Source organism: Paenibacillus sp. 203 (assembly GCF_037027525.1).
GTDB lineage: Bacteria > Bacillota > Bacilli > Paenibacillales > Paenibacillaceae > Paenibacillus > Paenibacillus polymyxa_B.
Genome location: NZ_JAXCHD010000019.1, coordinates 1 through 57671, shown reverse-complemented (window position 1 = coordinate 57671; position 57671 = coordinate 1). Strand labels below are relative to the sequence as shown.

15 protein-coding genes, 3 tRNA genes and 1 pseudogene are annotated in these 57671 nt (G+C 53.4%); 1 reads left to right on the top strand and 18 read right to left on the bottom strand.

Translation table 11 applies throughout. From position 1 onward, the window contains the following. Positions 1–848: 848 nt before the first annotated feature. The 8 genes and pseudogenes from WA407_RS25330 to WA407_RS25295 form a co-directional block, all read right to left on the bottom strand. Complete coding sequence (locus tag WA407_RS25330) at positions 849–19559, bottom strand: non-ribosomal peptide synthetase (RefSeq protein WP_336078664.1); 18711 nt, start codon at positions 19557–19559, stop codon at positions 849–851. A 229-nt stretch (positions 19560–19788) separates the two neighbouring features. Then, entirely contained in the window at positions 19789–21522 is a 1734-nt protein-coding gene (locus WA407_RS25325; protein WP_250260350.1) for an ABC transporter ATP-binding protein, read from the bottom strand. Continuing rightward, the gene (locus WA407_RS25320) at positions 21519–23345 is read right to left on the bottom strand and encodes an ABC transporter ATP-binding protein (RefSeq protein ID WP_336078663.1); all 1827 of its coding nucleotides are present in this window, start codon (positions 23343–23345) and stop codon (positions 21519–21521) included. Before WA407_RS25320 ends, WA407_RS25325 begins: the two co-directional genes overlap by 4 nt. Next, entirely contained in the window at positions 23335–26643 is a 3309-nt protein-coding gene (locus tag WA407_RS25315) for a non-ribosomal peptide synthetase (protein WP_336078662.1), read from the bottom strand. The genes WA407_RS25320 and WA407_RS25315 overlap by 11 nt, the downstream gene beginning before the upstream one ends. A gap of 154 nt (positions 26644–26797) precedes the next feature. Further along, positions 26798–41743: an amino acid adenylation domain-containing protein gene (locus WA407_RS25310; protein WP_442952057.1), complete on the bottom strand. Its 14946-nt coding sequence runs from the start codon at positions 41741–41743 to the stop codon at positions 26798–26800. Between the two features lie 26 nt (positions 41744–41769). After that, a complete protein-coding gene (locus WA407_RS25305) occupies positions 41770–41892 on the bottom strand; it encodes a hypothetical protein (RefSeq protein WP_336078661.1) in 123 nt (40 codons plus the stop codon). 461 nt (positions 41893–42353) lie between these two features. Further along, positions 42354–43239, bottom strand: a pseudogene (locus WA407_RS25300) (aminotransferase class III-fold pyridoxal phosphate-dependent enzyme); the annotation flags it as partial. Between the two features lie 224 nt (positions 43240–43463). Continuing rightward, positions 43464–44252: a hypothetical protein gene (locus tag WA407_RS25295; RefSeq protein WP_336078660.1), complete on the bottom strand. Its 789-nt coding sequence runs from the start codon at positions 44250–44252 to the stop codon at positions 43464–43466. Between the two features lie 293 nt (positions 44253–44545). On the opposite strand from WA407_RS25295, the gene WA407_RS25290 reads away from it, so the two are divergent. After that, positions 44546–44743 carry a helix-turn-helix domain-containing protein gene (locus WA407_RS25290; protein WP_336078659.1) on the top strand — a complete coding sequence of 66 codons (198 nt, stop codon included), beginning with the start codon at positions 44546–44548 and terminating at the stop codon, positions 44741–44743. A gap of 1180 nt (positions 44744–45923) precedes the next feature. Here WA407_RS25290 and glmS read toward each other — a convergent pair. From glmS to WA407_RS25240, 10 genes are all read right to left on the bottom strand, one after another. Next, positions 45924–47756, bottom strand: a complete 1833-nt coding sequence (gene glmS / locus WA407_RS25285) for a glutamine--fructose-6-phosphate transaminase (isomerizing) (protein ID WP_061832056.1) — start codon at positions 47754–47756, stop codon at positions 45924–45926. A gap of 632 nt (positions 47757–48388) precedes the next feature. Continuing rightward, entirely contained in the window at positions 48389–49729 is a 1341-nt protein-coding gene (gene glmM, locus WA407_RS25280; protein WP_013312125.1) for a phosphoglucosamine mutase, read from the bottom strand. 60 nt (positions 49730–49789) lie between these two features. Next, positions 49790–51259, bottom strand: coding sequence for a CdaR family protein (locus WA407_RS25275; protein ID WP_336078658.1), 1470 nt, complete (start codon positions 51257–51259; stop codon positions 49790–49792). Then, positions 51256–52089: a diadenylate cyclase CdaA gene (cdaA, locus tag WA407_RS25270; protein WP_013312127.1), complete on the bottom strand. Its 834-nt coding sequence runs from the start codon at positions 52087–52089 to the stop codon at positions 51256–51258. The genes WA407_RS25275 and cdaA overlap by 4 nt, the downstream gene beginning before the upstream one ends. A 221-nt stretch (positions 52090–52310) precedes the next feature. Continuing rightward, on the bottom strand, positions 52311–52934 hold the full coding sequence (locus WA407_RS25265) for an anti-sigma factor (RefSeq protein WP_103050377.1): 624 nt from the start codon (positions 52932–52934) through the stop codon (positions 52311–52313). A gap of 150 nt (positions 52935–53084) precedes the next feature. Further along, positions 53085–53651: an RNA polymerase sigma factor SigW gene (gene sigW / locus WA407_RS25260; RefSeq protein ID WP_016818747.1), complete on the bottom strand. Its 567-nt coding sequence runs from the start codon at positions 53649–53651 to the stop codon at positions 53085–53087. A 191-nt stretch (positions 53652–53842) separates the two neighbouring features. Continuing rightward, a complete protein-coding gene (gene ppc / locus WA407_RS25255; protein ID WP_103050378.1) occupies positions 53843–56635 on the bottom strand; it encodes a phosphoenolpyruvate carboxylase in 2793 nt (930 codons plus the stop codon). 736 nt (positions 56636–57371) lie between these two features. Further along, positions 57372–57442: transfer RNA gene (locus WA407_RS25250), tRNA-Gly, on the bottom strand. A gap of 9 nt (positions 57443–57451) precedes the next feature. Continuing rightward, positions 57452–57525 (bottom strand) — tRNA-Pro (locus tag WA407_RS25245). A gap of 20 nt (positions 57526–57545) precedes the next feature. Beyond that, a tRNA-Arg gene (locus WA407_RS25240) sits at positions 57546–57622 on the bottom strand. Between the last annotated feature and the right edge of the window lie 49 nt (positions 57623–57671).

Genomic DNA, 57671 nt, shown 5'->3' with positions numbered 1-57671 from the left:
ACATTGCGTTCCTCCGTTCCAGTTGTCCGGTAGACTGTGCTTGCACTTGTTGAACTACCAATACAGTCCCTTGCGATACGCCAATAATCTGTGAGAACTGAATTCGATTGAGTTTATTCGTTTTCCGAATACTCTTTATTTTTCCCCCTATATCTTCATTGTTCCACCTACTTATCTATAAAAAAATAAAAACAGTCCCGATATAAAAACTTTCCATTGAGACTGTTTGAGTTAAGGTACTGTATTTTCTTGTAGGTAATATTTCAAATTAAGAATGGTGTTGTATTTATAATGGAAAAAAGTGTTAGGTGATAAACGCGAAAAATAAAAAGTCTGAAACCACCACAAATTACCGTAAAAAGAAAGTTGGAAACTTGTACTATTACGATAATAAAATTCTCATAACCATTTCCTCAATATACTGAATGTCGCACATAACGTGCTTAAATGATCAATTTTCTTTTTCAAAGAATTATCTCTAATAATCTGTCCATCTTTAGTCCATTGTCCATATATTTGAACTAACCGCCCTGTAGTTCGTGAGAGTTCAAGAAGTACTGTGCCATTATATCTCTAGCTAGTTATTAATTCTCTTTTTTTGTTTGAATGATAGCTTGATTTTACTTCATTCTTTAAATAGTGAACTTATGGAATGGTTTGATTCTTAGTATACCAAAGGTAAACTACGATTTCTGTTGTGTTTTGTCGATTTTCCAATATTGAAATAGTTACTCAGCGGCACTTGACGTCAGATTCCTGTGGTGGGTTTTTCCCTTTCATTTGGAAAAAAACACCCGGCAGGATGCGTACCGAGAGAAATACGGCATACACCCAAGCCGGGTAAGGGATTAGAAAATAATATCAATGGCCTCTAGCACATCTTGCTCCTGTTCGGATTGCCCGTTCAAGGAAATATCCTTCAACAGCACCGAAGGCTGTTCGCAAATTTGGGTGATGATCACGAGCAGGTCCTGAGCGAAATTGTCGATCAGATTGCGCGTAAACAACTTGGTGGCATATTCAAACTGCCCGTTCATTCCCTCATCCAGCAACGAAATGACCAAGGTAAGATCAAATTGGGAAACCGTATGAGTTTCCGGATAAGATTCGATCTCGATATCCCCGAAGCTTTGAACGTTATCTTCCTTGGTTTCCAGAACAAACATGACATCGAATACAGGATTGCGGCTTTGATCTCGCGGCGCCTGCAGCTTTTTCACAAGCTCCTCGAACGGATAATCCTGGTGGTCGTAGGCCCCCAGCATCGTTTCTTTGACTTCGTTCAAGTAAGCGAGGAACATCTGCTCCCCGGACGGATAATGGCGAATCGCCAAAGTGTTGACAAACATTCCGATGAGTGGCTCCAGGTCGGCATGTGTGCGGCCCGAAACCGGTATGCCTACAATGAAGTCTTCTTGTCCTGAGTACTTGCTGAGCAGGATTGAATAGGCCGCCAATAACACCATATAAAGGGTGGCACCGTTCTCATCGGCGATGCGCTGCAAGCTGTCGGTCATCTGCTTGTCGATGCTGAAAGGCAGCACATCTCCCTCAAAGCTGCGAGCGGCAGGTCTGACAAAGTCCGTAGGCAGTTCAAGCGTCGGCAGTTCGCCTTCCAGCACGTCCAGCCAGTAGGCTTCCTGACGTTTCAGCCGCTCTTTTACAGGTTCGGACTGCTGCCAAGCGGCGAATTCCTTGTATTGAATCCGAAGCGGTTCCAGAGTCTCGCCGTTATACAGGCGCAGCAGCTCTTCGACGAAGATGCCCATCGACATGCCATCCGTGACGATATGATGGATGTCCAGCATGAGCAGATGCCGTTCCGCTTCCCATTCGACTAAGCCCACACGCAGCAGCGGCGGCCGCTCCAAATCAAAGACGCGCACAAAGCCGTCTACGATGCTCTTCGTTTCACTTTCCGTCGCTTTCGTATACTCGACGGCAAACTTCAAGTCCTGATAAATCCGTTGTACCGGTTCGCCGTCGACCATTTCGAAGCCGGTTCGCAAAATTTCGTGACGAGCTATCAATCCTTTGAGCGCCGCCTCGAATTGATTCCGTTCCAAGCGCCCGACGAGAACCGTCATGCCGGACATGTTGTAGCTAAGCTCGGCGCCTTCCATCTGCTGCTGGATGTACAGCCGTTTTTGCACGGAGGAAAGCGGATAGTAATCCCTCTTATCCAGAACCGGAATGGAGAGGTGTTCCTGCCGTTCCAATTGGCTGATCGCTTCGGCCATCGCTTCGATGGTCGAGTGCCGGAACACATCGCGCAGCGGCAGGTCCACGCTCAGCTCCTTGTGCACCTTGCTGACCAGCGTCGTCGCCCGCAGGGAGTGCCCGCCGAGGTCGAAGAAGTTGTCCGTCACGCCAATCGTGACCGGTCCAAGCACGTCCTGCCAGATGGCGACCAGTTTCGCCTCCAGTTCGGTGCGCGGCGCCACGTATTCGCGGCCTGCGCTTGCTCCCCCTTCCGGCGCCGGCAGCGCCTTCCGGTCGATTTTCCCGTTCGGCGTCAGAGGCAGGCGCTCCAGCTCGACGAAGTACGACGGGATCATGTAACCCGGCAGCTCGCTGGCAATCGCCCGTTTCAGGTCAGCCGCCGTCAGTTCGCCATCCGTTGTGTAGTACGCGCACAGCGCTTTCTGCCCGTTCGCATCACTTCGAACCAGCACCACCGCTTCGCGCACGCCTTCCACCCGCAGCAGTTGCGACTCGATCTCGCCCGTCTCGATCCGGTAGCCCCGGATTTTCGCCTGGTTGTCGATCCGGCCGATGAAGTCCACGTTGCCGTCTTCCATCCACCGCGCCAAGTCTCCCGTGCGGTACAGCCGCTCGCCCGCGGCGAACGGACTGTCTACGAACTTCTCTTCTGTCAGCTCCGGACGGTTCAAGTACCCGCGCGCCACTCCGACTCCGCCGATGACCAGCTCGCCCAGCACCCCGACCGGCACCGGGTTCAGATGCGCATCCACGATGTAGAATTTCGCATTCAGCCACGCTTTGCCGATCGGCACATTGCCTGTCTGCGGCAGCTTCGCCAGCTCCTCGTCGTAGAAACTGGAGTCGATCGCCGCTTCCGTCACACCGTATGCGTTGATGATCCGGAACAACGAGCCGAAGCGTTCCTGCAAGGTTCGGTAATCCGCCACGCTGCAGCTGTCCGAGCTCGTGATCAACAGCTCCATCCAGTTCATATCCAGTTGCTGCTCGTGCACGTAATCCAGGAACGGCACGATCAGCGCCGGCGTCGATTCGAAGATGGTGACCCGCTCCCGCTCCATCCAGTGGTGCAGACGTGACGGATCGATCCGGTCGTCCTTCGGCACAATCACCATCGTGCCTCCGTTGTACAGCGTCCGCGCGATATCTCCCACGAACACGTCAAACGAGAAGCTTGCGAGCTGCAGTAGGCGCACCGGGAACTGATCCAACTGGTATTCCCGCCGGTAGCCCGCCGCCGTATTCACCAGGCTGCGGTGCTCGATCATCACGCCCTTCGGCTTGCCCGTCGTTCCCGACGTGTAGATCACGTACGCCAGGTCCTCCGGACGGGCTTCATGGAAGCTGTCGGCATTCGTCCGCTCCTCGCTGTACGAAGTTTCGTCGTCGAGGTACAGCACCGCCGCCAGCGCCAGCTCCTCTTCGCCGAGCCAGGCTTCGGCGCGCTCTCGCAGCGCCGTTTGCGTCAGCAGTACCTTCGCTCCGCTATCTTCGAGCATGAACCGCACGCGCTCCGCCGGGTAATCCGGGTCGAGGGGCACATACGCCCCGCCCGCTTTCCAGACAGCCAGCACGGCCACCAGCAAGTCCACCGAACGCTCGGCGAGAATGCCGACGATCGTCTCCCGGCCGATGCCGCTTGCGCGCAGCGTAGCCGCCAAGCGGTTCGCCCGCTCGTTCAGATCCGCATACGTCAGCCGGTCGTTCTCGTACACGACGGCCGCCTCTTCCGGCGTGCGCTCCGCCTGTTCCTCAAACAGCCGGTGGAACGCGGCCGCAGGAGCTGCTTCCGGCTGCGCCGGGTTAAACGCGCCGAGAATTTGCTCTTTTTCCGCCGGTGTCAAAATACCCAGCTCGGCAATAGTCGCCGACGGGTTGCGGAGAATGGATTCAAGCAGCTGCAAGTAGTGTGCGGCCAATTTCTCCACCGTTTCGGTTTTATAAAGAGCAGTGGCGTATTCAAACAGATATTCCAAGCCTTCCTCGATCTCCGTGACGTCCAAGCTGAGATCGAATTTAGAAACAATTTCTTCGCTGGCATACGTCGACAAATGGAGTCCGGGAAGCTGGATTTCCAAATTCTCTGTATTCTGCAAAGCAAACATCGTATCGAACAGCGGATTGCGGCTTAAATCGCGAGCCACGTTCACCTTATCCACCAGTTCCTCAAACGGATAATTCTGATGTTCAAAAGCGCCCAGTGTCGTCTCCTTGATTTCCTTCAAGTAGTCAAGGAACGTCTTACCGGCAGCCGGATAACTGCGGATGGCCAGGGTATTGACGAACATCCCGATCAGCGGCTGAACGTCGCTGTGATTTCTTCCCGCAATCGGCGTACCCACCACCACGTCTTCTTGCCCTGTATATTTATGCAATAATATTGTATAACCAGCAAGCAGAACCATGTAAAGTGTTGCGCCGTTCTCGGCTGCAAGCCGTTTCAGACTCTCGCTTTTCTCGCTATGCATAAACAATTGCAGCGTACGGCCCTCGTAGCTCTGCATAGCCGGGCGCGGATAGTCCGTCGGCAATTCCAAAACCGGCAGCTCTCCGCGGAACATGTCGAGCCAGTAGGCTTCCTGCTTGGCAAGCTGAGCTTTCTGCTCGTCCGATTGCTGCCATACCGCATAATCTTTGTACTGGATGCGGAGCGGCTCCAACTGCTCCCCGCTGTACAAGCGGACGAACTCTTCGATCAGTACGTCAATCGAAACGCCGTCAGATACGATATGATGCGTATCGAACATTAGAATGTGCCGGTCCGGCGCCAGTTCGGCAAGGCCTACCCGCAGAAGTGGCGGCTTCGCTAGATCAAACGGACGAACGAATTGGCGCACCGTTTCTTCCGCCTGCTCCCCGCTGATCTGCACATATTCCACCTGGAAGGCGGCTTCTTCGTAAATCCGCTGAACCGCTTCGCCTTTTACCATCTCAAAGCCGGCACGCAGCGTTTCATGACGAGCTACGAGCCCGCGGAACGCTTCTTCAAACCGCTGCCGGTCGAGCTCCCCTTCGAGCAGCATAGCTCCCGGTATGTTGTAGCTCAGCTCGGCGCCTTCCAGCTGGTTCAAGATATAGAGACGTTTCTGAGCGGAAGAGAGCGGATAATACTCGCTAGGTTCCGTAGCCGGAATAGCCGTGAACGAGCCGATCTCCAGCCGCTCCATAGCCGCGGCCATTTCCTCAACCGTCGAGTAGCGGAATACGTCGCGAAGCGGGAATTCAACGCCTAGCTCCTTATGCATTTTGCTGACAAGCGTCGTCGCCCGCAGGGAGTGTCCGCCGAGGTCGAAGAAGTTGTCCGTTACGCCTACCGCCTTCTCCCGAACAAGCACATCCTGCCAAATGGCGGCCAGCTTCGCCTCAAGTTCGGTGCGCGGCTCCACGTATTCGCGGCTTGCGCTTGCTCCCCCTTCCGGTGCCGGCAGCGCCTTCCGGTCGATCTTTCCGTTCGGCGTCAGAGGCAGGCGCTCCAGCTCCACGAAGTACGACGGGATCATGTACCCCGGCAGCTCGCTGGCAATCGCCCGCTTCAGGTCCGCCGCCGTCAAGCCTTCTTCCGCTGTATAATAAGCGCACAAAGCTTTCTGACCTTCTTGATCTTCCCTGACGACGACGACCGCTTCCTTCACGCCACCTACACTCAGCAGCTTCGCTTCGACTTCGCCCGTCTCAATCCGGTACCCCCGGATTTTCGCCTGGTTGTCGATCCGGCCGATGAAGTCCACGTTCCCGTCCTCCATCCACCGCGCCAAGTCTCCCGTGCGGTACAGCCGTTCGCCCGCGGCGAACGGGCTGTCTACGAACTTCTCTTCCGTCAGCTCCGGACGGTTCAAGTACCCGCGCGCCACTCCGACTCCGCCGATGACCAGCTCGCCCAGCACCCCGACCGGCACCGGGTTCAGATGCGCATCCACGATGTAGAATTTCGCATTCAGCCACGCTTTGCCGATCGGCACATGGCCTGTCTGCGGCAGCTTCGCCAGCTCCTCGTCGTAGAAACTGGAGTCGATCGCCGCTTCCGTCACACCGTATGCGTTGATGATCCGGAACAACGAGCCGAAGCGTTCCTGCAAGGTCCGGTAATCCGCCACGCTGCAGCTGTCCGAGCTCGTGATCAACAGCTCCATCCAGCTCATATCCAGCCCCTGCTCGTGCACGTACTCCAGGAACGGCACGATCAGCGCCGGCGTCGATTCGAAGATGGTGACCCGCTCCCGCTCCATCCAGTGGTGCAGACGAGACGGATCGATCCGGTCGTCCTTCGGCACAATCACCATCGTGCCTCCGTTGTACAGCGTCCGCGCGATATCTCCCACGAACACGTCGAACGAGAAGCTTGCGAGCTGCAGCAGCCGCACCGGGAACTGATCCAACCGGTATTCCCGCCGGTAGCCCGCCGCCGTATTCACCAGGCTGCGGTGCTCGATCATCACGCCCTTCGGCTTGCCCGTCGTTCCCGACGTATAGATCACGTACGCCAGATCCTCCGGACGGGCTTCATGGAAGCTGTCGGCATTCGTCCGCTCCTCCCTGTACGAAGTTTCGTCGTCGAGGTACAGCACCGCCGCCAGCGCCAACTCCTCTTCGCCGAGCCAGGCTTCGGCACGCTCTCGCAGCGGCGTTTGCGTCAACAGCACCTTCGCTCCGCTGTCTTCGAGCATGAACCGCACGCGCTCCGCCGGGTAATCCGGGTCGAGCGGCACATACGCCCCGCCCGCTTTCCAGACGGCCAGCACGGCTACCAGCAAGTCCACCGAACGCTCGGCGAGAATGCCGACGATCGTCTCCCGGCCGATGCCGCTTGCGCGCAGCGTGGCCGCCAAGCGATTCGCCCGCTCGTTCAGCTCCGCATACGTCAGCCGGTCATTCTCGTACACGACAGCTGCCGCTTCCGGCGTGCGTTCCGCCTGTTCCTCGAACAGCCGGTGAAACGCGGCCACAGGAGCCGCTTCCGGCTGCACCGGGTTAAACGCGCCAAGAATTTGCTCTTTTTCCGCCGCCGTCAAAAGCTCCAACTGATTCACGCGGATGTTCGGATTAGTCGCAACCTTCTCCAGTGCCCGGGCAAAATGACCGTGGATCAGCCTGATGTCTTCCTCTCTGAACGTCAGCCCATTGTACGTAAACCGCAGTAAAATATGCTCTTCCGGAATGACGGTAATGTCCAGGTCGTAGTTCGTTTGCTCCGGCGACTGGATATTAGCGATTTTCAGCGCTTCTTTGTCTCCGCCGACGACCTGTTCAATCTGTTCTTCCATCGGATAATTTTCAAAGACCATGATATGGTTGATCAAGTCGCGCTTTTGCTCGCTCAGCGACTGAATTTCGAACAGCGGGAACGTTTCGTAAGCTCCCGATGCCAGCGCTTGATCCTGGGTTTTTCTCAAGATATCGGCTACCGTCTCCTCGGCTTTGCCTTGAATACGGACCGGGATCGTATTAATAAACAGGCCGATCATGCTTTCGATGCCCGGAATTTCTGCCGGACGCCCGGATACGACGGAGCCGAATACGACATCCTCGCTGTTGTTGTATACCTGCAGAACCAGTCCCCATACGGTCTGCATGAACGTATTGAGCGTCACCTGCTGCTGGCGCGCCACCCGCTCGATTTGCCCGGTCAGTTCCTTGCTGAGTTCCACATCGATTTCAGCTGCTTCAAAAGCGCCCTGCTTCAGCTGCGTTTTCTCCTGGGGCAGCTTGGTCTGCTGATCGTAACCCGCCAAATACTCGGACCAGTAACGCGAAGCTTTCGCGGCATCTTGAGCTTCCAGCCATTCGATATACCGGGAGTACGAGGTAACCGGAGGAAGCTCCAGCGTCCGCTTCTCTTGGAACGCGAAGTAGGTGTCGAACACTTCCTTGATCATGAAGGACATGCACCAGCCGTCCATCAAAATGTGATGGTGACTCCAGATCACATGGTAGGACTCGTCGCCCGTGCGCAAAACTGTCACGCGCATAAGAGAGCCTCGGGCCAAATCGAACTTGTTCGCTTTATCCGCGCTGACGAAATCGGCTATCGTCTTCTCCGGGTCTTCATCGCTTACCGAGCGAATATCTTCAAAGTACACTTCACACTTCCGCTCGCGGAATACCACTTGAATTGGCTCGTCTCTCCAGCCGGTAATAAAGTTGGTCCGCAGCGCCTCATTCCGCTGCACCAGCGTATCCAATCCTTGGGTGAAGGCTTCGACATTCAGGCTTCCGTACAGATCGAAGGTCACCTGTTCGAAGTAAGCTTCCGAATCGACATCCAGCAGGCTGTGGAACAACATCCCTTTTTGCAGCGGAGTCAGGGTGTATACATTCTCCAGTTCGCCGAGCGACGCCGTATGTTCGGCCAGCCGCTCCAGTTCCTCCAACATCACATCTTGAAGCAGTACGTCGCTAGGCGTAAGCTCCGGTCGCTCTTTCGATACGCAATGGCTGATGACTTCACGCAAGCTCGAATGAAGCAGGGTGCCCAGGCGCTCTACCGTTTCCCGTTTATACTGGGTTTCCCCATAACGGATCGTGAGTTCCTGCACTCCTTCCGACACCATACCGTTGATATCGAGGACATAATCCATCACTGCATTCGGGCTTGAATCGGAGCCCGGGCTGAACGGAGACGGCCTCGAGCCGCTGCTTTCGTAATCCTGGTCGAACTGACCCAAATAGTTAAAGCTGATCTCCGGCTCCAAAGCGAAACGCTCGCCGTCACGCGGCGCCGACAAATAACGCAGGATGCCGTAGCCGATTCCTTTGTTAGGAATGCGGCGCAAGCTTTCTTTAACCTGTTTCACCTGATGACCGAGCGCCTGGGCGTGACCCGGCTCCAGAACGACAGGGAATTGGCTTGTAAACCAACCTACCGTGCGCGTAATGTCCACATCCGGCAAAATCTCTTCCCGGCCGTGGCCTTCGAGATTCACCAGCACACGTTCCCGACCGCTCCAAGCTTGTACCGCGAGGCCAAGCGCGGCAAGCAGCAAATCGTTCATTTCCGTATGGTAAGCACGGTGTGCCTGCTTCAGCAGCTGTTCGGTTTCCTCCGCCGTCCAGCGAACGGTCACGAGCCCGCTGTCCTTCAGCTTGGATCTGCCTTGTTCAAAATCTTTCGGAAGCGGCTCATAGGTCAATTGCTCGATATGCTGCCAATACTCTCTCTCGCTTTCCATCGCCGGACCGTTCGCATAATCAGCGAGCTGTTTCGCCCACGTTTGGAATGAATCCGTTTTGAGCGGCAGACGGATCGGCTGCCCTTGCAGCGCCTGCTCATAGCCGGCAGCAAAATCCTCAAGCAGAATCCGCCAGGATACGCCGTCTACGACCAAGTGATGGATCGCGATGAGCAGGTGGTCGCCGTCGTCGCAGCGGAACAAGCCGAGCTTCACCAGCGGACCGTTTTCCAGATCGATGCTCGCTTGAATGTCATTCGCCTTAGCCTCTACCGCTTCCTTCACGTCGCCGACTCCCTTGAAATCGACAACTTCCAGATCGAACAGCGCTTCGTTCTCCCCGGCGCCGCGGTTCCAGGCGGTATAGCCGTTCTCGGTTTGGCGGTAAACCGTACGGAGAGCATCGTGATGCACGACAAGCTGACGCACCGCTTGGCGTAAAGCTTCTTCGTCAAAGCCTTGCTTGGAGAACTGCATGAACGCCTGGTTGCTGTGATGCACGTCGGCCTGATTTTGTTCAAAGAACCAGCGCTGAATCGGGGTCAAGATGACCTCTCCCGTCACTTCGGCCTGGCTTGCCGTTCTCTCCGCCGTTTGCAGCTGCAAACTAAGGGCGGAAATCGTCGGGTAATGGAACAAATCTTTCATGACCAGCTTGTACCCCGTTTGCAAAAGACGGGACGATACCTGCAAGGCCTTGATCGAATCGCCGCCGAGCGCAAAGAAATTGTCCATCGTGCCGACCTGATCCACGCCCAGCACCGACTGCCAGACCGACGCAAGTGCTTGCTCGGCAGGAGTACGAGGCGCCGTGTATGCAGCCTCGGCACGAATGCTTCCTTCCGGTACAGGCAGCGCTTTACGGTCGATCTTCCCGTTCGGCGTAAGCGGCATTTGATCCAGGCGCATGATGCGCGAAGGCACCATATGGGAAGGCAGCGCGGTGTCCAGATTGGCCACAAGCCCTTCAAGATCGAAGCTGGAATCCGCTACGACATACCCGCACAAATATTTCTGCTCCCGCTCGTCCGTCCGGTCGATGACAAGTGCTTGACGCACGCCGGCAAAATTTTTCATGGCCGCTTCAATCTCACCAAGCTCGATCCGATAGCCGCGAATTTTCACCTGGTTGTCGATCCGGCCGATGAAGTCCACGTTGCCGTCCGGCATCCAGCGCGCCAGGTCGCCTGTCCGGTACAGCCGCTCCCCAGCGGCGAACGGGCTGTCTACGAATTTCTCCGCCGTCAAATCCGGGCGGTTCAAGTAACCGCGGGCCACACCCGCTCCGCCGATAACCAGCTCGCCCAACACCCCGATCGGCACCGGCTTCAGATTCGCATCCACGATGTAGAACTTGGCGTTCAGCCACGCTTTCCCGATCGGCACGCTGCCCGTCTTCGGCAGCTTCTCCAGCGGCTCGTCATAGAAGCTGGAGTCAATCGCCGCTTCCGTTACGCCGTAGCTGTTAATAATACGGAACTGCGAGCCGAAGCGCTCCTGCAAGGTGCGGTAATCCGCTACGCTGCACGCATCCGAGCTTGTGAGCAGCAGCTGCATCGAGCTGAGGTCCAGACCCTCGGCATGCACATGCTCCATGAACGGCACGATCAGCGCCGGAGTCGATTCGAACACCGTCACGGCGTAGTCGCGAATCCAGCCGTAGAGGCGGGTTGGATCAATCCGGTCGTCCTTCGGCACGATGACCATGGTGCCGCCGTTGTACAGCGTCCGCGCAATGTCGCCGACGAACACGTCGAACGAGAAGCTTGCGAGCTGCAGCAGCCGGATTGGGAACTGATCCAACCCGTATTCCCGCCGGTAGCCCGCGGCCGTGTTCACCAGGCTGCGGTGCTCGATCATCACGCCCTTCGGCTTGCCCGTCGTACCGGAGGTGTAGATGACGTAAGCCAAATCGCGCGGCTTGTTCACATTCGCCGGATTCGATGCGAGATCCGCCGCTAGTACGTTCTTCTCGGCTTCTGCCGTGGCGGACGTTTCGGCAGCAGCCGCTTCCGCCGCTCCGAGGCTGTACGTCGCGGCGTCGTCAAGCGCAAGCACCGTTTGCAGCACTAGAGCTCCGTCGCTGCGCCAAGCTTCCGCCTGCTCCAGCAGGCGGGTCTGTGTGAGCAGCACCGACGCCCCGCTGTCCGCGAGCATATACTCAATCCGCTCCGCCGGATAGTCCGGGTCGAGCGGCACATAAGCGCCGCCCGCTTTCCATACGGCGAGCACCCCGATCAACAGCTCCGCCGAACGGCCGGCCAGAATGCCGACCACCTGCTCCGGCTTCACCCCGCGCGCCCGCAGTGCATACGCCAGACGATTCGCTTTAGCGTTCAGCTCCGCATACGTCAGCTTGCTGTCTTCGTAGACAACCGCCAGCGCTCCCGGAGTGCGCTCCGCCTGCTCCTCGAACAGCTCGTGGAACGTTCTCTCTCCCCACGACTCATCCGCTTCCAAACCTGTACCCTCTGCGGCGGGTTGCTTCGCAAGAGCCGAAGACGACACGTCAAACCCGACCAGCAAATCATGTTTTTCGCTGTCCGTCAAGATATCCAAATCGGAAATCCGCGCACCCGGCTGAGCCAGGATCGACGCCAAAAGCTGCTCGTAATGACCCGCCAGCCGTACCATCGTTTCCTGTCTAAACAACGAGGTAGCGTACTCGATCTTGCAAACCAGCACGTTATCGACTTCCACGATATCAAGGCTAAGATCAAACTTTGCCGTCTTTTCCTCGATGTCGAACAGTGACCATTGCAAGCCTTCCAGGGTTAAATCCAAGCTTTCGTGCTTTTGCAAAGAAAACATGGTGTCAAACAGAGGATTCCGGCTTAAATCCCGGCTCACCTGAAGAGCTTCCACCAGCTCCTCGAACGGATAGTCCTGGTGCTCGTAGGCTCCAAGCATCGTTTCCTTCACTTCCTGCAAGTAATCCAGGAACGTCCGCTCCGCCGCCGGACCCAAGCGAAGGGCCAGCGTATTGACGAACATGCCGATAATCGGCTGCAGGTCGGCGTGAGAACGGGCGGCAATCGGAGTGCCGACCACTATATCTTCCTGTCCCGCGTATTTATGAAGCAATACGGAGTACGCAGCCAGCAGAAGCATATACAGCGTCGCCCCCGAATCGCCGGCAAGCCGGTTGAGAGCTTCGCTTTTCTCCGCATCCAGCGTAAACGTGAGCGTTTGACCGTCAAACTGCTGGACGGCCGGGCGGGAGAAGTCGAGAGGCAGCTCAAGAACCGGAAGCTCGGAGCTGAATACCCCGCGCCAGTATTCCCCCTGCCGTTTGATGCGCTGGCGCTGCTCCTCGGATTGCTGCCAAACGGCGTAATCCTTGTATTGAATCCGCAGCTCCGGCAATTCTTCCCCATTGTAAAGCCGCACGAATTCGCGCAGCAGCACGTCCATGGAAAGGCCGTCGGAACCAATATGATGAATATCCAGCGCGAGCAGGAATTTCTCTTTCTCCAGTTCGATCAGCAGGGCGCGCAGCAAAGGCGGCTGGGTCAAGTCAAAAGGCTGAATGAAGCCTTCAAGAATGGCCGCAACCTGATCTTCGCTTGCTTGAAACTTCTCGACCTTGAAAGCTACGAGCGGATAAATACGCTGAACCGGCTCCCCATTCACGATTTCAAAACCGGTGCGCAGCATATCGTGCCGGGCCACCAAAGTAGTCAGCGCCTTTTCCACTTTGGCCTCGTTCAAAGCCCCTCCCAATTGCAAGGCGCTTGGGAGGTTGTAATTCAGCTCCGAGCCATCCAGCTGGTGCAGGACGTACAGCCTTTTTTGCGCGGAGGAAACCGGATAGTACGCTTTCTCTTCCGCTTTCGGAATCGAGCTGTGCCGCGTTTCTTCCAAGCTGGCAATAGCCCCGGCCATCGACTCTACCGTCGTATAGCGGAACACATCACGCAGCGGAAGTTCGACGTTCATTTCCTTCTGAATCTTGCTGACAAGATTCGTCGCCCGCAAGGAGTGGCCTCCGAGCTCGAAGAAATTGTCCAGGACTCCAATACCGGAGTAGCCTAGCACTTCCTCCCAGATCTTCACAAGCTGGGACTCCGTCCGGTTACGCGGCGCTACGTATTCGACGCCTGTTTGCAAGCCGCCTTGCGGCTCCGGCAGCGCTTTGCGGTCCACTTTTCCGTTGGACGTCAGCGGCATGCACTCCAGCTGCACGAAGTACGACGGGATCATGTACCCCGGCATTTCCTGGGCCAGCGAGGTTCTCATTTCGCTGACCGTCAGCGTCCGGTCCGCCACAAAGTAGGCGACAAGCGCCTTCTCGCCCCCGCCGTCCTGACGGGCGAGCACCACCGCTTCTTCTACGCCCTCAACGTTCAGTAGCTGCGTCTCGATTTCGTCCAGCTCGATCCGGTAGCCGCGGATTTTCACCTGGTGGTCGATCCGGCCCAGGTATTCGATGTTGCCGTCCGGCAGCCAAGCCGCCAAGTCGCCCGAGCGGTACAGTTTCTCCCCCTCCGCAAACGGGGAATCGACGAACTTCTCCGCCGTCAGATTCGGACGGTTCAGGTATCCTCTCGCAAGGCCTTCCCCGGCCACGTACATTTCGCCCGCTACGCCGATCGGCACAGGACGGCGGTTTTCATCAAGGACGTACACGCTCAGCGTCGGGATCGGCTTGCCGATATTGCTCTTCGCCGCCTCCATTTCGACCCACGTGATTTCCTTATACGTAACGTGAACCGTCGTCTCGGTAATGCCGTACATATTGATCAGCTTCGTCTCCGGGTACTTCGTCTTGAAGCCCTTGAGCAGCAGCGGACTCAGCGCTTCGCCCCCGAAGATGACGTTGCGAATCCGCAGATCGTACGGATGGTCCGCCAAGACCTCACGTAGCAGCTGGTAGAAGTACGTTGGCGTCTGGTTCAAAATCGTGACCTGTTCGCGGCCCAGCAGCGCCAGGAAATCGGCCGGATTTTTCGCCGTGAGTGGCGGTACGATGACCAGCTTGCCTCCATACAGCAGCGCTCCGTACATTTCCCAGACGGAGAAATCGAAGCAGAACGAGTGGAACAGCGTCCACGTGTCGGATGGCCCGAAGTCGAACAGGTTCTTGTCGTTGAACAGGAGGCGCACGACGTTCTTATGCTCGATCAGCGTTCCTTTCGGTCTGCCGGTCGTTCCCGACGTGTAGATGACATAAGCCAGGTTGTCCGGCCCGGAAATCGGCTCCAGGTTCGAAGCGTCCAGCGCATCGGCGGAGTCCGCCCCTCTGTCGCCCCAAACGAAATCGTCCAATTCGAGGCGTGTTCCTGCGAAGTCGGTCTTCTCGTGCAGATGCTTTTGAATCAGCAATAATGGCGCGCCCGAATCCTCGATCATGAAGCGGATGCGCTCCTCCGGGTAGTCGGGATCGACAGGCACGTATGCTCCGCCCGCTTTGAGAATCGCCAGAATGCCGACAACCATATCGAGCGAGCGTTCGGCCAGAATCGCTACCAGCTGGTCCGCTTCTACTCCCGTCTCCCGCAGCTTCCGCGCAAGGCGGTTGGATCGCTCGTTCAGCTCGCGGTAGGTCAGCTGCCGCTCGTTCATGACGGCGGCCACGTTGTCCGGGTAAAGCTCCGCCTGCTCTTCGAACAAGCCGTGAATCGTCTGCTGCCGCGGGTAGTCCGCCTCCGAATCGTTGAAACCGCGCACCAACTCGCGGATTTCCTCCTCCGTGAGCATTTCCAGCGAGGCAATATCCCCGTCCGGCGCTGCTGCGATGGTTTCGAGCAGCTTGTCATAATGTCTGGCGAACCGCTCCGCGGTCTCTTGTTTATACAAAGCCGTAGCGTACTCCAACCGGCATTCGAGCTGACCGTCCAGCTCCGAAATATCCAGGAGCAGCTCGAACTTGGATGTTTGGTTTTCCAGTGGATAAAACGATTGCTCCAGCCCCTCGATGACAATTTGCTCGTTCTCCGTATTTTGCAGGGCGAAGAACGTGTCAAAGAGCGGATTCCGTCCGGTCGCGCGCGGAATGTGAAGACTTTCCACCAAGTCTTCAAACAAATAATTTTGGTGTTCGAAAGCCCCGAGCGTGATGTCCTTGATTTCTTCCAGGTACGAAAGGTACGGCTTGGAACGCTCCGGACGGCTGCGAATGGCCAGCGTGTTGATAAACATCCCTACGATCGGCTGCACTTCTTCCTGCGTTCTTCCGGCAATCGGCGTTCCTACGATCAGATCTTCCTGACCCGAATATTTATGCATAAGGATGGTGTAAGCCGACAGCAGCACCATGTACAGGGTCGTCCCTGTCCGTGCCGCCAGCTCTTTCAGCTTCTCCGTCTGATCTTTCCCGATATAAAACTTCACGGTTCGGCCGTCAAAGCTTTGCACCGCAGGCCGCGGGAAGTCCGTCGGTAGCTCCAAGACCGGCAGCTCGCCCGACAGCTGTTCCAGCCAATACTCCTTCTGCGGCTGGAGCATCTGCCCATAAGCTTCGGAATGCTGCCAAACGGCATAATCTTTGTATTGAATGCGCAGCGGGGCCAGCTCCTCGCCCCGATACAGGCGGCTGAACTCGTCGAAGAGCAGCGCTGTCGAAATGCCGTCCGAGACGATATGGTGCATATCGAACAGCAGAATGTGGCGATCCTCGGCGACTTCGATCAGGCCGATGCGGAGAAGTGGCGGCTTGGTCAGATCAAACGGGTGATAGTAAGCTTCCACCACTTGGTCCACTTCCCGCTCGCTCGCCTGGAAATAATCGACAGCAAACTCCACCTCGTCATAGATGTGCTGGACAAGCTCGCCTTGAACCTGCTCGATCCCGGTACGCAGCGTCTCATGGCGCTGAATCAGCGCCCGGAACGCGTGCTCGACGCGCGTGCGGTCCAGCTTGCCTTCGAGAAGAAGCGCCGCCGACATATTGTAGCTGCGCTCGGCCCCGTCAAGCTGGCGCAGGACATACAGACGCTTTTGCTCGGATGAAACCGGATAGTACTCGGCCTCAGCCGCCTTTGTAATCTCATACGTCTCCTGCTGCCTTAAACCGCCGATTCTTTGGGCTAGCTGTTCGATCGTGGTGTAACGGAAAACTTCCCGCAACGAAACCTCGACTTGCAGCTCTTTCCTAATCTTGGAAACAAGCGTAGAGGCCCGCAAGGAATGACCACCCAAGTCAAAGAAATCGTCTTGGACTCCAACTCGCGCAATACCCAGCACCTGCTGCCAAATGAGAGCAAGTCTTGTTTCCAGCGTTGTGCGAGGAGCCACATACTCACGGCCTGCTTCTACCTCTCCGGTCGGTTCAGGCAGCGCTTTACGGTCAATTTTGCCGTTCGGCGTGAGCGGAAGCTTATCAAGAGACACCAGCCGGGCCGGGACCATATGGGCCGGCAGCTCTTGCTTCAATTGGGACAGCAGATCGCTCAGCTGCAAAGAAACATCCGCCGCCACGTAGCCGCACAAATACTTTTGCCCCTGCTCATCCGTACGGTCGGTCACCACAGCCTGCTTGACGCCCGGGAAACGCAGCAGGGCCGTTTCAATTTCGCCGAGTTCGATCCGGAACCCGCGAATTTTCACTTGATAGTCGATCCGGCCGATGAAGTCGACGTTGCCGTCTTCCAGCCAGCGGGCCAAATCGCCTGTCCGATACAGACGTTCGCCCGGCACAAACGGGCTGTCCACAAACTTCTCGGCGGTTAGGTCCGGACGGTTCCAGTACCCGCGCGCCACCCCGGCGCCGCCGATGACAAGCTCGCCCGGAACCCCTACAGGAACCGGCTTTAACGCGGCATCGACAATGTAAAACCGGGCGTTCAGCCAAGCTTTGCCGATCGGCACATGACCCGACGGCGGCAGCTTATCCAGCGGCTCACCGTAAAAGCTGCTGTCAATGGCCGCTTCGGTAACGCCATAGCTGTTGATGATGCGGAATTGTCCGCCGAATCTTTCCTGCAGCAATCGGTAATCGGTGACACTGCAAGCATCCGAGCTGGTAATCAGCAACTGCATGGAACTAACGTCCAGCCCTTCTTCATAAATATGCTGCATGAACGGCAGGATGAGCGCAGGCGTCGATTCGAATACCGTAATGTTTTGGTCCCGAATCCAGCCGTATAAGAGGTTTGGATCAATCCGGTCATCCTTCGGCACAATCACCATCGTGCCTCCGTTATACAGCGTCCGCGCGATGTCTCCGACGAACACGTCAAACGAGAAGCTGGCCAGCTGCAGCAGCCGCACCGGAAACTGATCCAACCGGTACTCGCGACGGTACGCATCCGCCGTATTCACGAGACTACCGTGCTCGATCATGACGCCTTTCGGGCGTCCCGTCGTACCCGAGGTGTAAATCACATAAGCCAAGTCTTGCGGGGCGCTGCCGGCAGATTCAAATTCCACGGCTAAGGCATCCCCGTTATAAATCTGTTCATCGTCCATGGCATAGACAGCTTGAAGCTTCAGCCGGTCATCGGCCAACCAACCTCTGGCCCGCTCCAACAGATGACGCTGCGTAAGCAGCACCGATGCATCGCTATCGCTGAGCATGTACTCAATCCGCTCCGCCGGATAATCGGGGTCCAGCGGTACATAGGCTCCGCCGGCTTTCCAAACGGCGAGCACCCCGACCAGCAGTTCCACTGAACGCTCCGCCCAGATTCCCGTAATCGTCTCCCTTCCCACGCCCTGTTCGCGAAGGAGAGAAGCCAGCCGCTCGGCGCGTTCGTTCAATTCGCCGTAGGTCAGCTGTTTGTCCATGTAGACGACTGCCGGATGATCCGGAATTTCCCGGGCAAACTTTTCAACATACCGATGAAACGCTTCTCCCTCGCTCAGCCCTGCCATCGGCGGGTTAAAAACGTTGAGAATGCGGTGTCTCTCCTCATCGCTCAGCAGAGAAATCTCGCGTATCGGCAGTTCGGGAGTCTGAAGGAACTGGTCCAGAACGGTTACATACTGTTCCATAATCCGATCAATCTCGGCCGTCTCGAACAGGCCGGTACGATAGGAAGCATGGAGAATTACATGGCCTTCATTCAGCATATGGTCGAAGCGCAGCAGCAAATCGTCCATCTCGTGCCTAGCGAAGTGAGCCTCCAGGCGTACCTTGATTTCTTCGTACTCCACGATTTTCAAAGGCAGATATTCCAGAGACGTGCGGAACAGCCCCGAAAGATCGTTGCGGCCGTGTTGTTCGCGTAAATCCTGGATCAATTGGTTATAAGGGTATTTCTGATACCGCAGATCCGCCGTATTTTCCTTGGAAACCGTTTGGATCAAGGAAAGCACGTGCCCGTCTGGATTCAGACGAATCCGCGTAGCCACGGTGCTGACGAACATGCCGATCGTTTCTTTTTCCTTCTTGCTGGTGCGATTGGCGAAAACCGTGCCGACCGGAACATCGGTGCTGTCGGTCAGCTTGTACAATAAGGCGTACATGGCGGACAGAAATAACGTATATAAGCTGACCTGATATTGTTCGCTGAAGGCCAGAATGCGTTCATACCGGGAACCGTCCAAAGTGATGGCCAGTTTATTGGATTCGCTGCCGATCGAGAATGGCGGATACGATTTAATGCCGGTCGTTTCAGGCAAAGTGTTGTACTTCGTCAGCCAGTATTCCTTGCCTTTTTGATAACGCTGCGATTGCTCATATTCACGCTCCGCGGAAATATAATCCAGATAGGTAGGGGCCTGGTAACTGCTGGAGATGCCTTTGCGCAGTTCCAGGTATTTTTCCATCACCGCATGCAGCAAAGCATTGACGGACAAGCCGTCGGCGATAATATGATTTACCGTCAAATTGAGCCATACTTGGCCGTTCGCAAAATGGATAATTGTAAATTGGTAGAGGTGTTCGTCGAACACGCTGGCCGGTTTTTCGCTTACTTCTTTCACCCAAGCATAGAATTGTTCGGTTGTGCCTATTTCGAGGCGGCTTATCCTAGCTTGGACATTCTCCGGCTCTTCGAACCACTGCGTTGGATTTTGCAAATCCCCGCTAATGTGGATTCGGAAAACGTCATAGGTTTTGACGATCTCTGCCACCGCTTGCTCCAGAAGCTGTGTGTTGATCTCGCCCGTAATCTGGTAGGTCGCAGAAAGCATCGTGATGGACGTTCCCGGATTCATAATTTCCATGAACCATATTCGGCGCTGGGCTTGCGTTAATCCATATTGCTCGTTGGTATTCTCTCTCACATCGACACACTCCCGGTTTAGAGATTCTTTATAGATAGGCTTTGTACCTAGATGTCACTTAGTCACTCTTAGAAGAACCGCGCGGCCATTCCCGGAACGGCTCCTTCGGACTCTGCCCCCTTTTTCGTGTCTACGTTTTCTGGTAACTACCGGTTATAAAGTCATACCTTGGATTACTAAAAGACTCTGTCGCATTCGCAAGCAGGAAGCCGCCCGCCGTAAAGCGGGTCTAGCCGTACAGCCGGGCGTAATAACCCCCGAGCGCCAGCAGGTCCTGATGGCGGCCCCGCTCGACGACCGTCCCTTGGTTCATGACGGTAATCAAATCCGCATGTTCCACGGTGCTGAGACGGTGGGCGATCAGAATGGTGGTGCGCCCCTTCATCAACACGTTCAGGGCCTGCTGTACCCAATGCTGGGATTCGTTATCTAGCGCGGAAGTCGCTTCGTCCAGCAGCAGAATCGGGGCGTTTTTGAGAATCGCCCGGGCGATCGCAATTCGCTGCCTTTGTCCGCCCGACAACGACGCTCCTCTCTCTCCCACCGGCGTTTCATACTGTTCAGGAAGTTCCTGAATGAAATGGTGAGCGTACGCCGCTTTGGCCGCTTCGATCACTTCTTCATCCGTTGCTTCCGGGTTGCCATAGCGGATGTTTTCCACAATCGTGCCGGTAAACAAGAACGGCTCCTGCGGAACGTATGCAATCTGCCTGCGGATTTCGTCCAGCGTGTAATGGCCGAACGGTTTGCCTTGGAGCAGGATTTCTCCGCTGTCCACAGGATAAAAGCCGAGCAGCAGCTTGATCAGCGTACTTTTGCCGCTGCCGCTGGCCCCCACGATAGCGGCGACCTGGCCGGGAAACACCTGCATGGAGATGTCGACAAGCACCTTTTTATCCGCCTGATAGGAAAATTCCACATCGCGAAACTCCACCGCAGCCTCCGACACGAGCTCGCTGTGAGGAGATCCCAAACGCTCCGGTTCCTCTTCCTCTCTTAGTACCTCTTGAATCCGGTGAGCGCCCGCGATCGAATTTTGGGTCATCGACAGAACCATCCCCAAGTTCAACAAGGCGTGCGTCAGATTCACTTGCAGAACCGCCAGGGCAGCGACGCTTCCCATTCCCATCAGTCCGTAGGCATAAAGAAGACTGCCGATGACGATGATACCGCAGAACGTGACGTAGCTGATAAAATGATTCACCGCAGCCTGCATGCCGTTCTTCTGCGCGGTTTGCCGAAGCGTCTGCGTCATTTGTTCGTTCAACGCCTCGTACTGGCCGTAAATCGTGCGGATGCGGAACAGCTTCACAATTTGAATGCCGCCCATAAAATCTTTGAATTTTTCGGTCATTTTACCGAGCATTTGCAAGCCTTGTTCGGACAAGGCGCGAATATCCCGCGCAAATTTCAGGCTGACCACGGAGGACAGCAGCAGAATGACGAAGGATACGCCGGCAAACCGCCAATCGATCAACACCATGGAGACAATGGAGCCGATGCAAAAGACAACTTGAAGCAGCAAAACGAAGTAAACCTGCGAGAATGTAAACTCAACGGTCGTTACGTCGTTGTTCACCCGCGACAGCAAATCCCCATGGTGCGTCTGCTCCAGGAATCTCGGCCGCACCCGGCACAGCTTGTCATAAAGACGTTCGCGGATATTCAGCACAGTCAGCTCGACACTGCGCTGGTATAAGTAAATGAACCAGGGAGAAATCACATTTTCCAGGAACAAGGCCGCGCCCAAAATAATAAAGGCTTCCACCATCAGGGACGTATCTCGGGACACGGCGAAATCAACCAAGTTATGTACGACCAAGCTGAAGGCGATCAAGAACAATGTCTGGGTGAGCGCCGTCACGGCCAGGCCAATGGCGTACTGGGTTTTGCGCTTGCGGTTCATAAACATCAGCAAGTAGCCGAGTTCTTTCACTTGCGAGAGCCATCCGCCCTTTTTCATGTGTACGCCACCTCCCTGCGTTCGGCAGACTCGGTAAATTCCTGATAGTACGACTGGGCGTACAGTCCCTTCATCTTCAGCAATTGTTCATGAGTGCCCTTTTCAACAATACTCCCCTGTTCCATGACCCAAATTTCGTCGGCGTTTTGTACTGTAGAAAGCCGGTGGGCAATAACCATCGTCGTTCTCTGCTTCATCAATACGCCCAGCGCTTCCTGAACCGCGCTTTCCGACTCCGGATCAAGAGCCGACGTTGGCTCGTCCAGCAGCAGAACGGGAGCATCCTTAAGAAAAGCCCGGGCCATTGCAATGCGCTGGCGCTGCCCGCCGGACAAAAAGCCTCCGCGCTCTCCGACATACGTCTGATAGCCGTCGGGAAGCTGCATAATGAAGGAATGCGCCTGAGCGGCTTTGGCGGCTTCGATAATCTCGTCCATCGACGCTACTTCCCGCCCGTAGCCGATATTTTCAGCGATCGTGCCGCTAAACAAATATGAATCCTGGGTTACCACGGAAAAATGCGACCGAAGCTGCTCCGGATCGGCGCCGTGGATCATGCTGCCGAACACGCGGATCTCGCCCTGGTCCTCTGGAAGCGGATAAAAGCCGCATACAAGCTTAAACACCGTGCTCTTCCCTCCGCCGCTCGCTCCGACAAGCGCGATCGTCTTCCCTTCCGGCACCGAGAAGCTAACATTCCGCAGGATCGGAGAGCTCTCCTCATACCCGAAGGTTACGTTCTGAAACTCGATGGGGGCGGCGCTCGCTTTCAAAAGCGAACGGCCATTTTCCGTTTCGGTCGGCTGCTCGACGATTTCGGAGACCCTTCTCAGGGCACCGGCCATTTCGAACGTCCGCGTGATGAGCTCGGGAATATGCTCCAGCGGCTCCAGACACAGATTCAGCAAGTACAGGAAGGCGATCAGCTCTCCCGCGCCTAGCTGCCCTTTGTAGATCAAATAGCTTCCGTAACTGACGGCGAAAATGATCGGGCTGATCATCAGCGTGGAAAGCAGCGGGTTGACCCAGGCTTCCCGCTTTTTCACGGCCAGCTTTTTTTGGGCCGTCAATTGCAGCAGCACTTGGTAGGAGCGAGATAACATGCCGGATAGCAGGTAGCTTTTTACAATAGGCATACCCCCAAGCGTATCCTGGAGGTTGACGTTCATTCGGCCCATGTTCGCCTGGGCTTCCTCCGTCAACCGCTCCAACTGCTTGCCGATCCATTGGGAAACCAGCAGCGCTACGGGAAATAACAGCAGGCTGTACAGCATCAGCTCCCATTGGAGGTAGATCAAATAAGCGAAACAGCCGATGAACACCAGCGGATGATAAAACCACTGGGCGAGGTCCCGAATCATAAACTGCTGGATGAGCTGCAGGTCGTTGTTGATCCGCGACAATACGTCGCCGGAGTGCTGCTTTTCCAAATAGGAGACCGGGAGTTTGCCGATATGACGCATGACATGGTTGCGGATATCCTGCACCGCAGAGGCGCTGCTTCGCTCCACGCCGAAGCTCATGAAAAACTTCGCCGGCACACCGATCAAGATGACCACAAAGACCGTGTACACGATTTGCAGAACGATTGGCCCCGCCCCCTTCTCGGCCTGGGTGGTCAGCTGCTCGATCAAACTTCCCATCCATATCTCAATAACGGCGGCGGCAATCGCGGACAAGATACCGACGATCATCCAGCCTTTGTGACGGCTTACATAGGACATCAGCCAGCGGAACGCTTTCCAGGCGGCGTAAGCGGTTTGGCGCTTGGAAGGCGCCGCTGTGCCTTGTTCTAGAACAGACGGCTGGCGGTCAGCTTCCATGCAGTACCCCGGCCTCCGCTTCGATCTGCCGCTTGACTTGCTCTAAGATGTCCCGGATGACGACGGCCGTTTCTTCCACACGCGCGAGTTCCAGCAATTCCTCGTGCGCGCCCTCCAGCCGGTAATCGGCGTAAGCTTGCGTCGTTGCCCCCCGCCAGGAAGGCAATTGGTGCTCAAGGCGGAACGCTTCGCTGTCCTTCGCAATCATTTCGTAAATCCGGGCCGGGATCGTGCCGGAATTAATAAGCTGCGCTTCGTACGCCAAGGTCGCTTTGACCTTCCGATGAACCCACTCCCACACGAGCGGGTTGCTCATTAATTCCTTCTCTTCTTCGTCGAAATCGGCAAGCGTTTCTTCAAGCTCTTTCTCCGACGTTTCGGAAGGCGTCAGCGTGTCCTTAATCCACGAGTCCACCATGAGCACGTCCGTTACGGAATACCCTCTTTTCTCCATCGTTTTGGCTACCTCGAACGTCAGGTTGCCTCCGAAGCAGTAGCCGAGCAGCACGTAAGGTCCTTCCGGCTGGATGCGGACGATCTCGTCCACATAACGGTTCAGCATGGCCTCGTAATCGACGGCATCGTCGATAAAATCAATGCCGTAGAGCACGAACCGGCCGTCGAGCCTGCTTGCGAGCTCTCGGTAACCGATGCCGAAGCCGCTGCCCGGAGGGAAGCAGAACACGTTCAGATCTCCTGCTTTATTCAGCTTAATGAAGGAGTCTCCCCCTTTATCCAGGCCCAGATCCCCCTCTCCGAAAGCCATGGCTTCAACTGTTAAATTGTGGAACTGGCGGTTCAGCGGTATCTCGATGCCCGTTTCATCGTAAACAGCTTGAACGAGCCTCATCAGACTTAACGAATTGCCACCCAACTCAAAAAAGTTATCCTTTACGCCGACCTGCGGAACGCCAAGCGTATCCTGCCAGACGCGGGCGATCTTCATTTCGAGCAGCGTTCTCGGCGCGACATATTCCGCTCCTCCGGCCGCGGCTTCCTCCGGCGCGGGCAGCGCTTTGCGGTCGATTTTCCCGTTCGGGGTCAGCGGCATCCGCGAAAGCTGCACGAGGTGCGAAGGAATCATATACCCCGGAAGCTGCTTGGCGAGCTCCTCCTTGAGTTCATGCGCCGCCAGCCTCGTTTCCGCGACGTAATAAGCGACAAGTTGCTTATGGCCGTTCGCGTCGTCGCGGTCAAGCACCTTGGCTTCTTGCACGGCGGCGATCTTCAGCAGCTGCGTCTCGATTTCGTCCAGCTCGATCCGGTACCCACGGATTTTCACCTGATGATCGATCCGGCCCAGGTATTCGATGTTGCCGTCCGGCAGCCAAGCCGCCAAGTCGCCCGAGCGGTACAGTTTCTCCCCCTCCGCAAACGGGGAATCGACGAACTTCTCCGCCGTCAGATCAGGGCGGTTCAGGTATCCTCTCGCAAGGCCTTCCCCGGCCACATACATTTCGCCCGCTACGCCGATCGGCACAGGGCGGCGGTTTTCATCAAGGACGTACACGCTCAGCGTCGGGATCGGCTTGCCGATATTGCTCTTCGCCGCCTCCATTTCGACCCACGTGATTTCCTTATACGTAACGTGAACCGTCGTCTCGGTAATGCCGTACATATTGATCAGCTTCGTCTCCGGGTACTTCGTCTTGAAGCCCTTGAGCAGCAGCGGACTCAGCGCTTCGCCCCCGAAGATGACGTTGCGAATCCGCAGATCGTACGGATGGTCCGCCAAGACCTTACGCAGCAGCTGGTAGAAGTACGTTGGCGTCTGGTTCAAAATCGTGACCTGTTCGCGGCCCAGCAGCGCCAGGAAATCGGCCGGATTTTTCGCCGTGAGCGGCGGTACGATGACCAGCTTGCCTCCGTACAGCAGCGCTCCGTACATTTCCCATACGGAGAAATCGAAGCAGAACGAGTGGAACAGCGTCCACGTGTCGGACGGGCCGAAGTCGAACAGGTTCTTGTCGTTGAACAGGAGGCGCACGACGTTCTTATGCTCGATCAGCGTTCCTTTCGGTCTGCCGGTCGTTCCCGACGTGTAGATGACATAAGCCAGGTTGCCCGGCCCGGAAATCGGCTCCAGGTTCGAAGCGTCCAGCGCATCGGCGGAGTCCGACCCTCTGTCCCTCCAAACGAAATCTTCCAATTCGAGGCGCGTTCCTGCGAAGTCGGTCTTCTCGTGCAGATGCTTTTGAATCAGCAATAACGGCGCGCCCGAATCCTCGATCATGAAGCGGATGCGCTCCTCCGGGTAGTCGGGATCGACAGGCACGTATGCTCCGCCCGCTTTGAGAATCGCCAGAATGCCGACAACCATATCGAGCGAGCGTTCGGCCAGAATCGCTACCAGCTGGTCCGCTTCTACTCCCGTCTCCCGCAGCTTCCGCGCAAGGCGGTTGGATCGCTCGTTCAGCTCGCGGTAGGTCAGCTGCCGCTCGTTCATGACGGCGGCCACGTTGTCCGGGTAAAGCTCCGCCTGCTCTTCGAACAAGCCGTGAATCGTTTTCTCCCGCTCGAACCCGGTTTCGGTGTCATTAAATCGCTTCAGCAGCGTCTCCCTCTCGTCTGGGGACAGCACATCGGCTTGTCCGAGCTCCAGATCCGGCTGAAATAAAAGCACGGACAGCAGCCGAACAAGATGGTCGGCCGCCTGTTCCACAAATGCCCGCTCGTACCGCTGCCCGTCAAAGCTTATTTCCAGCTCGATGGAGTGGTTTTGGCGGTCGAAGCGAAAAACCGTATCGGCCGCCACCCGGTTACCCAGCGGTTCCGGATGAATCGGAGCGAAGGATACGACGGTGTTGACGACCGGGAGGCCGTCCCCCGTATAGTCCAGATGGAGCGGCTCCACCATTTTCCGAAAAGGCAGGTGCTGATGCTCCAGCGCCTCGCCGATGGAGGCTTTGATGCCCCCGAGCAGCGTTTTCAGCGTAGTCTGGCGGCTTACGGACGTCTTGATCACCAAGATGTCATGCGGCGGCGGAGTCCCGTCGGGGTCTGCGCTATAAGAAGGCATGCCGACCAGCACTTGGTCCCGCCCGGTATATTTGAACAGCAGGCTTTTTACTCCTGCCAAAACAATCATGTACAAAGCCAAATCCGAACCGTTGGCGAGGCAAATGATTCTCTCCGAGAGTTCGCTCGGCAGAGTACGGTGAAGCAAGCCCGGCTCGGCCGCAGCTTCCCCGTCGGCGGATAATTTGGAGGATTGACTGTAGGGAAGGAAGCTCAGGCTGTCATCGGCGTCAAACTTGCCGCTCCAGTACTGTTCTTCCTTTTCAAACAAAGATTTCATTTGTACCTCCCCTAAAAATGAAGTGACCGCATGCCCCGGCGCAGGTCCGAAAAAGCTTGCTTTCGGCCTGCGCGTTTACGGGCTTGGACGTTGTTCGCCGTCTTCCTTGGGATGCGCGCCGCTTTCGCTTGACGGCGGAGGCGCGCTTGTAGGATTAGAACGCGAATTCGATCGTATCGACTGCACTCTTTGCGCCTGCCGCCGGTTTATGACATTCAATCCGGCTTAGCTCGAGTTGTGGATTTTCCGCAATTTGAGACAGTACCCGCAGGTAATCCTCGGTCAAGGTGCGGATCATCGCTTCTTTGAACAGCTTGGTGGCGTAGAAGAAGCCCCCGCTCAGCGCCCCGTTGTTTTCATACATAAACAGCGTCAGATCGAACTTCGCTTCTTCCAAATGGTCAAGCTCGTAAGTCTTCAGGCTGACCCCTTCCAGCTCGGCGTCTCGTTCTTCAATATTTTGCAAGTCGAAAACGGCATCGAACAGCGGGAAGCGGCCCGGCTCCCGCTTCACATTCAAACGCTCCACGAGCTCCTCGAATGGATAATCCTGATTCTCGAAAGCACCCAAAGCCGTTTCCTTCACTTCTTCCAGGTAGGACAAGAACGTTTTGTCGCCCGACGGACGATTGCGGATCGCCAGCGTATTGACAAACATCCCGATGACCGGTTCCAAATCGGCGTTCGTTCTTCCCGCCACCGGGGTACCCACGATCAAGTCCTCCTGCCCGCTGTACTTGGACAGCAGCACAGTATAAGCCGCAAGCAGCACCATGAACAGCGTGCTTTCACGCTCGGCCGCCAATTCGCGCAGCCGCGCAGAGAGAGAAGCTTCGACGTCGAACTCCAGATGCGCGCCTTCGTAGCTGCGAGCCGCAGACCGTTCGTAGTCCATCGGCAGGTCCGCCGTCGGCAACTCGCCTTCGAAGGTTTGCAGCCAGTACGCTTCCTGCCGCCCGATCCGCTCTCGGTGGGCCTTCGACTGCTGCCAAACGGCATAATCCTTGTATTGAATGCGCAGTGGCGGCAGTTCTTCCCCGGCGTAGAAACTCGAGAACTCATCGATCACAATCGCCATCGATACGCCGTCGGACACCATATGGTGCATGTCGAAAAGGAGAATATGCAGGTTCGGCTCCAGCTCGATGACCCCGGCGCGCAGCAGCGGCGGCTTGCCGAGATCAAACGGACGAACGAAGCTGCGGACGATCTGCTCGATTTGAGCCGCATCCTCTTTATCCGCTTGATGATGCTCGATAGCAAAATCGACCTGCGGGTAAATCCGCTGAACCGCTTCGGCCTTCACGATTTCAAAACCGGTGCGCAGCGATTCATGCCGTGTTATCAATTTCCGCAAGGCGGCTTCCAACCGGTCTAAGTCAAACTCACCTTCCACCCGCACCAGCTCCGGCATGTTGTAAAGCTGATCCGCTCCATCCAGCGTGTGCTGAATGAACAGCCGTTTCTGCGCGGAGGATAGAGGGTAGTACTCTCTCTCCTCCGCTTGAGGAATGGCCTCATGCTCCCGCCGTTCCATCCCGGCGATCGCCTCGGCCATCGCCGCAATCGTCGAGTGACGGAATACGTCGCGCAGCGGCAGGTTGACGTTTAATTCCTTAAATACCTTGCCCGCCAGCGTCGTCGCTCGCAGGGAGTGACCGCCGATGTCGAAGAAGTTGTCGTGAACGCCAATCTCCTTCGCAAGCCCCAGCACCTCCTGCCAAATCGCCGCCAGCTTCGTTTCCAGCTCATTGCGCGGTGCGACGTACTCCGTTCCGCTTCCCGCTTCCCCTTCCGGCGCTGGCAGCGCCTTCCGGTCAATCTTTCCGTTCGGCGTCAGAGGCAGGCGCTCCAGCTCCACGAAGTACGAAGGGATCATGTAGCCCGGCAGCTCCTGCGCCAGCGCGCTGCGCAAATCGTTCACCGCCAGCTCCGCTCCGGTATCCGGCGTGTAATACGCGCATAGCGCCTTCTGCCCGTTCGCGTCACTTCGAACCAGCACCACCGCTTCGCGCACGCCTTCCACCCGCAGCAGCTGCGACTCGATCTCGCCCGTCTCGATCCGGTAGCCCCGGATTTTCGCCTGGTTGTCGATCCGGCCGATGAAGTCCACGTTGCCGTCTTCCATCCACCGCGCCAAGTCTCCCGTGCGGTACAGCCGCTCGCCCGCGGCGAACGGACTGTATACGAACTTCTCTTCCGTCAGCTCCGGACGGTTCAAGTACCCGCGTGCTACCCCGACTCCGCCGATAACCAGCTCGCCCAGCACCCCGACCGGCACCGGGTTCAGATGCGCGTCCACGATGTAGAATTTCGCATTCAGCCACGCTTTGCCGATCGGCACATTGCCTGTCTGCGGCAGCTTCGCCAGCTCCTCGTCGTAGAAGCTTGAGTCGATCGCCGCTTCCGTTACGCCGTATGCGTTGATGATCCGGAACAACGAGCCGAAGCGTTCCTGCAAGGTCCGGTAATCCGCCACGCTGCAGCTGTCCGAGCTCGTGATCAACAGCTCCAACCGGCTCATGTCCAGTTGCTGCTCGTGCACGTACTCCAGGAACGGCACGATCAGCGCCGGCGTCGATTCGAAGATGGTGACCCGCTCCCGCTCAATCCAGTGGTGCAGACGAGACGGATCGATCCGGTCGTCCTTCGGCACAATCACCATCGTGCCTCCGTTGTACAGCGTCCGCGCGATATCTCCCACGAACACGTCAAACGAGAAGCTTGCGAGCTGCAGCAGCCGCACCGGGAACTGATCCAACCGGTACTCCCGCCGGTAGCCCGCCGCCGTGTTCACCAGGCTGCGGTGCTCGATCATCACGCCCTTCGGCTTGCCCGTCGTTCCCGACGTATAGATCACGTACGCCAGGTCCTCCGGACGGGCTTCATGGAAGCTGTCGGTGCCGACATTCTGATGGCTCTCATCGCCGTCGTCCACAGCATCCGTCAGCTTGCCGGAGACCATGCCGGAGACAATCGGCGCATTCGCCCGCTCCTCGCTGTACGACGCTTCGTCGTCCAGGTACAGCACCGCCGCCAGCGCCAGCTCCTCTTCGTCGAGCCAGGCTTCAGCACGCTCTCGCAGCGCCGTTTGCGTCAGCAGTACCTTCGCTCCGCTGTCTTTGAGCATGAAACGCACGCGCTCCGCCGGATAATCCGGGTCGAGCGGCACATACGCCCCGCCCGCTTTCCAGACGGCCAGCACGGCCACCAGCAAGTCCACCGAACGCTCGGCGAGAATACCGACGATTGACTCCCGGCCGATGCCGCTTGCGCGCAGCGTAGCCGCCAAGCGGTTCGCCCGCTCGTTCAGCTCCACATACGTCAGCCGGTCGTTCTCGTACACGACGGCCGCCGCTTCCGGCGTGCGCTCCGCCTGTTCCTCGAACAGCCGGTGGAACGCGGCCGCAGGAGCCGCTTCCGGCTGCGCCGGGTTGAACGCGCCGAGAATTTGTTCTTTTTCCTCTGCCGTCAGTAAGTTCAGCTCGGCGATCTTCGCATCCGGACGGCTTACGATCGTTACGAGCAGCTGCTCGTAATGTTTTGCCAGCCGTTCGATCGTCTCCCTTTTGTAGAGAGCCGTCGCATATTCGAAGCTGTAATCCAAGCCGCCGTTCTCCTCGCCCACATCCAAGCTGATATCAAACTTCGCGGTATCCAGTGCGCTCGGATAAGGAATCAGGCGAAGCCCTTCCAGCTCAAATTCCTCGTTCTCCGTATTCTGCATCGTAAACAGCGTGTCGAAGAGCGGATTGCGGCTTAAATCACGGGTGACTTGCACCTTGTCCACCAATTCTTCGAACGGATAGTTTTGATGCTCGAAGGCGTGGAGGGTCGTTTCTTTGACTTCGTTCAGGTATGACAGGAATGTCTTCTCCGAAGCCGGATAACTGCGGATAGCCAGCGTGTTTAAGAAAATCCCGATCAACGGCTGCACATCTCCATGATTCCTTCCGGCAATCGGCGTACCGACGATCACGTCTTCCTGACCTGAATATTTATGCAGAAGGACGTTATACGCCGCAAGCAGCACCATAAACAGCGTCGTGCCCGTTTCCGAGGCCAGCTGCTTCAGACCGTCGGTTTTCGAAGCGTCGAAGAAAAACTCCAGCGTTTGGCCTTCGTAGCTCTGCACGGCCGGACGCGGATAGTCGGTCGGCATTTCCAGCACCGGAAGCTCGCCTTGGAACATGTCCAGCCAGTACGCCTCCTGACGCTGAAGCCGTTCCTTCTGCTCCTGCGAATGCTGCCAAACGGTGTAGTCTTTGTACTGAATGCGCAGAGGCTCCAATTGCTCGCCGCCGTACAAGCGGACGAATTCTTCAACAAAGATTTCCATCGAGACGCCGTCGGAAATAATATGATGCATGTCGTACATTAGAATATGGCGTTCCGGAGCCAGCTCAACAAGGCCTACCCTCAGCAGCGGAGGCTTCGCCAAATCAAACGGACGGACGAAACGGCGAACCGTCTCTTCGGCCTCTTGCTCATCCGCTCGATAGAACTCCACGGCAAAATTCACGTCCTGGTAAATCCGCTGCGATGCTTCGCCATCCACCATTTCGAACCCGGTGCGCAGCATTTCATGCCGCGCCACGAGCTTACGGAACGCTTCTTCGAACCTTGCCCGGTCTAAAGCACCCTCCAGCAGCATCGCTTCCGGCATGTTGTAGCTAAGCTCCGCGCCTTCCAGTTGATTCAGGATAAAGAGACGTTTTTGAGCAAAAGATTGCGGGTACACCTCTCGGTCATCCGCCATCGGAATGGCAACGAATGTTTGCTCATCCAGCCGGGAAATGGCGGCCGCCATGCTCTCGATCGTGGAATGGCGGAACACGTCGCGCAGCGGCAGATCCACGTTCAACTCTTTATGAATCTTGCTGACCAGCGTCGTCGCCCGCAGGGAGTGGCCGCCGATGTCGAAGAAGTTGTCGTGAACGCCAATCTCCTTCGCAAGCCCCAGCACCTCCTGCCAAATCGCCGCCAGCTTCGTTTCCAGCTCATTGCGCGGTGCGACGTACTCCGTTCCGCTTCCCGCTTCCCCTTCCGGCGCCGGCAGCGCCTTCCGGTCAATCTTTCCGTTCGGCGTCAGAGGCAGGCGCTCCAGCTCCACGAAGTACGACGGGATCATGTAGCCCGGCAGCTCCTGCGCCAGCGCGCTGCGCAAATCGTTCACCGCCAGCTCCGCTCCGGTATCCGGCGTGTAATACGCGCATAGCGCCTTCTGCCCGTTCGCGTCACTTCGAACCAGCACCACCGCTTCGCGCACGCCTTCCACCCGCAGCAGCTGCGACTCGATCTCGCCCGTCTCAATCCGGTAGCCCCGGATTTTCGCCTGGTTGTCGATCCGGCCGATGAAGTCCACGTTGCCGTCTTCCATCCACCGCGCCAAGTCTCCCGTGCGGTACAGCCGCTCGCCCGCGGCGAACGGGCTGTCTACGAACTTCTCTTCCGTCAGCTCCGGACGGTTCAAGTACCCGCGCGCTACCCCGACTCCGCCGATAACCAGCTCGCCCAGCACCCCGACCGGCACCGGGTTCAGATGCGCGTCCACGATGTAGAATTTCGCATTCAGCCACGCTTTGCCGATCGGCACATTGCCTGTCTGCGGCAGCTTCGCCAGTTCCTCGTCGTAGAAGCTGGAGTCGATCGCCGCTTCCGTCACGCCGTATGCGTTGATGATCCGGAACAACGAGCCGAAGCGTTCCTGCAAGGTCCGGTAATCCGCCACGCTGCAGCTGTCCGAGCTCGTGATCAACAGCTCCAACCGGCTCATATCCAGCCCCTGCTCGTGCACGTACTCCAGGAACGGCACGAGCAGCGCCGGCGTCGATTCGAAGATGGTGACCCGCTCCCGTTCAATCCAGTAGTGCAGACGAGACGGATCGATCCGGTCGTCCTTCGGCACAATCACCATCGTGCCTCCGTTGTACAGCGTCCGCGCAATATCTCCCACGAACACGTCGAACGAGAAGCTGGCGAGCTGCAGCAGCCGCACCGGGAACTGATCCAACCGGTATTCCCGCCGGTAGCCCGCCGCCGTGTTCACCAGGCTGCGGTGCTCGATCATCACGCCCTTCGGCTTGCCCGTCGTTCCCGACGTGTAGATCACGTACGCCAGATCCTCCGGACGGGCTTCATGGAAGCTGTCGGTGCCAACATTCTGATGGCTCTCATCGCCGTCGTCCACAGCATCCGTCAGCTTGCCGGAGACAATGCCGGAGACAATCGGCGCATTCGCCTGCTCGTCGCTGTACAACGCTTCGTCGTCGAGGTACAGCACCGCCGCCAGCTCCTCTTCGCCGAGCCAGGCTTCGGCACGCTCTCGCAGCGGCGTTTGCGTCAGCAGCACCTTCGCTCCGCTGTCTTCGAGCATGAACCGCACGCGCTCCGCCGGGTAATCCGGGTCGAGAGGCACATACGCCCCGCCCGCTTTCCAGACGGCCAGCACGGCCACCAGCAAGTCCACCGAACGCTCGGCGAGAATGCCGACGATCGACTCCCGGCCGATGCCGCTTGCGCGCAGCGTAGCCGCCAAGCGGTTCGCCCGCTCGTTCAGCTCCGCATACGTCAGCCGGTCATTCTCGTACACGACAGCTGCCGCTTCCGGCGTGCGTTCTGCCTGTTCCTCGAACAGCCGGTGGAACGCCGCCACAGGAGCCGCTTCCGGCTGCACCGGGTTAAACGCGCCTAGAGTTTGCTCTTTTTCCTCTGCCGTCAACAAATTCAGCTCGGCAATCTTCGCATCCGGACGGCTTACGATCGCCGCAAGCAAATGTCCGAAATGAGTCGACAGCCGCCGGATCGTGCTTTCCTTATAAAGAGCCGTTGCGAATTCAAAGCTGCACTCCAGGCCGCCGTTTTCTTCCGTAACATCCACACTCAGGTCGAACTTGGCCGTGCCGTATTCGCTAGGGTACGGGGACAATTTCAGCCCTTCCAGCTCAAACTCTTTATCCTCCAAGTTTTGCAGGGAGAACATCGTGTCAAACAGCGGGTTGCGGCTCAAATCCCGGCTGACCTGCACTTTATCAACGAGCTCTTCGAACGGATAATTCTGATGCTCATAAGCGCCTAAGGTCGTTTCTTTCACTTCTTCCAGATACGACAGGAAGGTCTTCTCCGAAGCCGGATAATTGCGGAGCGCCAGCGTATTGACGAACATTCCGATCAAAGGCTGCGTGTCTCCGTGCATTCTGCCCGCAATCGACGTTCCGACGATCAAATCGTCCTGACCTGTGTATTTATGCAAAAGCACGGTATATGCCGCAAGCAGCACCATATACAGCGTCGTTCCTCTTTGAGCGGCCAGCTGCTTTAAGCCTTCGTTCGTTGCCTCGTCCACGAAGGACGTCAGCGTTTGTCCCTCAAAGCTCTGCACGGCAGGACGCGGATAGTCCGTCGGCATTTCCAGAACCGGCAGCTCGCCCCGGTAACGGTCCAGCCAGTAAGCTTCCTGGCGTTTCAACTGCACTTTTTGCTCGTCCGACTGCTGCCATACCGCATAGTCCTTGTATTGAATGCGCAAAGGCTCTAATGACTCGCCGCCGTACATACGAACGAGTTCCTCGACTAACACGTCCATTGAAACCCCGTCGGAGACGATATGGTGCATGTCGAACATCAGCAAATAACGTTCGGCTGCCAGCTCTACGAGCTCCGCCCGCAGCAGCGGAGGCTTCGCCAAGTCGAAAGGCCGGATGAAGGCCTGCACGACTTCGGGCGCTTCTTCCTCGCTCACATGACGGTACTCGACGGCAAAGTCGACGCTCTCGTAAATGCGCTGTACAGCTTCGCCTTGTACGATCTCAAAGCCGGTTCGCAGCGTTTCGTGCCGTGCGATCAGTCCGCGGAAAGCCTTCTCCAGCAGGCTCCGGTCAATCGATCCTTCCAGCAGCAGCACGCCCGGCATGTTGTAGCTCTGATCGGCCCCTTCCAGCTGATTCAGGATAAACAGCCGCTTCTGAGCTGAGGAAAGCGGATAATATGCTCTTGCGCCCGCCAGCGGAATCGACGAGAACGACTGCTCTCCGATCCGGGAGATGGCGAGAGCCATCTCTTCGATCGTCGAGTAGCGGAATACGTCGCGCAGAGGCAGCTCGACGTTCAGCTCCTGATGCACCTTGCTCACCAGTGTCGTCGCCCGCAGGGAATGGCCTCCCAGGTCGAAGAAGTTATCATGAACCCCGATGTGCTCCAGTCCGAGCACGCTTTTCCAAATCCCCACCAAGCTGGCTTCCAGCGGAGTCCGAGGCGGAGTACGTTCTTCGCCCGGCTGCAATCTCTCCTCCGGCGCCGGGAGTGATCGGCGGTCGACCTTGCCGTTCGTCGTCAGCGGGAGCCGCTCCAACTGGATCAGGTACGCCGGAATCATATAGGCCGGCAGTTCCTGGAAAAGCACGCTCTTCAGCTCGGCCGCCGTAAGCTCGCGGTCCGCTTCATAATAGGCGCAAAGCTGCTTCTCGCCGGAGGCGTCTTCCCTCGCGAATACCGTCGCTTTCCGAATTCCCTCCACTTTCTGAAGCTGAGCTTCGATCTCGCCCAGCTCAATGCGGAAGCCGCGGATTTTCACTTGGTCGTCCGTCCGTCCCACGTATTCGATCGTGCCGTCCGGCAGCCATTTCGCCAAATCCCCCGTCCGGTACATGCGCTCTCCCAGCACAAACGGATTGTCCACAAATTTCTCCGCCGTCAGCTTCGGCCGGTTATTGTAGCCCCGTACCAAGCCTTCTCCGCCGACGCAAAGCTCCCCGGCCACGCCGATCGGCAGAAGCTTATTCCGGCTGTCGACGATATACACCTTCGTATTACTGATCGGCCGTCCGATGGGTACGGTAACCGCCGACTCATCGACGAAGTCGACCGGAAGGTACGTGGTATAAACCGTGCTTTCCGACGGGCCGTACAGGTGGTTGAGCCTGCCCGGTCCGATATGGGCGAGCGCTTTACGTACATGTCCGACCGACACTCGCTCTCCTCCGAACAAAATCGCCCGGACATCCCGCAGGCAATCGACGTTCACATCTACAAGGACGTTGAAGAAAGCCGTCGTAATCAGCATGACCGAGATGCGCTCACGCTGGATGAGATCCGCCAGCCGGACGATTTCCAGCAAAGTCTCGCGGGGAACCAGCACCAGCCGCGCCCCGTTGGTCAAAGCGCCGAAAATATCGAAAATCGCTCCGTCGAACGAATAGCTCGAAAGCTGGAGGACATGATCCCGTTCGGTGATGTCGATATAATTCGTATTTCGCACGATCCGCACGATGTTGCGGTGCGAAACAAGGTTGCCTTTCGGCTTGCCCGTCGTGCCTGACGTATAGATGACGCAGGCCAGATCCGTCGCTTCGGTGCCCGGATTTAGATTTGTGCCGTCCTCGTGATAAAAGGACTCGTCATCCAGTAAGATCACGGAGTCCGAACCCGCCAGGCGCTTGCGCAAGCGGCTTTGCGTCAGCATGACCTGCGCTCCCGAATCCTCAATCAAGAAACGGATACGCTCCTCGGGATATTCCGGGTCAATCGGTACGTAAGCCGCTCCGGCTTTGTGTGCCGCCAGCATGCCCACCACCATTTCGATCGAACGCTCAGCCATAATGGCGACCAGACGGCCTTTGGATATCCCGTAGCTACGCAAGGTACGGGCAAGGCGGTTGACGCGATCGTTCAGCTCGCGGTAGGTCAGCTCTTGCTCATTCAAGGAGATAGCGGCTGCATCCGGGATGCGCTCCGCCTGCTCTTCGAACAATTGAATGAGCGTCTTCCCGCGCGGAAATTCCGTGGTGGTGTCGTTAAAACGTCCGAGAAGGTCGGCCTTTTCCGCCTCCGTCACAAGTTCCAGCTCGCCCACGGTAATTTCCGGGTTATCCGTCACCTGCTCCAGCAGATGGACGAGATGCCCCTTGAGCCGTTCGATGCTGTCTTTATCGAACACTTCGGCGTTAAAGTCGAATCGAATTTCGATCTCGACTCCCGGCACCACAGTCACGTTGAAGTTATAGTTCGTCTGCTCCTCCATCTGAACGTCAGCGATCGTCAGGTCGCCGTGCTGCTGGTCGCCCGCCTGCTCCATCTGCTCGTCCACCGGATAGTTCTCGAAAGCGATGATATGGTTGATCAGGTTCTGCTTTTGCACGCTGCGGGCTTGAATTTCATACAGCGGATAGTAATCATAACGCCCGGACTCCAGCGCCCGCTCTTGGAGCTTCGCCATCAGGTCGGCGAACACGGTGTCCGCTTCGCTCGTGACGCGGACCGGCACCGTATTGATGAACAGCCCGATCATGGACTCGATGCTCGGGATTTCCGCCGGTCTTCCAGCCACGACGCTGCCGAATACGGCATCGTTTGTTCCGTTATATTTTTGCAGCATCACGCCCCAAGCGGCTTGCAGCAGCGTATTGACCGTAACCAGGCGCTGTTTCGCCACCCGGTCCATCCGCTCGCTCAAGTCCTTGCCCAGCTCAGCGGTGACGTGATCAGCCGTAAATCTGCCGTTTGGCGCCGGTTCCTTTTGTCCCGGGAGTACGGTTTGCCCTTCATAACCTGCCAGGAATGCCGTCCAATAGCCGGATGCCGCCTGATCGTCCTGTTTCTCCAACCATTCGATATAAGCGCCATAATCCGATCCCTTATCTCCCGCTGGCTGCTTGCCGGATGCCAAGGCCGAGTACGTCTCAAACAGCTCCTGCGTCAGCTGCGGCAGGCACCAGCCGTCCATCAAAATATGCTGGAAACTCCACAGCACATGATAGCTTTGCTCTTCGGTGCGCAGGATCGTAACCCGAACGAGCGCGTCATGTTCCATGTCGAAGCCGCGAAGCTTGTCATCCTCGGCCTTTTTATCCAAATACGCTTGTTTCTCGTCCGCCTGCAAATGAAGCAGCTCTTCATATTCAAAGCCGACCGGCTTGTCGCGGTATATGATTTGCAGCGGCTCGCCCGCCGGTCCTTTCACAAAATTCGCCCGCAGCACCAGATGACGTTTCGCAAGCTCCATCCAGCTCCTCTCGAAAAGCTGGACGTCGAGCGCTCCCCGCATCGTAAACCGCGTCTGCTCGAAGTAAGCGGCCGTTTGCCGGTCAAGCGCGCTGTGGAACCACATGCCCTTCTGCATCGGCGTAAGCGAGTAAATATTTTCAATTTCCCCGAGATGGCCCGAGCGCTGGGCGATTTGCTCCAATTCCGCGATGGTCAAGCCTTTAAATTGCACGTCGCTCGGCGTCAATTCGGTGTTTTCTTTGCCTGCGCAGTGGGTAATGAGCTCTCGGAGACTTTGCTCAAGCCGCTGAGCGAAGGCTTCCATCGTTTCCTTGCGATACTGCTTCCGGCTGTAGCTGAGATCGAGCGATAAAGCGCCGTCCAGCACCATGCCGTTGATATCCAGCACAAAGCTGCGGGCCTGCCGGTCGCTGGCCGGGCTGCCGCTGGAATAAGAAGATATGCCGATCTCGTCCTGATTGACATCATCGTCGAACTGGCCGAGGTAGTTAAAATTAATTTCCGGCTCTGCGCCCCAAACAAAGCCATCCTCCGATTGGGAGAGATAGCGGCATACGCCGTACCCAAGCCCCTTGTTCGGAATGCGGCGCAAGCTTTCCTTGACCTGTTTAATCTGATAGGCCAAATCCTGGTCGGTTTCCGGCTCCAGGACGACCGGAAACTTGGTCGTAAACCAGCCGACTGTGCGCGTGATGTCGATATCCGTTCCGATCGATTCGCGTCCGTGTCCTTCGAGATTGATCCGCACCCTTTCGTGTCCCGTCCACTTGCGAACGGCTATGCCGAGCGCCGTTACCAAAATATCGTTCATTTCGGTGTTGTAGGCCCGGTGAACCCGCTTCAGCAGCAGCTCCGTTTCTTCGGGAGTCAAACGGACGAACAGCGATTCGCTGTCCTGCTGCGTCGTAACCTCTGCCTCCAAATCCTTCGGCACGGCCGGAACCGCAATTTGTTCCACGGCCTGCCAATAGGCCCGTTCCTTCGCCATCTCCGGACTTTGCGCGTAAGCGGCCAACTGCTCGGACCAAGTGCGGTACGCATCCGTTTTCGCAGGGAAACGAATTTCCTCGCTTTTGCCGGCCTGCTCGTAACCCAGAGCGAAATCCTCCATCAAAATGCGCCAAGACACGCCGTCCACCACGGCATGATGAACCGCGAGCAGCAAATGGTCGCCGTCCGCGCACCGGAACAGTCCCGCCTTCACGAGGGGCCCGTTCTCGAGATCGATACCCGCTTGAATGTCCGTTGCCTTCGCTTCCACAACCTGCGCGGTATTCTCCGCATCCTTGAAGTCGAACACGTCCAGCGTGAACAGCCCGCCTTCCTGAATCGCGCGGTTCCGCGCGCTAAACCCTTGTTCCGTCTTGCGGAACACCATCCGCAAGGCGTCATGATGCTCGGCCAGCTTTTGCAGCACCTGACGTACCGTCTCTTCGTCGAAGCGTTCCTTCCGGTACAGCATCACCGACTGGCTGAAATGATGCGGGTCCGCAAAGGAGCTCTCGAAAAACCAATGCTGAATCGGCGTCAGCGCCGTTTCACCCGTTATTTCGCCTTGATCGATAGTACGTCCGATCGGTTTCACATGCAGGCTGAGCTGTGAGATAGTCGGATATTTGAACAAATCCCGGATTTCCAGCTTGTACCCGGCTTGATGAAGCCGCGAAGATACTTGAATGGACTTGATCGAGTCTCCGCCCAGCTCGAAGAAATGATCCGTTACCCCAACGCGATCGGCGTTCAATACCGCCTGCCACACATCGGCAAGCGTCCGCTCCGCTTCATTGCGGGGAGCTACGTACGCGCCGCCGGTCAGTGCGTTTCCTTCCGGGGCGGGCAAAGCCTTGCGGTCGATTTTGTCGTTCGGCGTGAGCGGCATCCGCGGAAGCTGAACAAAATGCGCCGGAATCATGTAATTCGGCAATTTTTGCGCCAGCTCGCTTCTCAGCTCGCCGAGCGTAAGCGGGCGGCCCGCGACCAGGTAAGCGCACAGTTCTTGCCCGCTTTTGCCTTCCCGCGCGATTACGATCGTCTCCTGCACGGAGTCGATCTTCAGAAGCTGCTCTTCAATTTCACCGATCTCAATCCGAAATCCACGGATTTTCACCTGATGGTCGATCCGGCCCAAGTACTCAATATTTCCGTCCGGCAGCCAGCGGGCCAAGTCGCCCGTCCGGTACAGTCTCTCTCCGGGCTCAAACGGGTGTTCAATGAATTTCTCCGCCGTCAGATCCGGCCGGTTCCAATATCCCCGGGCGAGGCCGACGCCCGCGATGCATAATTCTCCCTCCACTCCGATAGGCGCCAACTGATTCTGTGCGCCCAGTATATACAAGCGATGGTTCCAGATCGGACGTCCGATCGGTATCGCTCTGCGTTCGGTGTCATGCGTAGACGCCGCCCACACGGATGTGGCGATCGAGGCTTCCGTCGGACCGTACGCATTATAGTACTGTACCTTGTCTTTCCACTGCTGCACGAATTCGGCTGAAACGGCGGAGCCCGCCGTGATGAGCCTGCTCAGACTCGGCAGGCGGTCTGAATTCAAATAAGCCGCATAAGTTGGCGGCAAAGTGGCGATCGTAATTGCATGCTCGTTCATGAAACGTTCGAACAGCTGATCATCCAAAACCGTCTCGGTTGACGGTATATATAAGGTCGCCCCGAAATACAGAGCGTTGAACATCTCCCAACACGACGCATCGAACGATAGGCTGGCGAATTGCAGCACTCGATCCTGTTCGGTCGTGTGAAGCGTATGGGCAAACGTCAGTTTCAGGCTGACCAGCCCGCGATGCTCCAGCATGACCCCTTTGGGTTTGCCCGTCGTACCTGATGTATAGATGACATAAGCCAGATCGTTCGGACCGCTGGCCGGCTCCAGGTTCGAGCCATCGTCGCTGTAGGCCTGCTCGTCATCCAGCGCCACCACGGTCCCTTCGAACGGCACCTGCTGCAACAGCTCCCTTTGAGTCAGCAGCAGCTGCGCGTTCGAGTTCTCCAGAATGTAGCGGATGCGTTCTTCCGGGTATTCCGAGTCGATCGGCACGTAGGCACCGCCAGCTTTCAGAACCGCCAGAATGCCAACGACCGTCTCCAGCGATCTCCTGGCCATCAAGCCTACCAGCTGATTGGGCAGCACGCCGACCGATCGCAGCGTCCGCGCCAGCCGATTCGCCCGTTCGTTCAGCTCCGCGTACGAAAGCCGCCGCCCCTCAAAGACAACCGCCGTCGCTTCGGGCACCCGCTTCACCTGCTCCTCCACGAGCTGATGAATCGTCCGATCACGGGGATAGTCCTTCTCGGTATCGTTAAAGCTTTGCAGCAATTGAAATTTCTCGTCCTCCGACAGCATGTCCGCCCGCACGATGTCCAGCTCCAACTCGTGAAGCCCCACGGCCAGCAGGCGATTCAGATGGCCGACGACCCGAGTCATGAACTCGGAGTCATATAAGTGCTCGTTATATGACAGCGCTAGCTGTATCGTCCCGCCGGTTAAGCTGAATTCAAAGGAACAATCCGTGACCACGTTTTGCCCGATTTCGTCCAGATGCAGCTCCTTAAGGGATACTAGCGTATGGACGACGGGTATCCCGTCTGCATATTGCAGGTCCAGCTTCTCCGTCATTTTCAAGAACGGAATATGTTGATGCTGAATCGCTTCCGGCAAGGAAGTCCTCAGCTCGCTCAGAAGCGTTTTAAAAGTCGCACCCGCCGAAAGCGAGTTTTTCAAAATGATCGTATGATTAACGGATCGGCGCGTCTCCGTCGGTTTCCGTACAACCGGCATGCCGACCAGAATGTCAGAAGCGCCTGTATATTTATGCAAGAGCGACTGAACACCGGCGAGCAAAATCATAAAAGTGGCCAGCGGAGCGCCCTTGCTCATTTGAAGGACGCGCTGCGCCACTTCCTCCGAAAGCGTCCCGCCGACGGTTGTCATAATGGGCGTCAGGGAGCTTGGAGCTTTGCTGTAAGGCAGCCGCGTCAAGGTATAATCGTCGCTACCGAATTTTTCGTTCCAAAACAACGTTTCTTTTTCAAAAGCCATCTGGATCGTTCCCCTCTCTTCATCGGTAAAAGCAATCCGGCGGAGCATATGCCGCAGCAACGCTCGCCGCCTTTTCAAACATGTGACAACAATGTCAATGGCTTTCGCCAGGTCACCGCTTCGCTTGCCCGGTTGATCGCATGCGGCAATCCTCTGCCTAGCACCTGTCCCGCTCGGCTCCCATGCGTGAAAGACAACAAAGAGCATCGTTCTACGCAAGAAATGCGGCTGCTTCCGGCTCCTCTGCTTCAATATGCTTGCTGCGGACGTGCCGCCTGAAGACGGTCTTTGGTTTAACATTGGGTTCGGAATTGGATTTGGGGGTGGACAAGGGATGTTCCTCCCATCGATGTAGGGCTTGCTGTAGGGTTCCGGCCGGCCAGCAGGAAGTCGACCGTACCTCCAGATTCGGCACCGGAGCTGCCTTTGTCGAAGCCTATGTTTAAGGGATATTGATACACTCTATGTACGATTTGTATATTCCCCCGCCTGGTGTGGATAAGTAAAGATCCGACTGCGGGGTAGTGAGCTTTTCCTGACGATTAGATGTGACGATGGTGCTGCATGAGGGTGAAAGCGTTATCTTAACATCAGGGCCGCACGGCCCCGGAAGGCACTTCCGTGCCTCTTGCCGGGGCGGCCACCGGCTTGGCCGAGCTTAGGTCGTTACCAGCAAATCCTGGGTCTCCTGAGAGATCACCTGCTGCATACTGGACTTGATAATGTCGCAGCCGGCGGCCAGATGCTCCATCGAGACGGTCAGCGGAGGGATGATCTTTAGTACGCGGTCTCCTCTGCCGGCTCTTTCAATGATGAGCCCGTTCTCGAAGCTGATCTCCGTCATCCACTTCGCCCCGGTTTCATCCGTGAAGCCCGAGACGTCAATGCCCCAGATCAGGCCAAGTCCGCGGATGGCGATGGACGGATGCAGGGGCTTGATTTCTTTGTCAAAGAACGAGCGCACAAACTCCTCCTTCTGCTTCACCTGGGCTTCCAGGGCGGCTCTGTCCCGGAACTCGAGAGCGGCATTGCCGCCCGGCTTGTCGATTCCAGAGTGCGAATCAGTCAGGATATTCTCGATATAGCCGAGCGTATCCATTTCTGCGAAAGCCCCGTTCGGGTGCGGCATGAACGTAACTCCGCCCAGAGGAAGCCCCGCCCCTTCCCTCATGGACTTGGAGCTTGTCGCCGACAGGCTGCCGATCGACATGCCGTGGAAGCCGCCCATGAATGCGTATCCCGGTTCTCTTCTTCGCCTTGCGTGCGAGCTTAAGGTCCGCTTCCACCGCGCTCGTCCCCGTCGGACCGCAGACTTGAAGCTTGTAATTCAGCTTCTTCGGCTCCAGGATCCGCTCCGAGAAGCTCTTGAAGAATTCGCGCTTAGCCATTGTATACATATCCAGACCGTGCATAATCCGGTCGGAGGTCAAGTAATCGAGAACCCGGTCCTTGATATAATCGTTGTTATGACCGTAATTCAGTGCCCCGGCACCTGCAAAAAAATCAATATATGCTCTTCCGTCCTCAGAATATAACAGGTCCCCACCTTCTGACGTCATGGATCAACATATTCTCGGCTGTCATTTTCCACAATTGTCGGTCTCCGCATGCCGGCTTGCTGGGTAGCCAGTGGACTGGTCTCTCGCACACAGCTTGGATAGGTATAAAAACCATCCAATTCTATTTTCTATCATAATTGGAAAGTTGACCTAGGTAGAATTATATCAAAATTTCAAATAATGTATAGTAAAACTTCAGTTAAATTTGGTCAACACGGTGTTAATATTTTGCCTAAAAAGAGCGAATGGAGAAGAAACGCTGGGAATGGTTTGCCATCAATCGAGGAATTCGACGCGTGTCGACATTCAGGCGGGGTGCCGGCCGATTTGGAAGATCTTCCCTGTAAACATTCTCTGCCGGTGCTCCGGATCCTTGCGCTTTGCGATAACTTAACATGATTACCTGACGAATTTCTGGAAGCCTGGCTGGAAACGCGACTGGATGTCAGCTGGATATTCTGCTGGAAAATCCGTTGGATACTCGCGTTTAGGTCGGGTGTAACGTTAACTCCAGACGTTCCATTATCGTTCGAATGATCTCGTATGCCCGATCCGCATCCTTCTTGGGGATATATTGGCGCTTTACGGGTTGCGGAATGTGCAATAAATTTTATACTTTCTTCTTGTTTTACTGTAAGTAACATATCTGTAGTCATAATGATGGGAAGCTTATTCTTGGGGTCAGTTGGATGTTTAATGCCTAACTTTTGTGCAATATAGAGGGTTTTATCTAGGGGTAATAAAGGAAATTGTTCGCGAATATCAATCTCTTGCTCTGACCACTCCATTTGGTAATGATGTGCCAATTCAAAGTGTTCAGACAGATAATGGTGAAGTCGACCACTTTTCCAACCAAGAATTCGAGTAACTATCCCTATTGAAGGTACATCATGTACAGTCAACCAAGGTTTATATTCCGAAAAGTGGCCTTGACCTCTTCCTTCTTTGATTTTCCGTTGAATAGATGCTATAGATTTACTTGATCGAATTTTGTTCATTATTCACCTTCTTTTTAGAACTACTAAATCAGAGTAAAGTTCAGTTATCTTTTTCTACTCCTAAGATATATTTTAGTTTACTTCAAAATACAAATGTAGAATATAACAACTCACAGCTTTATACAATAGCAAAGCAATATTTTTTAGCTATATTTTACTTTGTATCCTATTCATAGCTACTCGTAGAGTACAGTAGGGTATGAAAAGCTATAATATGGGCTATAAGTAGGTATAATTAGTAAGCAGATGGGTCGGGTTAAAACCTATTTGATATTCTCAATAGAGGTGAACTCATGAATACTTTGGGACAGCCATGTAGAAATTTAAGACTACTCCATAAATGGACACAAGAGGAACTTGCTAATAAAATCGGGGTAACCAAACACGTTGTTTCTAATTGGGAGCGAAATGTAGCACGACCTGAAATTAATCATTTAATATCTTTAGCAGAGGTTTTTAATGTTACAACCGATTATTTACTTTATTGCTAATCAAATGACGTTCCCCTACTGTGTGGACTCAATGATACAATTCATTCGGACCTTAATAACGAGAAAATCAAAAAATCCTTTGATCTTTTAGCATTTCTAAATTCTGGTTTTCGAATTGAATTAAATGGGCGGGTATTAGAACAAGAAGATTTGAATCTAATCGGTAAAAATATTACCTTTTAATGGAGCATTTTGTCTCTCCTTTAAAGAAAAGATATAGTAAATAGAAAATTTTAGTACCCATTAGTTCACTTAAAGAAGTAGCGCCTCACACCTTCTTTTACAATTTAATTAACTATGTGTTAGCTGAAGTTTTACTTTTAGGGATAATCTTTCAATATTTCTTTTGCAAGTTTCATTAGTTGCACACTCTGTAAATAGATCTCTATGTTAAGACCTTGCAATGATTCTTTTACCACCAATCTACATTCTTCATAATCTTCAAATCCATTTCTTATGTAAATTGATTTTAGATCAGTTGGGGATCTAATGCTGAGGTTCCAACCGCCTTCTTTCAAAGCTCTTTCAAACCATTTCTCACATTTTTAATTTTTTTATGCATAAATGCCATGAATAATCGGTATACGGATAATTCGTGACTTTTATGTACCAAAATTAAAATGAGTAATTCTAAGACATATTATTAAGGAACTCCCGCGAAAGATTAGTACCGAACAATCTTCAGTTTTATAAAATCAATAATTTCATCTCTATCTTCTTTAGTAAGTTCTCGAAACAAAGAAATAAGTTCTAATTCCTGAGCTTCAATGGCTAAATTAAAAATAGTGTTCTTTGATACAGGCGTATCTTCAAAGATTAACCACTCTATATGAGAAGTGAAGTTTTCTTTAATTGCTATAATTATATCAAGAGAGGGTATGTATTTATCTTACTCCAGCTCACTCAACGTTCCTTGAGAAATTCCAATTATATTTGCAAACTTTATTTGATTCAAGTTGTTTGTTTTTCTAATATTTCAAATTCGTTGCCTATTGTAGACATAATTACCCTCCTAAGCTAAAAAGATCCCGATATATCATCGGGATCTTTCTTGATGTTTGTAAAATGACTAGTTCCAGACTTTTTTTACTGGTTCCACAGTTTTTTATTGGTTCCATACATCTTTTACTGGTTCCACACTTTTTTATCACCAGACAATTAGTTAGCGTTTTACTAACGCTTATTCTACAGTAACACTTTTCGCCAGGTTACGTGGTTTGTCAACATCATGACCCAGTGCAAGAGAAGCGTAGTAAGCCAACAGTTGGAGAGATACAACTGAAATTGCAGCAGACAGAATTGGAAGTGTCTTCGGAATGGCAAATACCTGATCCACAGACTTCAGCAACTCAACTGCGTGCTCTTCGTACGTAATCGCAAGAACATCTGCACCACGAGCCTTGACTTCCTTAATGTTGCTCACGGTTTTCTCCAACACGGATTCCTGTGTTACCAAAGCGATAACCGGAATGCCGTCTTCAATCAATGCCAGTGTACCATGCTTCAATTCACCCGCAGCATAAGCCTCGGAATGAATGTAGGAAATTTCCTTGAGCTTCAGGGAGCCTTCCTGTACTACAGCATAGTCCTGACCGCGACCAATAAAGAACAGGTGCTTGTGGCTTGCAATTTGCTCAGCATAGGCTTTGATCGCATCTGCTTTACCCAGCATCTCTTCCACTTGCTCTGGCAGGGATTCCATAGCAGCCAGCACATGAGCCACTTGCTCATCCGTTTGTGTGCCACGCACTTGAGCGAGATACAAACCAAACAGATAGAACGCAATCAACTGTGAAGAATATGCTTTAGTGGAGGCTACGGCAATTTCCGGTCCTGCCAGTGTAACCAACACATCATCTGCATCACGGGCGATGGAGCTACCGACTACGTTTGTAATCGCCAGTACATGAGCGCCATTTGCTTGTGCTTCACGCAGGGCTGCCAACGTGTCAGCAGTTTCACCGGATTGGCTCACCACGATCACCAATGTCTCTGGTGTTACGATAGGTGAACGATAACGATATTCAGAAGCCACATCATTTTCTACCGGTATACGAGCCAGACTTTCAATAACTGTACGACCAATCAAACCAGCATTGTAAGCTGTACCACACGCAACAATTTGAATGTTGCGGATATTTTTAATTTGTTCTTCTGTCAGCTTCAGCTCAGGAAGAACAACTTTTTTAGTATCTTTATCGATACGGCCCAACATTGTGTCACGATAAGCCTTAGGCTGCTCGTGAATTTCTTTCAACATGAAATGCTCATAGCCGCCTTTTTCCGCTGTTACAGCATCCCATTCGACATGAATCATTTCCCGAGAAATAAATTGGCCTTCGATTGTCATTAATTCGACAGCATCACTGGTCAAAACAGCCATTTCGCCATCGTTCAAAATAAATACATTGCGTGTATATTTCAGAATAGCCGGAATGTCGGAACCGATAAAGTTCTCGCCTTCTCCCACACCAATAACCAGCGGGCTAGCTTGACGAACAGCAACCAGCTTATTAGGCTCGTGCTCTGTCAGCACACCCAGTGCAAAAGCACCGCGCATAAAGGTAATTGCTTTTTGTACTGCTTTAACGATATCCCCTTTATATTCACGCGCAACCAGATGGGAAATAATTTCCGTGTCCGTTTCGGAAATAAAGGTATGACCTTCGCTGATCAGCTGCTCCTTCAGCTCCAGATAGTTCTCAATAATTCCGTTGTGAACTACAGAGAACTTTTGGCTCTCATCCAAATGTGGATGGGAGTTTTCATCAGAAGGCTTACCGTGCGTTGCCCAACGTGTATGTCCGATACCTGCATGGCCTACCAACGGCGTACCATCCAGTTTAGCTTCCAGATTCGCCAGACGACCTTTAGCCTTGGCTACTTGCAATCCTGAATCTGTAAACACGGCAATACCCGCAGAGTCATAACCGCGATACTCCAGCTTTTTCAATCCGTCAATCAATACCTCTTGCGTATTCTGATTACCAATATATCCTACAATGCCACACATATTCGTTATCCTCCCGATCATCATTTCACAAGACGACTCATCACAGGACTAACGTGTGCGGTAGATTGTGGAATAAAGTTCATTCATCTATGAAGTTGTCAATGATAACTATAGAATTTACAGGCATCTCTTCACGAATGTAACGAAATTCCCAAACCGCGCACGCCAATGATGATGGCCGCACATTCATGAAATGAATCTTATAATTTAGGTTATAAAATAATAAAGGCATCTACCGGTGCGTTGTGTAAACAGTTGCCTGTTCATTTTCCGCTGCCGGTTTACGGCTCGATGCTTCACCGGAAGGTCCCCGCCGAATGTTTCGAACACCTTCACCTCGTCAGCTTGTTTTGTCGTGAACCGATTTGCGAGCAACTTTATCTCAACTGAATCCGTTGCTTCTCCACCAAGTTCCCCCGCACAAAATCAAGCTCTGGCGCTTGTATTACGTTACCTTACAACCCTCGCTTTCTCTATCTGAGTCACAGCATCCCTATATTATATTCAGCTAAGTATCATTTGGCAATGACACTTTATTCATAATTACACCATGAAGGCCAAAAATCGTTAGTAAATAACCGCAAACGCCGTTGCCTGCTTCTTTTTCACAGGCAACCAACGTTTACAAAATTTTAAACTAATTCTTTCTTCACGACATCTACGATCTGACCGACAAATTGCTCCAGTTCGTCCTTATCCGGGCCTTCGGCCATCACACGAATAAGTGATTCTGTGCCTGAAGCACGGACCAATACACGCCCATTATCGCCCAATTGTTGTTCCACCTGCTCAATTGCTTCTGCAATGGCAGGATTCCCTTCGTAGTTACGTTTGTCCTGCACACGTACATTTACGAGCACTTGGGGGTACTGTTTCATGAGCGATTTTAGCTCACTCATTTTCTTGCCGGATGCTTTCAAGGTATCTACCAGCTGAATCCCAGTCAGCATGCCATCGCCTGTCGTATTGTGATCCAGGAAAATAACATGACCAGACTGCTCACCGCCTAGGTTAAATCCACCCCGACGCATTTCTTCCATCACATAACGGTCCCCGACCGCAGTTTTTGCAGTCTTGAGTGCCAGCTTTTCAGTAGCTTTATAAAAACCGATATTACTCATCACTGTCGATACAATGGTGCTGTCCTTGAGTTTTCCCGCACGGTTCATTGCATCTCCGCAAATGCAGAGAATATAGTCGCCGTCTACCTCTTCCCCGTTCTCATCAATCGCGATCAGACGGTCGGCATCGCCGTCAAAGGCCAAACCAATATCTGCTTTCAAGCGGCGTACTTCCTCTTTCAGCTTTTCAGGATGAGTCGAGCCGCAATGATCATTGATGTTCAAACCGTTCGGCTCGGCACCAATGGTGTGTACCTCAGCTCCCAGTTCTGCAAAAAGCTTCGGTGCCAGCTCATAAGCTGCTCCGTTAGCACAATCCAGTACAATTTTTAACCCTTCAAAAGAATGGCTAATTGTTGTTTTCAAGAACTCCAGATAATCGTAGCGAGAATGCTCGTCTACAACAACCGTTCCCAATCCACCGCCAATCGGACGAGGCAGTTGGTCTTCTTTTGCATCCATGAGCTCTTCAATTTTCAATTCCGTTTCGTCTGTCAATTTAAAACCGTCACCGCCAAAAAACTTAATGCCGTTGTCTTCAACTGGATTGTGTGATGCTGAGATCATTACCCCAGCGTCAGCTTTCAATTGACGTGTGAGATATGCCACCCCAGGTGTCGAAACAATACCTAGACGAACCACATTAGCCCCAATGGACAGCAAACCGGCTACAAGAGCCGATTCCAGCATCAGTCCGGATATCCGTGTATCCATACCAATAACAACTGTCGGTTTCTCTACATTACCTGCTAAAACATATCCGCCGCAGCGGCCAATGCTATATGCCAGTTCGGCTGTAAGTTCCTGATTAGCAACGCCTCGTACACCATCTGTACCAAAATATTTCCCCATGTAAAATGACTCCCTTTTTTTGTCTAATAAATCTTGATTATTTACTACAGATAAAACATGTTATGGCTGACTGTTCTCCGAGGTTCCATTCGCAGAAGAATCTGCGCCGTTATGAGGATTTGTTTTATCCTCCGCAGCTGCGTTGTCCCCGGTCTTAGCGTCAGAGTCCCCACCTTGACTGCCTTGCCCCTCCTGTGGCCTCTCCTGCCCCTTTTCGCCACTACCAGAGGGGTTTGATTCATTCTCACTATTCGGATTCGTTACAGCAGGCGTAGAAGGGCTCTCAATGTTGACCGTTGCCTTTAGTTGGCCAGCATTTCCGGCTTGCGTAATATATTTAGGCAAGCCTACTTTCAGAGTAACCTCGTGTTGACCAGCCGCGAGGCCACTTACATCTGCCACCAAACTAATATCATCATTGGTTAAATTGTTTACCATATCCTGCGGGCCCTTCACAGTAACATCCATCGTCTTACCTACGGGTGCTGTAACAGTCGTAGTCGCTTTATCTCCTGCACCTTGTAAAACGATTGGGATGCCTGACAGCGTCCGTTCCGTATCTGTGACTTCATTGGAAGGGACGACGGTCACCTGAATTTGTATTGACCCTGGCTCGATTTTATCAGAACCTGAGGGGGCTGCCAAATTAGCTTGAACTGTACGAGTCCCCGCTTCCGTGAATTGACTTAAATCCAATGTAGCCGTGACGTAAGAGCTGAGGCTGCTCAATACATCCTGCGATGCATATACCGCCGCTTCCTTCACGTTTGCATTGACTTTAGAAAGCGCCAATCCGTCTGGCAACTCTCCAGCATAGACAATCTTAACAGGCACAGATTTCGCCTGCTGAGTTACCGGAATTTCAACGGACACAGTGGATGGCTCAATGACCGCTTCTGTAAGTTCCTGTCCCTTTTTGTTATAAGCCTTCAGTTTTACACGCTTCTGTTCAAACTTTTCTGAGATACCATCCGTATTAACAGCCCCTTGAACGGCAGTAACGGTACTCAACTGGCTTTTAGGTAAGGTAACCTTCACGGTTTGAGGAGCAATTACAGGCTTCCCAAGCTGCAGTCCCCCATCTGGGTTTCCTTTAGGAACTATAGATACATTAAATGATTTCGTTTGTTTTTCCTCAATTGTCACTGTAACACGGTTAGGAGTCATAGACACCAACTCCACTCCATCCGGCAAGTCCGGTTCGAGTGACAATGTTTTAGTACCTGCTCCTAAGCCGTTTAAGTTTAGCTTTGCCTGATAATTATCCGCGAAAAAAGAAGTCAGCACAGAGCGCTGTCCTCTGACCTCCATCTTAACATGGTCAGTATCCATGGTAGATAATACATATTTTGAATCATCCAGACCACTAGCCTGAATGCCCACATTATCAATCACTTTATTATTATAAGAAACGGTCAGCGTAGATGAAGGTGTACCTGTATCTAGATGGACCATTCCCCATAGCAGGACAGCAACCGCAAGCGCCAATATCTTGGAAATCGTATTATTGTTAATCCATTTGTCCATCATGAATTTCCACGGCCTCCCCTCCGATTCCAGAATGAGCCGCGTTTTTCCTTCAAAGACGGTGTTGGCCGCAACTCCTCATACAGCTTGGAGATTAGGGATTCTTCCTTAATGTCGCGCACGACCTGTCCATTAATGGCCAAAGAAATTTGCCCTGTTTCCTCCGATACCACGACAGTTACGGCATCCGTTACCTCACTCACCCCAATCGCAGCACGGTGACGGGTTCCCAACTCCTTGCTGATGAACGGATTTTCCGATAATGGCAAATAACAGGCCGCAGAAGCAATCTGTTTATTTTGAATAATCACCGCACCATCATGCAAAGGCGTATTAGGAATGAAGATGTTAATTAGCAGTTCAGAACTGACTACGGCCTGTGTCTTGATACCAGACTCTGTATATTCGTTTAGCCCTGTCTCGCGCTCAAATACGACCAAAGCCCCTATTTTCCTACGTGATAAATAATTCAGCGCCTTAATCATTTCTCCGATTAACTTGTTAATCTCTTCATCATCCGCAGACGAACGCCCAAATAATTTGCCACGCCCCAACTGCTCCAGTGCACGACGCAACTCAGGCTGAAAAATAATAAAGATAGCCACCACACCAAAGGTGAACATCTGGTTCATCAACCACTTGAGCGTATACAAATCAAACCAGGTGCTAACCGCCCAAATGACAACCAGAAACAGAATCCCTTTCAACAATTGAACTGCACGCGTTCCGCGAACAAGTAAAATAAGCTGATACATAATATAGGTTACGATCAAAATGTCGATAATATCTTTAATGGACTCTTTCCAAGTCAGGTCCGCAAAATAATCCAACATGCGCATGCCCCCGCAATTTTCTGTAGTGAGTGGGTGTAATATGTACACAGTATGCTCTCTCTATCTAGGTTATAACGATCAGGCTCACGTTGCAAGCTGTGTGACAAAAGAACCGCTAAAATCAGTAAAATACAGTACAATTCGCCAGCTTCATATACAAAAAAACGCCTTTTCCAGCGGAAAGAGGCGCTCGATATTGTCCTTGCCATTTCAAGCTTCTTTTATGGAGAAGAGGGTCCCCCGAATAAATCAGTAACCTTGTACCAAATCCAATCCAAGGTTTGATCAATACTTTTAACCTGTCCTGCAATATGGGCGGTGGACGCTTGATAATAAGAACCATCAATCACAGTTACATTTCCTTCCACATCACCGTATACACGGGCTTCACCATTTTGCACTGTTAAATCTCCGGCAATGGATTTCCCTTCAGGCACAATCACAGTATCACCCTGAATAACGACTTGATCCAGTTGGCTTCCTTTGACTACCAATTGATGGTCCGTGCTAGAAAAGCTGGCCATGCTTGAGCATATAACAATAAGGAAGAAGGCAGCGGCTGTTACAGCGGGATGCCTTTTCACCCACGTCAGCATAGGCACCGCAGTCTGTCTTTTATGCGGCGGCAAAGCATTCATAATGCGAAATGTCAGCTCATCCGATACACACGGCACTTGATGATAGCGTGTACCGTAAAGCATCGCATCCGTCCGCTCCAGCTCTTTAAAACGCATGCGGCATTCCGGGCAGTTTAACAAGTGCTGTTCCAACTCATGTTTGTCCTGCTCAGACAGGTCGCCATCTAGATAGTCATGCATAAAAGAGACGGCTTGTTTGCAATCCATATGAGCCAATCCTTTCTAATATTCTTCCGTGTTTCTCAACATAACATGCTCCGGCTTAGAAACTTTGCTCATCTTACATACGTTACAACGAGCATTATGTTTCATAAAAACATTTATGCAGACTCTTTTCCTAGAATCTATGCGTATGATCTATAGCTTGTGCTCCAGTTTTTTGCGCAGAAAATCCCGCCCCCTGTGTACTCTTGTCTTAATAGTGGTAACTGGGAGATTGAGCACATCGCTGATTTCCTGTAAGGAAAGCTCCTGCAAGTACCGTAAAACCATAATCGTTCTGTATTTATCTGGAAGGCTGTCAATGGCGTCATGAATCAAAGCCTGCGTTTCGGACAGAAGCGTACTCCCCTCAGGGGTAAGCTCTTCACTGGCGAGCATGGCGTACCCATCGACACCTTCCTGATCATTCATTTCAGCATCAAGTGAGTATGTAGGTTTTCTCCTTCGCAGACGATCAATGCACAGATTTGTAGCAATTCGATAAATCCAGGTTGAGAACTTCTGTCCATGATCATATTTTTCCAAATTACGATACACACGCAAAAAAGTTTCCTGCACCAGATCCTCCGCCTCATGGCGATTACCTAGCATCCGGTAGGAAAGATGAAAAATCCGATCTTTATATAACTCGACTAACTCCGCAAAAGCTCGCTGATCGCCTTTCTGTACCAGCCTTACCAAGCGGCTTTCCATATTATCCACTCTATACTCCCCCAGACTTGCTGATGGGTTACTTATTACATGTTTATGATTATTCATCGTAGTTTAATTTTATCCAGAAATCAACTGTAGTATTGTTACTAACTGCAAGCACACCTGCCATCAATATACAAACAGCACAATCGGGCACCCCATGAGTACCCGATTGCCTGTTTTCGTACAACCGTACTATATCAGCCCGTATTTCTTAAGCCTGCTGCAATTCCGTTAATTGTCAACAATACCTCACGCAGCATTTCAGTGTCATCACCGTTCTGATCCCTCAGCTCCCGTAGCTCACTTAGCAATTGAACCTGCAAGTAACTTAACGGATCGACATAAGGATTACGCAACCGGATAGATTCCTGAATAACCGGCACATCGTCCAAAATCTCGGATTGTCCGGTTATTTTCAAAATCAACTCAGATGTCAGCTTGAACTCCGCTGAAATCTGCCCGAAAATACGCTGCCGGGCCTCTTCGTTATCCGACATCCCAGCGTATTCTTCTGCAATCAGTAAATCCGCTTTAGCGATTGCCATTTGCAGTGTATCAATAAGTGACCGGAAGAAAGCAGAGTCCCTAAACATCGTTTGCAGCACTTTAAGGTTATCCTCATTGTTTTGATAGAAGCTTTGCAAACCTGTTCCAGCCGCATACCATGCAGGTAACAAGTAACGGCTTTGTGTCCATGCAAAAACCCATGGAATGGCGCGTAAGTCCTCAAAACGTTCGCTGTTCTTACGCTTGGACGGACGAGATCCAATATTCAGCTCGCCCACCTCAGGCAACGGTGTAGATTCTTTGAAGAAGTTGAAGAAATCCGGATCTCGGAAAATCAAATCCTGATACTTATCCAGTGAAACTTGGGAAATGCGGGCGATAATCTCCTCCCAGCTCTCCTCAAACACTTCCTTCTTCCCGGAACGATGATATGCCACAGCTGTAATCAGCGCCGATGTTGCCTGCTCCAAGCTCCGGTACGCGATGCCTCTAAGCGAGTATCGGGATGATAGTACTTCACCTTGCTCCGTGATTTTGATTCCGCCTCCAATCGTATGAGGAGGTTGAGCCAAAATACTGCGATTAAGTGGCATTCCTCCACGACCCAGCGCACCTCCACGACCGTGGAAAAACTTCACTTTTACACCAAACTCATTAACTACTTCCGTAATGCTGTTCATAGCGACCCGAAGTTCCCAGTTCGCTGTAACCACACCGCCATCTTTATTACTGTCCGAATATCCCAACATAATCTCCTGAAGCTGGTCCATCGCAGCCACAGATTGTCGATATACAGGCAAGTTCATCAATCTTCTCATAATATCGGGTGCAGCGTGCAGATCATCTATCGTTTCGAACAAAGGGACGGATTGCAGCGTACAGATAACAGTGCCATCTTTCTCGATGCGGAACAGGCCTACCTCTTTGGATAAGACCATAACCTCCAGTAAGTCACTGGCTCCCTGAGTCATACTGATCAAGTAGCTTGTAATGGACTGCTTGCCGAATTCCTCCTGAGCCAAATAAATCGTACGATATACGTCAAGACATTCCTGTGTGCTATCGCTATATTTTAAATACGGTGAAGTAATCGGACGAGGTTCATTCAGCAGCTTTTCCAGCAGATTTATTTTTTCCTCTTCTGACAGCTTACTGTAATCCGACACAATATTCATTTTAGACAGTATTTCAGTCATCGCGTTTTCATGTTCCTGACTATGCTGACGTACATCCAGCGTAGCTGTATGGAATCCAAACAACTCTACCTGGCGAATCATCTTTTGAATATATGTGTTTGCCACATAATCGGCAAAATGATGACGCAGGCTGTTATCAATAACATTTAGGTCTGCAATGAGCTCTTCCGCAGAATTATAACGCTCATGGGTACCCTGTTTGCTTTCATCCAGAATGTTGTTCACTTTAGCAATCATATATGCCAGTTTAATGCGGTAAGGCTCTTTTTCGTTATGCCATACTTCCATCTTTTTAAGTGTAATATGAGTACGGTCTTCTTCAATAGAAGCTAGCAGATCATCGGAAACTCGCACAATGCTGGTGCTGAAACTCAAGTAACCCATGAGTTCCTTTAACGTGTGCTGATATTCTCTCAAAGCCAACTTGCGCTGCATACGTAACGTTTCCCAAGTCACATGAGCTGTCACAGACGGATTGCCGTCCCGGTCTCCACCGATCCAGGAACCAAATCTCAGATAAGTAGGTATGTGCCATTTTTGTTCGGGATAATATTTGTCCAAACATCGTTCCAATTCTTGGTACACATCTGGCAGTACATGAAACAAGGTCTCGTGAAAATAATACATTCCATTTCTTACTTCATCTAATACAGTTGGCTTGCGATCACGCAGCTCATCTGTCTGCCAAAGCGTAATTACTTCGTTTAGCAGATTCTCCCGTACCTGTTCCCGCTCACGTAAGGTAAGCATCGGATTATCCAGCAGCATGACGTCCTCGGAAATGCGCTTGTGGATATCAAGTATTACTCGTCGTGTCGCTTCTGTAGGATGTGCGGTCATGACCAGCTCCAAAGAGAGCTCATTCAGCAAGTTGCTAACGTCCTCGGCGGAGAAGCCCCCTTGTTTAAGCTCCTGAACGGAACTTTCAATGGAACCAGGTTGAACATCTTCACCAGCGGAATGCTCATAATCCCGCTTACGACGAATACGATGGTTTTGCTCAGCGATATTCACCAACTGAAAATAAATCGCAAACGCGCGAATAACCTGGTGACGAATATCCGTATCCAGTCCGCTGACCATTTGTTTGAAATTCTCATACAACTCCGGTTGATACCCGGCACGTAACGATTTACTTGTCTCACGTATTTTCTCCACGATATCCAAAAGTTCGTTGCCACCCTGATGAACCAAAACCTCACCAAGAATATTCCCTAGAAAACGAACGTCCCGCCGCAGCAGATTGTTGGATTGGTTTTTGTTAGCGGTTAACGTAAGCTCAGTCATGCTTTTCCCCCCATCTGATCTGTTCCACACCATATACAGTTGTAGCAAAGGTACGTATACATACGAAATTTGACACTTTCTTAACATCATACAATAAAACCGCATGAAAAGCTGCAAAATTTACAGTAAAAAATCATGTTTTTGAAATACTTCTTTTGAGAAAATATTGGATTGTTATGCAAAAAGATGAAATTAATAATAGAAATGAATGTATACACTAGTGATGCGTGAAACATTATGCACAGTCTCTTATAAAGAGTGTGGTTTTAAAGGTGCAAATTCATGCAACATGATGTGTATATGTTTATTAATTGTTGACAAAGTCAACCCCATTATCCCTCTATCCACAAAGATATACACAAATTAGCCATTTCCTTAGTGTTTCTAGGGCATTTCCTCTTTAAGACTTCGCTTTTACCCACATAAATAAAAGGGAATGTGCACAACGCAAGAGCAGATGCAGAGTTATCACCATGAATTCGTACCATAATAGCTATAGGATTCCTATATTCAAAGGATTTGATCACGAAATTAGCCTTACTGCAGGAGAAAAGGGGTACGCTAGAGGGGAAATTCGGGATCTAGATGTCATAAGAACAAGAGCCTATGTACAATATGCACAAGTCATCCCCAACTGTGCATGACAGGAGACATAACTGCATTAACTTATATACATAGAAGTAAATGTAATGTGGACAAAATAAAAAGAAGCCTTTCGGCTTCTAGGTGATCGGTAAGCGGGTGATGGGAATCGAACCCACGCTATCAGCTTGGAAGGCTGAAGTTCTACCATTGAACTACACCCGCAAATTAGTATCGGGATGACACGATTTGAACATGCGACCCCCTGGTCCCAAACCAGGTGCTCTACCAAGCTGAGCTACATCCCGATATTATACTTTTTTAAATATGGCGCGCCCTGAGAGATTCGAACTCCCGGCCTTTTGATTCGTAGTCAAACGCTCTATCCAGCTGAGCTAAGGGCGCAAATATGGAGCGGACGACGGGAATCGAACCCGCGACCCTCGCCTTGGCA

Coding starts and splice junctions, on each gene's coding strand:
- WA407_RS25325 (WP_250260350.1), bottom strand. CDS start 21,522: ATGAAAAAGGGCGGATGGCTCTCGCAAGTGAAAGAACTCGGCTACTTG.
- WA407_RS25320 (WP_336078663.1), bottom strand. CDS start 23,345: ATGGAAGCTGACCGCCAGCCGTCTGTTCTAGAACAAGGCACAGCGGCG.
- WA407_RS25315 (WP_336078662.1), bottom strand. CDS start 26,643: ATGAAATCTTTGTTTGAAAAGGAAGAACAGTACTGGAGCGGCAAGTTT.
- WA407_RS25310 (WP_442952057.1), bottom strand. CDS start 41,743: ATGCTCCGCCGGATTGCTTTTACCGATGAAGAGAGGGGAACGATCCAG.
- WA407_RS25295 (WP_336078660.1), bottom strand. CDS start 44,252: ATGAACAAAATTCGATCAAGTAAATCTATAGCATCTATTCAACGGAAA.
- WA407_RS25290 (WP_336078659.1), top strand. CDS start 44,546: ATGAATACTTTGGGACAGCCATGTAGAAATTTAAGACTACTCCATAAA.
- glmS (WP_061832056.1), bottom strand. CDS start 47,756: ATGTGTGGCATTGTAGGATATATTGGTAATCAGAATACGCAAGAGGTA.
- glmM (WP_013312125.1), bottom strand. CDS start 49,729: ATGGGGAAATATTTTGGTACAGATGGTGTACGAGGCGTTGCTAATCAG.
- WA407_RS25275 (WP_336078658.1), bottom strand. CDS start 51,259: ATGATGGACAAATGGATTAACAATAATACGATTTCCAAGATATTGGCG.
- cdaA (WP_013312127.1), bottom strand. CDS start 52,089: ATGTTGGATTATTTTGCGGACCTGACTTGGAAAGAGTCCATTAAAGAT.
- WA407_RS25265 (WP_103050377.1), bottom strand. CDS start 52,934: ATGGATTGCAAACAAGCCGTCTCTTTTATGCATGACTATCTAGATGGC.
- ppc (WP_103050378.1), bottom strand. CDS start 56,635: ATGACTGAGCTTACGTTAACCGCTAACAAAAACCAATCCAACAATCTG.